The organism is Franconibacter helveticus LMG 23732 (genome assembly GCF_000463115.2).
GTDB lineage: Bacteria > Pseudomonadota > Gammaproteobacteria > Enterobacterales > Enterobacteriaceae > Franconibacter > Franconibacter helveticus.
In genome coordinates, this window is record NZ_AWFX01000011.1 from 171,153 (window position 1) to 228,823 (window position 57,671).

Annotated in this window: 50 protein-coding genes (1 of these 50 only partly in view); 29 read left to right on the top strand and 21 right to left on the bottom strand. The window is 55.7% G+C overall.

All coding sequences use genetic code 11. The features are described 5' to 3' along the window. From mraY to mutT, 13 genes are all read left to right on the top strand, one after another. Positions 1 to 669 carry the 3' portion of a phospho-N-acetylmuramoyl-pentapeptide-transferase gene (gene mraY / locus DW56_RS04885; protein ID WP_024552343.1) on the top strand. 414 nt of this gene lie to the left of the window's left edge, so only the last 669 of its 1,083 coding nucleotides appear in the window; the start codon falls outside the window, past its left edge; the stop codon is at positions 667 to 669. 2 nt (positions 670 to 671) lie between these two features. After that, entirely contained in the window at positions 672 to 1,988 is a 1,317-nt protein-coding gene (murD, locus tag DW56_RS04890; RefSeq protein WP_024552342.1) for a UDP-N-acetylmuramoyl-L-alanine--D-glutamate ligase, read from the top strand. Next, the gene (gene ftsW / locus DW56_RS04895; RefSeq protein WP_024552341.1) at positions 1,988 to 3,226 is read left to right on the top strand and encodes a cell division protein FtsW; all 1,239 of its coding nucleotides are present in this window, start codon (positions 1,988 to 1,990) and stop codon (positions 3,224 to 3,226) included. Before murD ends, ftsW begins: the two co-directional genes overlap by 1 nt. Positions 3,227 to 3,228: 2 nt before the next feature. After that, on the top strand, positions 3,229 to 4,296 hold the full coding sequence (murG, locus tag DW56_RS04900; RefSeq protein ID WP_035889524.1) for an undecaprenyldiphospho-muramoylpentapeptide beta-N-acetylglucosaminyltransferase: 1,068 nt from the start codon (positions 3,229 to 3,231) through the stop codon (positions 4,294 to 4,296). A gap of 71 nt (positions 4,297 to 4,367) precedes the next feature. After that, the gene (murC, locus tag DW56_RS04905; protein ID WP_024552339.1) at positions 4,368 to 5,843 is read left to right on the top strand and encodes a UDP-N-acetylmuramate--L-alanine ligase; all 1,476 of its coding nucleotides are present in this window, start codon (positions 4,368 to 4,370) and stop codon (positions 5,841 to 5,843) included. After that, on the top strand, positions 5,836 to 6,756 hold the full coding sequence (locus tag DW56_RS04910; RefSeq protein WP_024552338.1) for a D-alanine--D-alanine ligase: 921 nt from the start codon (positions 5,836 to 5,838) through the stop codon (positions 6,754 to 6,756). The genes murC and DW56_RS04910 overlap by 8 nt, the downstream gene beginning before the upstream one ends. A 1-nt stretch (position 6,757) precedes the next feature. After that, on the top strand, positions 6,758 to 7,588 hold the full coding sequence (gene ftsQ / locus DW56_RS04915; protein WP_024552337.1) for a cell division protein FtsQ: 831 nt from the start codon (positions 6,758 to 6,760) through the stop codon (positions 7,586 to 7,588). Beyond that, positions 7,585 to 8,841, top strand: a complete 1,257-nt coding sequence (ftsA, locus tag DW56_RS04920; protein WP_024552336.1) for a cell division protein FtsA — start codon at positions 7,585 to 7,587, stop codon at positions 8,839 to 8,841. Before ftsQ ends, ftsA begins: the two co-directional genes overlap by 4 nt. Positions 8,842 to 8,904: 63 nt before the next feature. Further along, positions 8,905 to 10,056 (top strand): cell division protein FtsZ, encoded by a 1,152-nt coding sequence (ftsZ, locus tag DW56_RS04925; RefSeq protein WP_024552335.1) that lies wholly within the window; start codon positions 8,905 to 8,907, stop codon positions 10,054 to 10,056. A 101-nt stretch (positions 10,057 to 10,157) separates the two neighbouring features. Beyond that, positions 10,158 to 11,075 carry a UDP-3-O-acyl-N-acetylglucosamine deacetylase gene (lpxC, locus tag DW56_RS04930; protein WP_024552334.1) on the top strand — a complete coding sequence of 306 codons (918 nt, stop codon included), beginning with the start codon at positions 10,158 to 10,160 and terminating at the stop codon, positions 11,073 to 11,075. 259 nt (positions 11,076 to 11,334) lie between these two features. After that, the gene (gene secM, locus DW56_RS04935; protein ID WP_035889542.1) at positions 11,335 to 11,844 is read left to right on the top strand and encodes a secA translation cis-regulator SecM; all 510 of its coding nucleotides are present in this window, start codon (positions 11,335 to 11,337) and stop codon (positions 11,842 to 11,844) included. Positions 11,845 to 11,899: 55 nt separating this feature from the next. Then, a complete protein-coding gene (gene secA, locus DW56_RS04940; protein ID WP_024561971.1) occupies positions 11,900 to 14,605 on the top strand; it encodes a preprotein translocase subunit SecA in 2,706 nt (901 codons plus the stop codon). 56 nt (positions 14,606 to 14,661) lie between these two features. After that, positions 14,662 to 15,054, top strand: a complete 393-nt coding sequence (gene mutT / locus DW56_RS04945; RefSeq protein WP_024554123.1) for an 8-oxo-dGTP diphosphatase MutT — start codon at positions 14,662 to 14,664, stop codon at positions 15,052 to 15,054. On the opposite strand, the gene yacG is transcribed toward mutT, so the two are convergent. Genes yacG through coaE form a run of 3 tightly spaced genes read right to left on the bottom strand, consistent with a single transcriptional unit; the run spans position 15,051 to position 16,627 of the window. Then, positions 15,051 to 15,245, bottom strand: coding sequence for a DNA gyrase inhibitor YacG (yacG, locus tag DW56_RS04950; RefSeq protein WP_024554122.1), 195 nt, complete (start codon positions 15,243 to 15,245; stop codon positions 15,051 to 15,053). The genes mutT and yacG overlap by 4 nt on opposite strands. An 18-nt stretch (positions 15,246 to 15,263) precedes the next feature. Continuing rightward, complete coding sequence (gene zapD / locus DW56_RS04955) at positions 15,264 to 16,007, bottom strand: cell division protein ZapD (RefSeq protein WP_024554121.1); 744 nt, start codon at positions 16,005 to 16,007, stop codon at positions 15,264 to 15,266. Continuing rightward, positions 16,007 to 16,627, bottom strand: a complete 621-nt coding sequence (gene coaE, locus DW56_RS04960; protein ID WP_024554120.1) for a dephospho-CoA kinase — start codon at positions 16,625 to 16,627, stop codon at positions 16,007 to 16,009. The genes zapD and coaE overlap by 1 nt, the downstream gene beginning before the upstream one ends. A 277-nt stretch (positions 16,628 to 16,904) precedes the next feature. Between coaE and DW56_RS04965 the strand changes: the two genes are divergently transcribed. Beyond that, positions 16,905 to 17,948, top strand: coding sequence for a GMP reductase (locus DW56_RS04965; protein ID WP_024554119.1), 1,044 nt, complete (start codon positions 16,905 to 16,907; stop codon positions 17,946 to 17,948). Between the two features lie 32 nt (positions 17,949 to 17,980). Here the strand turns inward: DW56_RS04965 and hofC are convergent, their stop codons facing one another. The 4 genes from hofC to nadC form a co-directional block, all read right to left on the bottom strand. Further along, positions 17,981 to 19,180 (bottom strand): protein transport protein HofC, encoded by a 1,200-nt coding sequence (gene hofC / locus DW56_RS04970; RefSeq protein ID WP_024554118.1) that lies wholly within the window; start codon positions 19,178 to 19,180, stop codon positions 17,981 to 17,983. Then, a complete protein-coding gene (gene gspE, locus DW56_RS04975) occupies positions 19,173 to 20,552 on the bottom strand; it encodes a type II secretion system protein GspE (RefSeq protein WP_024561972.1) in 1,380 nt (459 codons plus the stop codon). Before gspE ends, hofC begins: the two co-directional genes overlap by 8 nt. Before the next feature lie 11 nt (positions 20,553 to 20,563). After that, a complete protein-coding gene (gene ppdD / locus DW56_RS04980; RefSeq protein ID WP_024554116.1) occupies positions 20,564 to 21,001 on the bottom strand; it encodes a prepilin peptidase-dependent pilin in 438 nt (145 codons plus the stop codon). 188 nt (positions 21,002 to 21,189) lie between these two features. Next, a complete protein-coding gene (nadC, locus tag DW56_RS04985; protein ID WP_024554115.1) occupies positions 21,190 to 22,080 on the bottom strand; it encodes a carboxylating nicotinate-nucleotide diphosphorylase in 891 nt (296 codons plus the stop codon). Between the two features lie 87 nt (positions 22,081 to 22,167). On the opposite strand from nadC, the gene ampD reads away from it, so the two are divergent. Both ampD and ampE read left to right on the top strand, forming a co-directional pair. Beyond that, positions 22,168 to 22,731 (top strand): 1,6-anhydro-N-acetylmuramyl-L-alanine amidase AmpD, encoded by a 564-nt coding sequence (gene ampD / locus DW56_RS04990; protein WP_024554114.1) that lies wholly within the window; start codon positions 22,168 to 22,170, stop codon positions 22,729 to 22,731. Then, positions 22,728 to 23,582, top strand: a complete 855-nt coding sequence (gene ampE, locus DW56_RS04995; protein ID WP_024554113.1) for a beta-lactamase regulator AmpE — start codon at positions 22,728 to 22,730, stop codon at positions 23,580 to 23,582. The genes ampD and ampE overlap by 4 nt, the downstream gene beginning before the upstream one ends. A gap of 12 nt (positions 23,583 to 23,594) precedes the next feature. On the opposite strand, the gene DW56_RS05000 is transcribed toward ampE, so the two are convergent. The 3 genes from DW56_RS05000 to aroP form a co-directional block, all read right to left on the bottom strand. Next, the gene (locus DW56_RS05000; protein ID WP_024554112.1) at positions 23,595 to 24,551 is read right to left on the bottom strand and encodes a glycoside hydrolase family 43 protein; all 957 of its coding nucleotides are present in this window, start codon (positions 24,549 to 24,551) and stop codon (positions 23,595 to 23,597) included. Beyond that, positions 24,548 to 25,957, bottom strand: coding sequence for a glycoside-pentoside-hexuronide (GPH):cation symporter (locus DW56_RS05005; protein WP_024554111.1), 1,410 nt, complete (start codon positions 25,955 to 25,957; stop codon positions 24,548 to 24,550). Before DW56_RS05005 ends, DW56_RS05000 begins: the two co-directional genes overlap by 4 nt. Positions 25,958 to 26,355: 398 nt before the next feature. Beyond that, positions 26,356 to 27,729: an aromatic amino acid transporter AroP gene (gene aroP, locus DW56_RS05010; RefSeq protein ID WP_024554110.1), complete on the bottom strand. Its 1,374-nt coding sequence runs from the start codon at positions 27,727 to 27,729 to the stop codon at positions 26,356 to 26,358. A gap of 537 nt (positions 27,730 to 28,266) precedes the next feature. On the opposite strand from aroP, the gene pdhR reads away from it, so the two are divergent. The 5 genes from pdhR to traT all read left to right on the top strand — a co-directional run bounded on the left by pdhR (position 28,267) and on the right by traT (position 36,563). Then, positions 28,267 to 29,031 carry a pyruvate dehydrogenase complex transcriptional repressor PdhR gene (gene pdhR / locus DW56_RS05015; RefSeq protein ID WP_024554109.1) on the top strand — a complete coding sequence of 255 codons (765 nt, stop codon included), beginning with the start codon at positions 28,267 to 28,269 and terminating at the stop codon, positions 29,029 to 29,031. 241 nt (positions 29,032 to 29,272) lie between these two features. Further along, a complete protein-coding gene (aceE, locus tag DW56_RS05020) occupies positions 29,273 to 31,936 on the top strand; it encodes a pyruvate dehydrogenase (acetyl-transferring), homodimeric type (protein WP_024554108.1) in 2,664 nt (887 codons plus the stop codon). Between the two features lie 14 nt (positions 31,937 to 31,950). Continuing rightward, a complete protein-coding gene (aceF, locus tag DW56_RS05025; protein ID WP_024561973.1) occupies positions 31,951 to 33,852 on the top strand; it encodes a pyruvate dehydrogenase complex dihydrolipoyllysine-residue acetyltransferase in 1,902 nt (633 codons plus the stop codon). Positions 33,853 to 34,059: 207 nt separating this feature from the next. Beyond that, a complete protein-coding gene (gene lpdA / locus DW56_RS05030; protein WP_024555107.1) occupies positions 34,060 to 35,484 on the top strand; it encodes a dihydrolipoyl dehydrogenase in 1,425 nt (474 codons plus the stop codon). A 347-nt stretch (positions 35,485 to 35,831) separates the two neighbouring features. After that, positions 35,832 to 36,563: a complement resistance protein TraT gene (traT, locus tag DW56_RS05035; RefSeq protein ID WP_024555108.1), complete on the top strand. Its 732-nt coding sequence runs from the start codon at positions 35,832 to 35,834 to the stop codon at positions 36,561 to 36,563. A gap of 51 nt (positions 36,564 to 36,614) precedes the next feature. Here the strand turns inward: traT and DW56_RS05040 are convergent, their stop codons facing one another. Then, complete coding sequence (locus DW56_RS05040; protein WP_024561974.1) at positions 36,615 to 37,463, bottom strand: DUF2950 family protein; 849 nt, start codon at positions 37,461 to 37,463, stop codon at positions 36,615 to 36,617. Positions 37,464 to 37,474: 11 nt separating this feature from the next. Next, entirely contained in the window at positions 37,475 to 39,037 is a 1,563-nt protein-coding gene (locus DW56_RS05045) for a DUF3300 domain-containing protein (RefSeq protein ID WP_024561975.1), read from the bottom strand. Positions 39,038 to 39,956: 919 nt separating this feature from the next. Between DW56_RS05045 and acnB the strand changes: the two genes are divergently transcribed. Beyond that, positions 39,957 to 42,554, top strand: coding sequence for a bifunctional aconitate hydratase 2/2-methylisocitrate dehydratase (gene acnB / locus DW56_RS05050; protein WP_139152800.1), 2,598 nt, complete (start codon positions 39,957 to 39,959; stop codon positions 42,552 to 42,554). Between the two features lie 72 nt (positions 42,555 to 42,626). On the opposite strand, the gene DW56_RS05055 is transcribed toward acnB, so the two are convergent. Then, complete coding sequence (locus DW56_RS05055; RefSeq protein WP_024552164.1) at positions 42,627 to 43,010, bottom strand: hypothetical protein; 384 nt, start codon at positions 43,008 to 43,010, stop codon at positions 42,627 to 42,629. 193 nt (positions 43,011 to 43,203) lie between these two features. Here DW56_RS05055 and yacL point away from each other — a divergent pair, with 193 nt between their 5' ends. Next, the gene (yacL, locus tag DW56_RS05060) at positions 43,204 to 43,566 is read left to right on the top strand and encodes a protein YacL (RefSeq protein WP_024552165.1); all 363 of its coding nucleotides are present in this window, start codon (positions 43,204 to 43,206) and stop codon (positions 43,564 to 43,566) included. A gap of 36 nt (positions 43,567 to 43,602) precedes the next feature. On the opposite strand, the gene speD is transcribed toward yacL, so the two are convergent. From speD to DW56_RS05075, 3 genes are all read right to left on the bottom strand, one after another. After that, positions 43,603 to 44,397, bottom strand: a complete 795-nt coding sequence (gene speD, locus DW56_RS05065; protein WP_024552166.1) for an adenosylmethionine decarboxylase — start codon at positions 44,395 to 44,397, stop codon at positions 43,603 to 43,605. A 14-nt stretch (positions 44,398 to 44,411) separates the two neighbouring features. Next, positions 44,412 to 45,278, bottom strand: a complete 867-nt coding sequence (gene speE, locus DW56_RS05070; RefSeq protein WP_024552167.1) for a polyamine aminopropyltransferase — start codon at positions 45,276 to 45,278, stop codon at positions 44,412 to 44,414. Positions 45,279 to 45,386: 108 nt separating this feature from the next. Next, positions 45,387 to 45,734: a YacC family pilotin-like protein gene (locus DW56_RS05075; protein WP_024552168.1), complete on the bottom strand. Its 348-nt coding sequence runs from the start codon at positions 45,732 to 45,734 to the stop codon at positions 45,387 to 45,389. 487 nt (positions 45,735 to 46,221) lie between these two features. Here DW56_RS05075 and cueO point away from each other — a divergent pair, with 487 nt between their 5' ends. Beyond that, a complete protein-coding gene (gene cueO / locus DW56_RS05080; RefSeq protein WP_024552169.1) occupies positions 46,222 to 47,760 on the top strand; it encodes a multicopper oxidase CueO in 1,539 nt (512 codons plus the stop codon). Between the two features lie 162 nt (positions 47,761 to 47,922). Here the strand turns inward: cueO and DW56_RS05085 are convergent, their stop codons facing one another. Further along, positions 47,923 to 50,328, bottom strand: a complete 2,406-nt coding sequence (locus DW56_RS05085; RefSeq protein WP_024552170.1) for a glucose/quinate/shikimate family membrane-bound PQQ-dependent dehydrogenase — start codon at positions 50,326 to 50,328, stop codon at positions 47,923 to 47,925. A gap of 193 nt (positions 50,329 to 50,521) precedes the next feature. Here DW56_RS05085 and hpt point away from each other — a divergent pair, with 193 nt between their 5' ends. After that, the gene (gene hpt / locus DW56_RS05090; protein ID WP_049293936.1) at positions 50,522 to 51,058 is read left to right on the top strand and encodes a hypoxanthine phosphoribosyltransferase; all 537 of its coding nucleotides are present in this window, start codon (positions 50,522 to 50,524) and stop codon (positions 51,056 to 51,058) included. A gap of 36 nt (positions 51,059 to 51,094) precedes the next feature. Here hpt and can read toward each other — a convergent pair whose 3' ends face one another. Further along, positions 51,095 to 51,757, bottom strand: a complete 663-nt coding sequence (gene can / locus DW56_RS05095) for a carbonate dehydratase (RefSeq protein ID WP_024552172.1) — start codon at positions 51,755 to 51,757, stop codon at positions 51,095 to 51,097. A gap of 107 nt (positions 51,758 to 51,864) precedes the next feature. Between can and DW56_RS05100 the strand changes: the two genes are divergently transcribed. From DW56_RS05100 to DW56_RS05115, 4 genes are all read left to right on the top strand, one after another. Next, the gene (locus DW56_RS05100) at positions 51,865 to 52,791 is read left to right on the top strand and encodes an ABC transporter ATP-binding protein (RefSeq protein ID WP_024552173.1); all 927 of its coding nucleotides are present in this window, start codon (positions 51,865 to 51,867) and stop codon (positions 52,789 to 52,791) included. Continuing rightward, a complete protein-coding gene (locus DW56_RS05105) occupies positions 52,788 to 53,558 on the top strand; it encodes an ABC transporter permease (protein ID WP_024552174.1) in 771 nt (256 codons plus the stop codon). Before DW56_RS05100 ends, DW56_RS05105 begins: the two co-directional genes overlap by 4 nt. Before the next feature lie 105 nt (positions 53,559 to 53,663). Beyond that, a complete protein-coding gene (locus DW56_RS05110; protein ID WP_024552175.1) occupies positions 53,664 to 54,098 on the top strand; it encodes a PTS sugar transporter subunit IIA in 435 nt (144 codons plus the stop codon). Positions 54,099 to 54,154: 56 nt separating this feature from the next. Beyond that, positions 54,155 to 55,402 carry a polysaccharide deacetylase family protein gene (locus tag DW56_RS05115; RefSeq protein WP_024552176.1) on the top strand — a complete coding sequence of 416 codons (1,248 nt, stop codon included), beginning with the start codon at positions 54,155 to 54,157 and terminating at the stop codon, positions 55,400 to 55,402. A gap of 46 nt (positions 55,403 to 55,448) precedes the next feature. Here DW56_RS05115 and panD read toward each other — a convergent pair whose 3' ends face one another. The 3 genes from panD to panB all read right to left on the bottom strand — a co-directional run bounded on the left by panD (position 55,449) and on the right by panB (position 57,588). After that, positions 55,449 to 55,829, bottom strand: a complete 381-nt coding sequence (gene panD, locus DW56_RS05120; protein WP_024552177.1) for an aspartate 1-decarboxylase — start codon at positions 55,827 to 55,829, stop codon at positions 55,449 to 55,451. 96 nt (positions 55,830 to 55,925) lie between these two features. Then, positions 55,926 to 56,780, bottom strand: a complete 855-nt coding sequence (gene panC / locus DW56_RS05125; RefSeq protein ID WP_024552178.1) for a pantoate--beta-alanine ligase — start codon at positions 56,778 to 56,780, stop codon at positions 55,926 to 55,928. 13 nt (positions 56,781 to 56,793) lie between these two features. After that, positions 56,794 to 57,588 (bottom strand): 3-methyl-2-oxobutanoate hydroxymethyltransferase, encoded by a 795-nt coding sequence (gene panB, locus DW56_RS05130; protein WP_024552179.1) that lies wholly within the window; start codon positions 57,586 to 57,588, stop codon positions 56,794 to 56,796. Positions 57,589 to 57,671: the final 83 nt, after the last annotated feature.

Here is a 57,671-nt window from a genome sequence, read left to right on the forward strand (position 1 = left end):
GTGATTGCGCTTACGGTGGCTTTCGCGCTTTATATCACCGGGAAAGATACACCGGCGACGGAACTGGTTGTGCCGTTCTTTAAGGATGTTATGCCGCAGTTGGGCATTTTCTACATCTTGCTGGCCTACTTTGTCATCGTCGGTACTGGCAACGCCGTTAACCTGACGGATGGGCTTGATGGTCTGGCGATTATGCCGACCGTGCTGGTGGCAGGCGGCTTTGCGCTGGTGGCCTGGGCGACCGGCAACATGAACTTCGCTAACTATCTCCATATTCCTTATCTGCGTCACGCAGGCGAACTGGTGATTGTCTGTACCGCTATTGTGGGCGCGGGGCTCGGTTTTTTATGGTTTAACACCTATCCGGCTCAGGTTTTCATGGGCGATGTTGGCTCGCTTGCGCTTGGCGGCGCGCTTGGCGTTATCGCCGTGCTGCTGCGTCAGGAGTTTTTGCTGGTGATTATGGGCGGCGTGTTTGTGGTCGAGACCCTGTCGGTGATCCTACAGGTCGGCTCCTTTAAGCTACGCGGTCAGCGTATTTTCCGCATGGCGCCGATTCATCACCACTATGAACTGAAAGGCTGGCCCGAGCCGCGCGTCATTGTGCGCTTCTGGATTATTTCGCTGATGCTGGTGCTGATTGGCCTGGCAACGCTGAAGGTACGTTAATCATGGCAGAGTATCAGGATAAAAAAGTCGTCATCATCGGCCTTGGGCTAACCGGGCTTTCCTGCGTGGACTTTTTTCTGGCGCGCGGCGTTACTCCGCGCGTTGTGGATACTCGTCTCTCTCCGCCGGGTCTCGATAAGCTGCCGGAAGCGGTCGAGCGTCATCTGGGCGATTTAAACGAAAGTTGGCTGCTGGCTGCCGACCTTATTGTCGCAAGCCCGGGCATGGCGCTGGCGCACCCGGCGCTGAGCGCGGCGGCGGAGGCCGGCGTGGAAATCGTCGGTGATATCGAACTCTTTTGTCGCGAAGCGCAGGCGCCGATTATTGCCATTACGGGGTCAAACGGTAAAAGCACTGTTACCACGCTGGTAGGCGAGATGGCGAAAGCCGCAGGGATTAACGTGGGCGTAGGCGGCAATATTGGCCTGCCCGCGCTGATGCTGCTGGATGAAGCGCGCGAACTGTATGTGCTTGAGCTCTCCAGCTTCCAGCTTGAAACCACCTCCAGCCTGAAGGCTGCCGCCGCCACGATCCTGAACGTGACGGAAGATCACATGGATCGCTACCCGTTTGGCCTGCAACAATATCGTGCGGCGAAACTGCGTATCTATGAAAACGCGAAAGTGTGCGTGGTGAACGCCGACGACGCGCTGACCATGCCAGTGCGCGGCGCGGACGAGCGCTGCATCAGCTTCGGCATTGATGTGGGCGATTATCATCTTAACCGGCAGCAGGGCGAGACATGGCTGCGGGTCAAAGGTGAAAAGGTCCTGAACGTAAAAGAGATGAAGCTTGTCGGCCAGCATAACTATACCAACGCCCTGGCGGCTCTGGCGCTGGCGGATGCGGCAGGCCTGCCGCGCGCCAGCAGCCTGAAAGCGCTCACCACTTTTACCGGTTTGCCTCATCGCTTTCAGCTGGCTTTTGAGCACAACCATGTGCGCTGGATAAACGACTCCAAAGCCACCAATGTCGGCAGCACCGAGGCGGCTTTAAATGGGCTGCATGTAGACGGCACGCTGCATCTGCTGCTGGGCGGCGATGGCAAATCGGCAGACTTTACGCCCCTGCGCCGCTATTTGCAGGGCGAGCGTATTCGGCTGTGGTGCTTTGGCCGCGATGGCGCGGAACTCGCCGCGCTGCGCCCTGAAGTTGCTCAGCAGAGCGAAACCATGGAACAGGCGATGCGCCAGATTGCAGCAGTGGTTCAGCCTGGCGACATGGTGCTCCTTTCGCCCGCCTGCGCCAGTCTCGATCAGTTTAAAAACTTTGAGCAGCGCGGCGATATCTTTACCCGACTGGCGAAGGAGTTAGGCTGATGCGCTTATCTCTTCCACGCCTTCGCCTCCCGCGCATACCAGGATCCGCAATCCTGGTATGGTTGTTTATGGCGGTGAAGGGTTGGGTGATGGGCTCGCGGGAAAAAGACGCTAACAGTATTGTACTGTACGACCGTACTCTGCTGTGGTTGACTCTGGGGCTCGCCGCCATCGGCTTTATTATGGTGACGTCAGCATCGATGCCGGTAGGGCAACGACTGGCGAACGATCCTTTCCTGTTCGCCAAACGCGATGCACTCTACATTGTGCTGGCATTTTGTCTGGCGATGGTTACTTTGCGCCTGCCGATGGCCTTCTGGCAGCGGCACAGCGCCGCTATGCTTATCGCCTCTATCATCATGCTGCTTATCGTGCTGGTGGTCGGCAGCTCCGTAAACGGGGCGTCGCGCTGGATTTCGCTTGGCCCGTTGCGTATTCAGCCTGCGGAGTTTTCCAAACTTTCGCTGTTTTGCTTCCTCTCTAACTACCTTGTGCGCAAGGTGGACGAGGTGCGCAATAACCTGCGCGGCTTCTTAAAACCGATGGGCGTTATTCTGGTGATGGCGGTGCTGCTGCTGGCGCAGCCGGACCTCGGTACGGTGGTGGTATTGTTCGTCACCACGCTTGCAATGCTGTTTCTTGCTGGCGCCAAACTCTGGCAGTTTATCGCCATCATCGGCATGGGCATCTCGGCGGTGGTGTTGCTTATCCTCGCCGAACCTTATCGTATTCGTCGCGTAACGTCGTTCTGGAACCCGTGGGAAGATCCTTTCGGCAGCGGTTATCAGCTCACCCAGTCGTTGATGGCTTTTGGCCGTGGCGAGCTTTGGGGTCAAGGGCTTGGCAACTCGGTGCAGAAGCTGGAATATCTGCCGGAAGCGCATACCGACTTCATCTTCTCCATCATCGGCGAAGAACTGGGTTATATCGGTGTGGTACTCGCACTTTTAATGGTATTCTTCGTGGCTTTTCGTGCTATGTCGATCGGCCGACGGGCGCTGGAGATTGACCAGCGTTTCGCTGGGTTTCTCGCCTGTTCTATCGGTATCTGGTTTAGCTTTCAGGCGCTGGTTAACGTTGGGGCCGCCGCGGGCATGCTGCCGACAAAAGGCCTGACATTGCCGCTTATCAGTTACGGCGGCTCGAGTTTGCTGATTATGTCGACGGCGATCATGCTGCTGTTGCGAATTGATTATGAAACGCGCCTGGAGAAAGCGCAGGCGTTTACAAGAGGTTAAGGATGAGTAGTCAACCGAAGCGGTTAATGGTGATGGCGGGCGGAACGGGCGGACATGTCTTCCCCGGGCTTGCCGTGGCGCACCATTTAATGGCCCAGGGCTGGCAGGTGCGCTGGCTGGGGACCGCTGATCGCATGGAGGCGGACCTGGTCCCGAAGCACGGAATCGAGATCGATTTTATTCGCATCTCGGGCTTACGGGGTAAAGGGATAAAAGCGCTGGCGCTGGCGCCGCTGCGCATTTTCAACGCCTGGCGCCAGGCGCGAGCCATCATGAAACGGTTTAAGCCGGATGTAGTGCTGGGCATGGGCGGTTATGTCTCGGGGCCTGGAGGTCTGGCGGCCTGGTCGCTCGGCGTGCCGGTCGTTTTGCATGAACAAAACGGTATTGCCGGCCTGACCAATAAATGGCTGGCGAAAATTGCACGCAAAGTCATGCAGGCTTTTCCCGGCGCGTTTGCGAATGCCGAAGTGGTAGGCAACCCGGTACGCACCGACGTGCTGGCGCTGCCGCTGCCGCAGACGCGCCTGGCGGGACGTGAAGGCCCGGTACGCGTGCTGGTGGTGGGCGGTTCTCAGGGCGCGCGCATTTTAAACCAGACGATGCCGCACGTTGCGCAGCGTCTGGGCGATAAAGCGACCATCTGGCACCAGAGCGGCAAAGGCGCGCAGGCAGAGGTGCAACAGGCTTACGCCGCAGCGGGCCAGCCGCAGCACAAGGTCACGGAGTTTATCGACGATATGGCGGCGGCTTACGCCTGGGCTGATGTGGTGGTATGCCGTTCCGGCGCGCTGACCGTCAGTGAAATTGCCGCAGCCGGTCTGCCGGCGCTGTTTGTGCCTTTCCAGCATAAAGACAGGCAGCAGTACTGGAACGCGCTGCCGCTTGAAAAAGCGGGCGCGGCGAAAATTCTTGAACAACCACAGTTCACCGTTGACGCGGTGGCTGAAACGCTGGCGCAGTGGGACAGAACCACGCTGCTGTCGATGGCTGAGCGAGCCCGCGCCGCCGCCATTCCGGACGCTACCGAGCGGGTGGCGAACGAGGTTCGCGCTGCTGCGCTGACGTAACTATTGCGGATGCGTGTTGCTCCGCGTGAATTTGAGATGTTGATGGCGTTAATGCCGAAGGCTTTAAGAGAATGAATACACAACAACTGGCGAAACTGCGTTCTATCGTGCCCGAGATGCGTCGCGTCCGGCACATTCATTTTGTTGGCATCGGCGGCGCCGGCATGGGCGGCATTGCTGAAGTGCTTGCCAACGAAGGCTACCAGATCAGCGGTTCCGATCTGGCGCCGAACGCTGTCACGCAGCAGTTGACGTCGCTTGGCGCGACCATTTATTTCAACCACCGCCCTGAAAACGTGCGTGATGCAAGCGTCGTGGTGGTATCGAGCGCGATTACGGCGGATAACCCGGAAATCGTCGCTGCCCACGAAGCGCGTATTCCCGTGATACGCCGGGCGGAGATGCTGGCGGAGTTAATGCGTTTTCGTCACGGCATCGCTGTCGCGGGCACGCACGGTAAAACCACGACCACGGCGATGGTTTCAAGCATTTATGCTGAAGCGGGTCTGGATCCGACCTTCGTAAACGGCGGTCTGGTAAAAGCGGCAGGCACGCATGCGCGCCTTGGCAACAGCCGTTATCTGATTGCCGAAGCGGACGAGAGCGACGCTTCTTTCCTGCATTTGCAGCCGATGGTGGCGATTGTGACCAATATCGAAGCCGACCATATGGATACTTACCAGGGCGACTTCGAAAATTTAAAACAAACTTTTATCAACTTTTTGCACAATCTGCCGTTTTATGGACGTGCGGTCATGTGTGTGGATGATCCGGTCATCCGGGAACTTTTGCCGCGAGTTGGGCGCCAGACCACAACCTATGGTTTTAGCGATGACGCCGACGTGCGAATTGAAGATTATCAGCAGACCGGCGCGCAGGGGCATTTTACGCTGGTGCGCCAGGATAAACCGGCGCTGCGCGTGACGCTTAACGCGCCGGGTCGCCACAATGCGCTGAATGCGGCGGCGGCCGTTGCGGTTGCTACGGAAGAAGGAATTGAAGACGAGGCTATTCTGCGCGCGCTGGCGAGCTTCCAGGGCACCGGACGTCGCTTCGACTTCCTGGGTGAATATCCTCTGGAAACCGTGAACGGCAAGAACGGCACCGCCATGCTGGTGGACGATTACGGTCATCATCCCACGGAAGTGGAAGCGACGATTAAAGCGGCGCGCGCGGGCTGGCCTGAGAAAAACCTGGTGATGATTTTCCAGCCGCACCGCTTTACCCGCACGCGCGATCTTTATGACGATTTTGCAAACGTGCTGGCGCAGGTTGACGTATTGCTGATGCTGGATGTGTATCCGGCAGGGGAAGCGCCGATTCCCGGCGCGGACAGCCGTTCGCTGTGCCGCACCATTCGCGCTCGCGGTAAAGTTGACCCGATTCTGGTTCCCGACCCGACGAAGGTCACGGAAATGCTTGCGCCGGTGCTCTCGGGCAATGATTTGATTCTGGTGCAAGGGGCAGGCAATATCGGGAAAATCGCCCGTCAACTGGCGGAAGCGAAGCTGCAACCCCGCGAGCAAGAGGAGACGCAACATGGCTGAGAAAATCGCCGTTCTGCTGGGCGGCACCTCCGCCGAGCGCGAAGTCTCCTTGCAGTCCGGCGCGGCTGTTCTGGCAGGGCTGCGTGAAGCAGGCGTAGACGCGCATCCTGTCGATACGCGCGATGTCTCTGTGACCACATTAAAAGTGCAGGGCTTTGACAAAGTCTTTATCGCGCTGCATGGCCGCGGCGGCGAAGATGGCACGCTACAGGGAATGCTGGAGCATCTCGGTTTGCCTTATACCGGCAGCGGGGTCATGGCTTCGGCCATTACGATGGACAAAATGCGCACCAAGCTGCTGTGGCAGGGCGCAGGGCTGCCGGTCGCGCCATGGGTAGCCTTAACCCGCCGGCAATTAAGCCAGGGGCTGGATGAGCAGACCAAAGCGCGCATCGCTGCGCTGGGGCTGCCGGTCATTGTTAAGCCGAGCCGTGAAGGGTCAAGCGTCGGGATGTCTAAAGTTGATAATCCCGATGCCCTGTTGCCGGCATTGCAGCTCGCTTTTGAACATGATGATGAAGTGTTGGTAGAGAAGTGGTTAAGCGGCCCGGAATTCACCGTGGCTATCGTCGGCGAAACAATTCTGCCTTCGATCCGCATCCAACCCGCTGGCGTCTTCTATGATTATGAAGCTAAGTATCTCTCTGACGATACTCAGTATTTTTGCCCAAGCGGTCTGAATGCGGAGCGTGAAGCAGCGCTACAGGCCCTGGTGATGCAAGCCTGGAACAGCCTTGGCTGCGAAGGGTGGGGACGTGTTGATGTCATGTTAGACAGCGACGGCGCGTTTTATTTACTGGAAGTCAATACGGCGCCCGGGATGACGAGCCACAGCCTGGTGCCGATGGCGGCGCGTCAGGCGGGCATGAGTTTCTCTCAGCTGGCGGTGCGTATTCTGGAGCTGGCGAACTGATATGTCTCAGGCTGCTCTGAACACGCGCACACGCCAGGAAGAGACCGCGTCCTCCCGTCGGAACAATGGAACGCGTCTTGCAGGAATCATTTTTCTGCTGGCTGTATTGCTGACCGTGTTTTTTGGCGGCTGGATGGTGCTTGGCTGGATGGATGACGCGCAGCGGCTGCCGCTCTCAAAGCTGGTGGTGACAGGCGAGCGTCATTACACCCGTAATGATGATATTCGGCAGTCTATTCTGGCGCTTGGCGCGCCAGGCACCTTTATGACGCAGGATGTCAACATCATCCAGAGCCAGATCGAACGTTTGCCCTGGATCAAGCAGGCAAGCGTAAGAAAGCAATGGCCTGACGAATTGAAGATTCATCTGGTTGAATATGTGCCTTTAGCGCGGTGGAATGACCAGCACATGATAGATGCCGATGGAAACGCGTTCAGCGTGCCTTCGGATCGCACCAGCAAGCAAAACTTGCCGATGCTATCCGGCCCGGAGGGAAGCGAAAACGAGGTATTGCAAGGTTTTCGCGCCATGGGACAAGTGCTGGCGAAAAGTAATTTTACGTTGAAAGAGGCGGCGATGACCGCCCGGCGCTCCTGGCAGTTGACGCTGACCAATGGCATTAAGCTCAACCTTGGCCGGGACGAAACGATGAAGCGGCTGGATCGCTTTGTGGAACTTTACCCTGTTTTACAACAGCAGGCGCAGGCAGACGGGAAACGGATAAGTTACGTTGATCTGCGTTATGACTCCGGCGCGGCGGTTGGCTGGGAGCCAGCCCCCATCGAGGAACCTAATCAGCAACAGAATCAGGCACAGGCAGAACAACAATGATCAAGGCGACGGACAGAAAACTGGTAGTTGGACTGGAGATCGGTACCGCAAAGGTTGCCGCTTTAGTAGGGGAAGTTCTGCCCGACGGTATGGTCAATATCATTGGCGTAGGGAGCTGCCCTTCCCGTGGTATGGATAAAGGCGGGGTAAACGATCTGGAGTCGGTTGTGAAGTGCGTACAGCGCGCAATCGATCAGGCCGAACTGATGGCCGATTGCCAGATTTCATCGGTATACCTGGCGCTGTCCGGCAAGCATATCAGTTGCCAGAACGAAATCGGCATGGTGCCGATTTCTGAAGAAGAAGTTACACAGGAAGATGTTGAAAACGTCGTCCATACCGCAAAATCGGTTCGTGTTCGTGATGAGCACCGCGTATTGCATGTGATTCCGCAGGAATACGCTATTGATTACCAGGAGGGGATCAAAAACCCTGTTGGTTTATCAGGCGTGCGTATGCAGGCAAAAGTGCACTTGATCACATGTCACAACGATATGGCGAAAAACATTGTTAAAGCTGTGGAACGTTGTGGTCTTAAAGTTGACCAACTCATTTTTGCAGGTCTTGCCGCCAGTTATTCCGTCTTAACGGAAGACGAACGTGAGCTGGGCGTCTGTGTCGTAGACATCGGCGGCGGTACAATGGATATGGCCGTTTATACCGGCGGCGCATTACGCCATACAAAAGTGATCCCGTACGCGGGGAACGTGGTAACCAGCGATATCGCTTATGCCTTCGGTACCCCGCCGAGCGATGCCGAAGCGATCAAGGTTCGCCATGGTTGCGCGTTGGGGTCGCTGGTAGGTAAAGACGAGAGCGTTGAAGTGCCAAGCGTAGGCGGGCGCCCGCCCCGCAGCCTGCAACGCCAGACGCTGGCAGAAGTGATTGAACCGCGTTATACCGAGCTGCTGAATCTCGTTAACGAAGAGATTTTGCAGTTACAGGAGCAACTCCGCCAGCAGGGTGTGAAACATCATTTGGCGGCGGGGATTGTATTAACGGGCGGCGCGGCGCAAATTGAAGGACTGGCTGCCTGCGCGCAGCGCGTATTCCATACGCAAGTGCGCATCGGGCAACCGTTGAATATTACAGGTCTTACCGACTACGCCCAGGAGCCTTATTACTCCACGGCAGTGGGATTGCTGCACTACGGCAAAGAATCCCACCTGAGCGGTGAGACGGAAGTGGAAAAGCGCGCCTCGGTGGGTTCGTGGATCAAACGAATCAACAGCTGGCTGCGAAAAGAGTTTTAATTTTTTTCAGAGACCGGACAAAATTAGCGGTCTCAGGCGACAGGCACAAAACGGAGAGAAATTATGTTTGAACCTATGGAACTGACCAACGACGCGGTGATTAAAGTCATCGGCGTCGGTGGTGGCGGTGGTAATGCCGTTGAACACATGGTGCGCGAGCGCATCGAAGGTGTTGAATTCTTCGCTGTGAACACCGATGCCCAGGCGTTGCGTAAAACGGCTGTGGGCCAGACCATCCAGATCGGCGGCGGTATCACCAAAGGTCTCGGCGCAGGCGCAAACCCTGAAGTAGGCCGTAACGCTGCCGAAGAAGATCGCGAAGCGCTGCGCGCTGCGCTGGATGGCGCTGATATGGTGTTCATCGCGGCAGGTATGGGCGGCGGCACAGGCACAGGCGCAGCGCCGGTCGTTGCGGAAGTGGCGAAAGATCTCGGCATTCTGACGGTTGCCGTGGTCACTAAGCCCTTCAATTTTGAAGGCAAAAAGCGTATGGCTTTTGCCGAACAGGGTATCGCTGAGCTCTCCAAGCACGTCGACTCGCTTATTACCATCCCGAACGATAAGCTGCTGAAAGTGCTGGGTCGCGGCATCTCTCTGCTGGACGCCTTTGGCGCGGCGAATGATGTGCTGAAAGGCGCAGTACAGGGTATCGCCGAGCTGATTACCCGTCCTGGCCTGATGAACGTCGACTTTGCAGACGTGCGCACTGTGATGTCTGAAATGGGCTACGCGATGATGGGTTCCGGCGTGGCGCGCGGCGAAGATCGTGCGGAAGAAGCGGCCGAAATGGCTATCTCCAGCCCGCTGCTGGAAGATATCGATCTCTCTGGCGCTCGCGGCGTTCTGGTCAACATCACGGCTGGCTTTGACCTGCGTCTGGATGAGTTCGAAACCGTGGGTAACACTATCCGCGCCTTCGCATCTGACAACGCCACTGTGGTAATCGGTACTTCTCTCGATCCGGATATGAACGACGAACTGCGCGTTACTGTCGTTGCGACCGGCATCGGTATGGATAAGCGCCCGGAAATCACCCTGGTAACGAACAAACAAGCGCAGCAGCCCGTTATGGATCGCTATCCGCAGCACGGTATGGCGCCGCTGACGCAAGAGCAGAAACCGGCTAACAAAGTTGTTAATGACACAACTTCTCAAGCTGCTAAAGAACCTGATTATCTGGATATTCCGGCGTTTTTACGTAAGCAAGCCGACTAAGAATAAGCTGGAAGTTGGGATTATCCGCTCTTTGTGCTAAAATGCGCTGCCGGTTGTGATGTACACTATCGGTAAGGTGAATAATTTGGCGAGATTATACGATGATCAAACAAAGGACACTTAAACGTATCGTTCAGGCGACTGGCGTCGGTTTGCATACCGGCAAGAAAGTCACACTGACGTTGCGCCCTGCGCCGGCTAATACCGGGGTCATCTATCGTCGCACCGACTTGAATCCCCCGGTAGATTTCCCGGCCGATGCCAAATCTGTGCGTGATACCATGCTCTGTACGTGCCTGGTGAATGAGCATGACGTGCGGATTTCTACGGTAGAGCATCTGAACGCCGCGCTGGCGGGCCTTGGTATCGACAACATTATTGTTGAAGTCGATGCCCCGGAAATCCCGATTATGGACGGTAGCGCCGCGCCATTTGTTTATCTGCTGCTGGATGCCGGCATTGATGAACTTAACGTTGCCAAGAAATTTGTTCGTATCAAAGAAACCGTACGTGTTGAAGATGGCGACAAGTGGGCCGAGTTTAAGCCGTTTAACGGTTTTTCTCTCGATTTCACCATCGACTTCAACCATCCGGCAATTGACGCGAGCAATCAGCGTTACCGCATGAATTTCTCTGCGGAAGCGTTTATGCGCCAGATTAGCCGCGCGCGTACTTTCGGCTTTATGCGTGATATCGAATATCTGCAGTCTCGTGGGTTGTGCCTGGGCGGCAGCTTTGATTGCGCTATCGTCGTCGACGATTACCGCGTGCTGAATGAAGATGGGCTGCGTTTTGAAGATGAATTTGTACGTCACAAAATGCTGGACGCTATTGGCGACCTCTTTATGTGCGGCCACAATATCATTGGCGCGTTTACGGCTTACAAATCGGGCCATGCTCTGAATAACAAACTGCTACAGGCGGTCCTGGCGAAACAGGAAGCCTGGGAATATGTCACCTTCGAAGACGAAGCTGAACTGCCGCTGGCATTCAAAGCGCCTTCTATGGTTTTTGCATAAGCCTCGCGGTTTAAAGATAACGACTGGTGGATTCAGGTACTCTCTCCGGCCTGAATTGCCAGTCGTTTCTGTTTTTATCGGCCTCCTGTCTCGCCTTTCCTCGCTTTTTTTACACCTGTGCATTTAATTGCCTCTTTCCTGTGCGTTTTTAGGCCGCTTCGCTTGCTATAGTGCTGCTGACTGATGGGATTAATGTTACTATTTATGCGCTCGTTCCAATGAACTTCGGCAAGGTTGCGCCTTGCCTCCGGTGAATAAAGTGTCTGGAATTTTTACGTGTTGGCGAAAATTAGGCAGGCGTTATTTTTGGCCGCATCTCCTGTTGGGGATGGTCGCGGCAAGCCTTGGCCTGCCCGCCTTAGCCAGTAGCACTGAACCCGGCGCGCCAGCTGAAACGGCAACGAGTAATTTAAACCGTATTAATCCGATACGTTTAGACAGTCTGGCGCTGTTGCAGGAAACCAATCGACGTCCTTCCTTCAGTGTTGATTACTGGCATCAGCACGCTATTCGTACGGTTATTCGCCATCTCTCTTTTGCCATGGCGCCGCAAGCTGCTTCTGCTGCAAAAGAAGAAGCCTTGCCGCTACAGGTACAGCATCTTGCGCTGCTTGATACGCTTAGCGTTTTACTGACGCAAGACAGTTTGCCGTCTGGTAAAACCCAGCCTCATGCCTTTCTGCCTCAGGAGCCGGTACATGCCTTTCGCGTTACCGACTGGCTTAGTCGTGTGCAAGCCATTCGCGCAGGTCCGCAACGTTCTTGCTGAACATTTTCTTTGAATTTAACTATTACCGCTTAAGCAAGACGTTTGAGATTTTATTATGCTAATCAAATTATTAACTAAAGTTTTTGGTAGTCGTAACGATCGTACTTTGCGCCGTATGCGCAAAGCCGTCACCCTCATTAATGGCATGGAACCTGAGCTGGAAAAGCTCTCTGACGATGAGCTGAAAGGCAAAACCGCAGAGTTTCGCGCCCGTCTTGAGAAAGGCGAAACGCTGGAAAACTTGCTGCCGGAAGCATTTGCCGTTGTCCGTGAAGCCAGTAAGCGTGTATTTGGCATGCGTCACTTTGATGTACAGCTGCTGGGCGGCATGGTACTCAATGACCGTTGCATCGCGGAAATGCGTACCGGTGAAGGTAAAACGCTGACCGCAACGCTGCCGGCTTATCTGAACGCCCTGACCGGTAAAGGCGTTCACGTCGTTACCGTCAACGACTACCTTGCACAACGTGACGCCGAGAACAACCGTCCTCTGTTCGAGTTTCTGGGTATGTCTGTGGGCATTAATATGTCCGGCCTGCCTGCGCCAGCCAAGCGCGAAGCCTATAATGCCGACATCACCTATGGCACCAATAACGAGTACGGGTTCGACTACCTGCGCGACAATATGGCTTTCAGCCCGGAAGAGCGCGTACAGCGTAAGCTGCACTATGCGCTGGTGGATGAAGTGGACTCCATCCTTATTGATGAAGCGCGTACGCCGTTAATCATTTCTGGCCCGGCGGAAGACAGCTCTGAGCTTTACAAGAAAGTAAACAAAATCATCCCGCACCTGGTGCGTCAGGAGAAAGAAGATTCCGACACCTTTCAGGGCGAAGGGCATTTCTCTGTTGACGAGAAAGCGCGTCAGGTTAACCTGACCGAACGCGGTCTGGTGCTGGTAGAAGAACTGCTGGTTAACGAAGGCATCATGGAAGAGGGCGAATCGCTCTATTCTCCAGGCAACATTATGCTGATGCACCATGTTACCGCTGCGCTGCGCGCCCATGTGCTTTTTACCCGCGACGTGGACTACATCGTTAAAGACGGCGAAGTTATTATCGTCGATGAACACACCGGGCGTACCATGCAGGGTCGACGCTGGTCCGATGGCCTTCACCAGGCGGTAGAAGCTAAAGAAGGCGTGCAGATCCAGAACGAAAACCAGACGCTGGCCTCCATCACCTTCCAGAACTACTTCCGTCTTTATGAAAAGCTGGCGGGTATGACCGGTACGGCAGATACCGAAGCCTTCGAATTCAGCTCTATCTATAAGCTCGATACCGTTGTAGTGCCAACTAACCGTCCAATGATTCGTAAAGATCTGCCGGATCTGGTCTACATGACCGAAGCGGAAAAAATTGCGGCGATTATTGAAGACATCAAAGAGCGTACCGCCAAAGGTCAGCCAGTACTGGTGGGTACTATTTCCATCGAGAAATCAGAACTGGTTTCGCAGGAGCTTACCAAAGCGGGCATTCAGCACAACGTACTGAACGCCAAATTCCACGCCCGCGAGGCGGATATCGTGGCGCAGGCGGGTTATCCGGGTACGGTGACTATCGCCACCAACATGGCGGGCCGCGGTACGGATATCATGCTGGGCGGCAGCTGGCAGGCGGAAATCGCCGAGCTGGAAGATCCGACGCCAGAGCAAATCGCGCAGATCAAAGCAGACTGGCAGAAACGTCACGATGATGTGCTGGCTGCGGGCGGCCTGCATATCATTGGTACCGAGCGTCATGAATCTCGCCGTATCGATAACCAGCTGCGTGGCCGTTCTGGTCGTCAGGGCGATGCGGGTTCTTCTCGCTTCTACCTTTCTATGGAAGATGCGTTGATGCGCATTTTCGCCTCCGATCGCGTTTCTAATATGATGCGTAAGCTGGGCATGAAGCCGGGCGAGGCGATTGAACATCCATGGGTAACCAAAGCTATCGCCAACGCACAGCGTAAGGTTGAAAGCCGCAACTTCGACATTCGTAAGCAGCTGCTTGAATATGATGACGTGGCGAACGACCAACGCCGCGCTATTTATACCCAGCGTAACGAACTGCTGGATGTCGCGGATATTAGCGAAACCGTTAACAGTATTCGTGAAGATGTTTTCAAAACGACCATCGACGCGCATATTCCGCCGCAGTCCCTGGAAGAGATGTGGGATATTCCTGGCTTGCAGGAGCGTCTGAAGAACGATTTCGATCTCGAATTGCCGATTGCCGAGTGGCTGGATAAAGAGCCGGATCTGCATGAAGAGACGCTGCGCCAGCGCATTCTGGATACCGCCATTGAAGTTTACAAGCGTAAGGAAGAAGTGGTTGGCGCAGAAATGATGCGCAACTTCGAAAAAGGCGTAATGCTGCAAACGCTTGATTCTTTGTGGAAAGAGCATCTGGCAGCGATGGATTATCTGCGTCAGGGCATCCATCTGCGCGGTTATGCGCAAAAAGATCCGAAGCAAGAATATAAACGCGAATCGTTCGCTATGTTCGCCGCTATGCTGGAGTCGCTGAAATATGAAGTGATCAGCACGCTCAGTAAAGTTCAGGTGCGCATGCCGGAAGAAGTTGAAGAGATGGAGCAGCAGCGTCGCCTGGAAGCGGAGCGTCTGGCGCAGATGCAGCAGCTTAGCCACCAGGATGATGATTCTGCGGCTGCGGCAGCCATTGCTGAACAAACCGGCGATCGCAAAGTGGGTCGTAACGACCCGTGTCCTTGCGGCTCCGGGAAAAAATACAAGCAGTGCCACGGCCGTCTGAGCTAAGGCATCCATAAACAGAAAGGCGCAGCGTGCTGCGCCTTTTTTTACGGGCAGAGTAAATGAAAAGACTGACTATTGCGGCTGGCATTATTCGTAATCGCCAGGGCGAAATCTTTATTACCCGTCGCGCCGCCGACGCGCACATGGCGAATAAGTGGGAGTTTCCAGGCGGCAAGGTGGAAGCGGGGGAAAGCCCGGAGCAGGCGCTGGTGCGCGAACTTGCCGAAGAAACGGGTATTAACGTAACGTCCGCTACGCTATTTGAATCGCTGGAATATCAGTTCCCCGACAGGCATATCACTTTATGGTTCTTTCTGGTGGAAAGCTGGGAAGGCGAACCCTGGGGTAAAGAAGGGCAACCGGGACGATGGGTTGCGCAAGGCGAGCTTATCGCCGACGAATTCCCGGCTGCAAATGAACCCGTAATCAATAAACTGAAACAGCAGCCTTAAGGCTGCTGTTCGCTCCAGTCATCACTTTCTGAGCGATCGCCGCTGCTTGGGATCCGCTTCTCTTCATCCGCCCACTCACCCAGATCGATAAGCTGGCAACGTTTGGAACAGAAAGGTCGGTAAGGGCTTTTCTCGCTCCACGCGACCGGCTTTCCGCAGGTGGGGCAGTTAACAATAGCAATATCAGACATAGATAGCTCCGGGGTTGCTTAGCAACAAGCCAGTTCAAAATCGAAACGCTCGGGTACGCGGCCATGTTCACTGTCGAGCGGCATAAAGCGAATCGCAAAGCGGCTTTTATGACCAGAAACTTGCGGGTAGAGCGCATCGGTTAGTTGCAACTGCAACCGCAGAAGATCGGCATCTTCGCCGTTATCCTGATAAAAGCCGTTGAGGCTGGTTTGCTTGCGAAACGGCGCGGAATGGCGAATCAGATCGAGAATCATGTCCAGCGCCTGGGTCAAAGGCTGCAAGCTTGCAAGCCAGCTATCGACCAGGCGATCGCGCTGTTCCTGGGGTATATGGAGCCACAGGTGAAGCGTAGGCAAATCGAAGCTACAGCAGCCGCCTGGAATACTCAAGCGCTGGCGCACCAGCGCAATAAGCTTATCTTCACGCAGCGCCTGGCCAAGACGAGGAGCGGCCATCAAAGCGGCGCTTCGCTGCTTAAGTTCCTGACGCAACTGGGCGATGCGATCGTTATCAACGCCGGGTACTTCCGCCCAGCTTTGCAGTTTGCGTTGCTGGCGTTCAAACTCTTTATGGAGCTCCGCGCGAATATCGCCGCGCTCAAAGACATCCAGCAGATCGCCAACATTGCGGAAAAAGTGCAGCGCTGTCGCGTGATCGCTGACCGGCAAATTCACTTTCATTTGCTGGATCAAAAACTCAATGCGCAGCCACGTGCGCATTTTCTCGTTCAGGGGATGTTCAAAAAGAACCTGGGTGTGCATTACCTGTTTTCCTGTTGTGCTGCCTGCGCCGCCAGATATTGATAGCGCTGATGCAAACGTTCCACGTCTGCATCTATAGCTTCTGGCGCGCCGTTATTATTAATCACATCATCCGCAATGGCTAAGCGCGCTTCGCGCGTGGTCTGCGCGGCGAGAATCTGCTCTGCGTGCTCGCGTGATACTTTGTCCCGCAACATGGTGCGCTGGATCTGCGTTTGCGGCGTTACGTCCACCACCAGCACACGATCGGCTCGCTTGTGTAGCTGGTTTTCAACCAGCAGCGGCACGACCCACAGCACATAGGACGAAGTAGCTTGCGCTATTTCATCGCGAGTTTGTTGCTGAATCAAAGGATGAAGCAGCGCATTGAGCCAGGCTTTCTCTTCTGGCTTAGCAAAGATCCTTTCTCTGAGCGCGCGACGATTAAGTGAGCCATCAGGATGGAGAATAGATTGACCAAAATGCGTGGCGATAGCGTCAAGGGCGGGCTGACCGGGTTCGACAACCTGGCGGGCGATAACATCGGCATCAATAACAGTGACGCCTAAACGAGAGAAGGCATCGGCGACAGTACTTTTTCCACTCCCAATTCCCCCCGTTAACGCGACCGTATAACCCATAACGCCATCATCCAGAATGTTGTAAAAACAAAAGCATAGAAAACGGCAATGTTGACACCTCTGAAACCGGGCCTGCCGTCGGGAAAGAAAAAGCGAACCTGATGCGCTCGCTTTTCTGTCCACAAGGTAAATTTATAGGATTGTAGCGTAAAAAAGAGCGCTTTCGCAGTCTTGCGGGGCCAATATTAGTGCGTATGATAGCGTCACTGGAGTTGGCAGTTGTTCCGCCGCTTACGCTTACGTTCACGGGTTCATCGCCATTACCAGGAATCCGCTCATGCGTATTGAAGAAGATCTGAAGTTAGGTTTTAAAGACGTTCTTATCCGCCCTAAACGTTCCACTCTCAAAAGCCGCTCCGAAGTTGAGCTTGCCCGTCAATTTACCTTTAAACAGTCTGGCGTTCAGTGGTCCGGCGTGCCTGTGATTGCCGCTAATATGGATACCGTGGGCACGTTCGGCATGGCGAAAGCGCTGGCGGAATTCGACATCCTGACTGCCGTACATAAACACTACAGCGTGCAGGAGTGGCAGGAATTCCTGAACGCGACGCCGGAAAGCGTATTGCAGCATGTGATTGTCTCTACCGGCACCTCCGATGCGGATTTCAATAAAACCAAAGAGATTCTGGCGCTGTCGCCCGCGCTGAAGTTTATTTGTATTGATGTCGCAAATGGTTATTCCGAGCATTTCGTGCAGTTCGTCAGCAAAGCGCGTGAAACCTGGCCTGATAAAGCCATTATTGCGGGCAATGTTGTCACTGGCGAAATGTGCGAGGAGCTGATCCTGGCTGGGGCGGATATCGTTAAAGTGGGTATCGGCCCGGGTTCAGTCTGTACCACACGCGTTAAAACCGGCGTGGGTTATCCTCAGCTTTCCGCAGTGATTGAGTGTGCCGATGCGGCGCACGGCCTCGGCGGTCGTATTATCAGCGATGGCGGCTGTACCGTGCCGGGCGATGTGGCGAAAGCGTTCGGCGGCGGCGCGGATTTCGTTATGCTGGGCGGCATGCTGGCCGGTCATGAAGAAAGCGGCGGCACTGTCGTGGAAGAGGATGGCGAGAAATTTATGCTGTTTTATGGCATGAGCTCTGAATCTGCAATGAATCGCCACGTCGGCGGCGTTGCGCAATACCGTGCGGCAGAAGGCAAAACCGTGAAGCTTCCGCTGCGCGGCCCGGTCGAGAATACGGCTCGCGATATCCTGGGTGGTCTGCGTTCCGCCTGTACTTATGTGGGCGCTTCCCGTCTGAAAGAGCTGACTAAACGCACCACGTTTATCCGCGTCCAGGAGCAGGAAAACCGCGTTTTCAATACGCTCTGATGCGCTTAAAACCGGCGCGCCCCAGCGCCGGTTCACCGCATGCCGCTCATGGCATCGCCCAGATTAAACAACGGCAAATACATCGCAATGACCAGCGTGCCGATAATCAACCCAATCACAATCATCATTACAGGTTCAAGTGAAGCCGCCAGCGTTTCCGCACGCTGTTGCGTTTGCTGCGTATGCCATTGAGCAAGACGCGCCAGCATAGTATCCAGCGCGCCGGTCTCTTCGCCTGTTCTGACCATTTGCAGGCATAATGTGCTGAACACGCTTTCATTTTCCAGCGCCTGCCAAAAGGGAGAGCCCTGCGCTATTTTTTCCCGGATCTGCGCAACGGCAGTTTGCCAGAGGGGCGAAGAGAGCGTTTCCTCCACCAGGGCTAACCCTTGCAGCAAAGGAATGCCCGACTGCTGCGTCATTGTCAGCACGGTATATATCTGGCTGAGTTTCTGGCCGCGCAGCAACAAGCCGAAAAGAGGGATCCTGAGTGCGATTTTTTCTTCGGCCAGCCGACATGCCGGACGTTTACGGTAAAACGCGACAGCGGCAGCGCTCAGCAAGCCAACGCTTAACCATACCGGCGCATAACGCGTAATCCCTTCAGAAAAGGCCATTACCGCCCGCGTTATCCAGGGCAGCGGCGCTGAGAAAGAGGCATAAATCGCCGCGAACTGCGGCAGCACAAACCCTGCCATGCCCAGCGTCATCGCCAGCGCCATAATGAGGATGATAATGGGGTAGCGCAACGCTTTACCGACCATCTGGCGCAGGCGCTGCTGTTCTTCCTGCTGATTTGCCAGTTTTTCGCAGCAGATGTCGAGTTTGCCGGTCATTTCACCCGTCTGAATTAAAGAAACGGCAAGCGGCGAAAAAACCTCAGGCCAGTCTCGCATCGCCCGGGCAAGCGTTATACCGCGATGCACCTCAGCGGCGACTTGCTCCAGCAATGCGCGCCACTGGGCCGAACTTTGCTGACGAGCAAGCAGGGCCAGCCCGTCAGTAAGAGAAACGCCCGCTTGTAATAGCGTCGCCAGTTGTCGTATCACCGGCAGGCTGTGAGATATTCCCCATAGCCGTTTATTAACAGCCGCTTTGCGTAATAAAAGCGGATATAACCCCGCCTCGCTAAGACAAAGCAGCGCTCCGGAACGATCTTTTGCCCAAAGCTGGCCGCTCCGGCGCACTCCCTGATGGTTTAGCCCTTGCCAGCGCCAGAGTTGATTAGCCATTCGGGAAACCCAGCACCCGATAAATTTCTTCCAGGGTGGTTAAGCCCTCTTCAACTGCCTGGCAGCCGCTTTCGAACAGCGAAACCATGCCTTGCTGGCGGGCCAGCGTTTCGATTTCTTGCGCAGAATGCCCTTCCTGTATCGCCAGGCGAAGCGCTGGTTCCACCGCAAGCAGTTCGAATAACGCAAGCCGCCCATAAAAACCGCCATAGCAACGTTCGCACCCGGCGGCCTGCCACTGTGGGAGAGGACGAGGAAAAAGCGTAGCTGGCAAACGTATCGGCTCTGCCTGAGCGGTTCGACAACAGGGACACAGCTTCCTTACCAGCCGCTGCGCGATAACCAGGCGTAGCGCAGAGGCCAGCATCCAGCGCGGCACGCCCATTTGCTCCAGCCTGACCAGCGTATCTGTGGTTGAGTTAGTGTGCAGCGTCGAGAGGACCAGATGCCCCGTTTGCGCCGCTTTGATAGCAATTTCCGCCGTTTCGCCATCGCGAATTTCGCCAACCATGATGACATCCGGGTCCTGGCGGAGCAGCGCCCGAAGCACACTTTGAAAACTTAACCCCGCCTTCGGGTTAATTTGCGTCTGGTTGAGGCCGGGCAGGGGGATCTCTATCGGGTCTTCCACGCTGCAAAGATTAACCTGCGGCTTGTTCAGCGCGCCAAGGGCGCTGTAAAGCGTTACCGTTTTTCCGCTCCCCGTTGGGCCTGTCACCAGTATTAATCCCTGCGGGCTGTTCAGCGCCTGTGAAAAGTGCGCCTGCTGCTGCGCCGACATGCCCAGCGCCTCCACCTCCAGCGCCTGCTCCGTTTGCTGGAGCACGCGAAGCACGACCTTTTCTCCATGGCGGGAGGGAAGGGTCGAAAGGCGAAAAGAGACGCTTTTACCCTCAAGCTCAATGGTGAACTGACCATCCTGTGGCAGCCGGCGTTCAGCGATATCTAATTTCCCCAGTACCTTCAGGCGGGCGGTTAAGGTGAGCCCTGCTTGCACAGAGAGCGGCGCAAGGGTTTGCAGCACGCCATCAACGCGAAGCCTGACGCGACAGGCGGTTTCGCCAGGTTCGATATGAATATCCGAGGCGCGGCGCAGCAACGCCTGTTGCAGAATATGGTTTACCCGCTCTGTCGCATTGCCGTTCTCTTCCGCCAGCGCAGGCGCATTGAAAGCGGGCGTAAGCTTGTGCTTTTCAAACCTCTGCGCAGACCAGCATTCGATGTCGATATGCTTTTGCGTGGCAAAACGCAGCGCTTCCATAAATGCCTGCGCCGGAGCGTCGACAACGGCGATATGTATCGCCGTTTCATCCACAGCCAACACCAGCGCGTTGTGACGCTGGCACAGTTGGTTTAAATCATCCTTATTCATATCGGCTCGCCTTATTGTCCGTCAAAGCGGAAAACATCTTCGCAGGCTTGCTGCAATGCGCCGCCGCCGGTAACAGAACAGTTTCGTTGCCATGATTCCATGCCGTTGTTCCCGCTCCATTTCGGCGTCAGGGTCAGCGTTAAACCATTCAAGCTTTCCTGCCCTGTTACAGTAATGACGCCCGCCGCCACGCCCATTTCAGAAATGTAGCGCGTGGTTTTAACCGCCGGAATGCCATTGCCGCCCGCGTCGCAACTGCTAACGCCGCCCCGGTCGATGGCGCAAAGTTCAATCGCCGTGCGGTACGGGGTGACGGTTTGCAGCACATCCGTCAGCGCCGCTTTGCGCAAATAGTTCTGGTAAGCGGGCACGCCGATGGCGCTCAGAATGGCGATAATGCCGATGACCACCATCAGCTCAATAAGCGTAAAACCGCGTTGTTTATCCATAGTTCCTCCTTGTTAACAGTCGCGATACTGTGACAAGCGAAGCCGGAATAAACGAGCAGCAAAAATGGGTTCAGGAAAGTGGATTCCAGCCTGTTTTCGTGGGTTGCAGCGAGACGAAATGAGGTTACGAGGCAGGTCGCAAAATGAAGAGGAAGGATGGGTGAAACCCCCATCCTTGCTGTGAGGCGTTAGCGAAAACGCATGGAGAGATCGAGCGCGCGAATGTGCTTCGTCAGCGCGCCGACAGAGATATAGTCCACGCCGGTGTCGGCAAATTCGCGCAGCGTCTGGGCTGTGACATTACCGGAAACTTCCAGCCGCGCCTGGCCTGCGGTACGGCTTACCGCTTCTCGCATCTGGGCGACGGTGAAGTTATCCAGCATGATGATGTCGGCGCCTGCTTTCAGGGCGTCGTCCAGCTCCTCCAGCGACTCGACTTCTACTTCTACCGGGACGTCCGGGTGCAGCCAGAACGCTTTTTCCACCGCTTCGCGCACCGAGCCGGAAGCAATAATATGGTTCTCTTTTATCAGGAACGCGTCGGAAAGCCCAAGGCGATGGTTATTGCCGCCGCCGCACAGCACAGCATATTTCAACGCAGTGCGCAGCCCGGGAATGGTTTTGCGGGTATCAAGCAGCTGGGTCTTGGTGCCTTCAAGCAGGGTGACATACTTACGCACCTCACTTGCCACGCCGGAAAGCGTTTGTACGAAATTCAGCGCGGTACGCTCGCCGGTCAGCAGCACGCGCGCCGGCCCCTGAAGCTCAAACAACGGTTGATCCGCTTTAACCGGCGCGCCATCTTCCACGTGCCACGTTACTTCAACATTGCCGCCCAGTTGGATAAAAACCTCTTCTACCCAACGTTTGCCGCAAAAAACGCCCGCTTCGCGCGTGATCACAACAGCATGGGAGCGACCGTCTGGCGGCAATAATTGCGCAGTAATATCGTTATCGGCGTTTATATCACCGCCCAGGTCTTCGCGCAGCGCCAGGGCTACCGTTTGCGGGATATCAAGATTGATTCGTTCCAGGAGCGCGTCACGTCGGTGGTCGGGGTTGTAACGGCGAGGCGGCATGGTAAAACTCCAGATTGGTGGCTAATCATCAGAGTGAAACATGCTACTCTGAAGCGACTTTCAGTACCATATTAAGGAGAATCTTACATGCAGCTGAGAGATGGCTGGCTGGAAGGCGTAAGGCGGCAGCCTTCGCCGCATCATGATTGCCGGCCAGAGGATGAATCCCCCTCGTTGCTGGTGGTGCATAATATCAGCCTGCCGCCTGGCGAATTTGGCGGACCATGGATAGACGCGCTGTTTGCCGGCACGCTCGACCCTGAAGCGCACCCTTACTTCGCCGGCATCGCCCATCTGCGCGTCTCCGCGCACTGCCTGATTCGTCGCGACGGCGAAATCGTGCAATATGTTCCTTTCGATAAACGCGCATGGCACGCAGGCATTTCACATTATCAAGGCCGCGAGCGTTGTAACGATTTTTCGATTGGCATCGAACTTGAAGGCACCGATACGCTGCCTTATACCGACGAGCAATATCAGCAACTGGTCGCCATTACCCGCGCGCTTATCCCGCTTTATCCGCAGATTGCCGCTAATATTACAGGCCATAGCGATATTGCCCCGGAGCGTAAAACCGACCCCGGCCCGGCGTTTGACTGGGCGCGTTTTCGCGAGGCGTTAGCCTGCCAGGCTGAAAAGGAGATGAGATGACGTTATTTACGCTGCTGTTGGTTCTGTTTGCCGAACGCCTGTTTAAGCTTGGCGAGCACTGGCAGCTTGACCATCGCCTTGAGGCCTTGTTTCGCCGCCTGCGCCATTTTTCGCTGGTTCGCACGCTTGGCATGACGGTGCTGGCGATGCTGATCGTCTTTCTCTGCGTTCGCGCGTTGCAGGGGATCTTTTTTAACGTACCGCTGCTGGTGTTCTGGATCCTGCTGGGGCTGCTTTGCATCGGCGCAGGGCAGGTGCGCCTGCATTATCACGCCTATCTGAAAGCCGCCAGCCGGGATGATGTCCACGCCCGTGACAATATGGCTTACGAATTAACGCTTATCCATGGCGTACCGCCGGATTGCGACGAGCGCGAGTACCTGCGTGAGTTACAAAACGGGCTGTTGTGGATTAACTACCGGTTTTATCTGGCTCCGCTGTTCTGGTTTGTCGTGGGCGGGCCATGGGGGCCGGTTACCCTGATGGGCTACGCCTTTCTGCGGGCCTGGCAGACCTGGCTTGCGCGTCATCATTCGCCGCGACAGCGCCTTCACTCCGGCATTGACGCCATTCTTCACGTGGTCGATTGGGTACCGGTACGTCTGGTCGGCGTGGTGTATGCGCTGCTGGGGCATGGCGAAAAAGCGCTGCCCGCGTGGTTTGCCTCGCTTGGCGATCGTCACTCGTCGCAGTATCAGGTGCTGACGCAACTGGCGCAGTATTCGCTCGCCCGCGAACCGCACCTCGATAAAATCGCGACGCCTAAAGCCGCCGTCTCGATGGCCAAAAAGACGTCGCTGGTGGTGGTAGTGATCGTGGCGCTACTGACGATTTACGGCACGCTGGTTTAGCGTGCCGCTCGCTCAGGCATGATCGGCAGGAGGGACGCCGAACTGCGGCATCCCTTCTTCATCCCAGCGAATAAGCTTCAGCCGGGTATGGCGGTTCGGGTCATAGAGCGGGTCGCCTTCAATCTCCGTGTAATTACGGGCATGATAGACGAGCACATCCTCTCCCTCTTCCGTTGTGGTGAAGCTGTTATGCCCCGGTCCGTACTGGCGGTTTTCATAGCTGGTGGTAAAAACCGGCTGCGGTGATTTGTGCCAGTTTTGCGGATCGGTTATTTGCGCCGCCATGTCTATCCAGAGCAGCCCCATGCAGTAATTCTCATCCGTCGCGCTTGCGGAGTAGCTAACGAACAGGCGCTCGCCATGCCTGAGCACCGCCGGCCCTTCGTTTACCAGAAAGCCGCGGCACTCCCAATCGAACTCCGGTTTGCTTAACATCACCGGCTCGCCTTTGAGCGTCCATGGGTTTTCCATTTCGCACAGATAAATGTTCGAGTTGCCCGGGATATCGGGCGCTTTTTGCGCCCATAAATACCAGCGCTTGCCCTGATGCTCAAACGTGGTTGCATCCAGCGCAAAGGTATCGAACTGCGTTTTTATCTGGCCTTTTTCGACCCAACTGCCGGTGAGCGGATCGGCGTCGGCGCATTCCAGCGCGAACATCCGGTGCTGAAACATATTGAGCTTATCGAGCGCTTTGGTGGGCGCGGCGGCGTAATAGATGTACCACTTGCCCTCAATGAAATGCAGTTCCGGCGCCCAGATGAGCTCGCTCATCGGCCCGCTTGCGGGTTTACGCCATACCACGACGGGCGTTGCGTGGCGTAATCCTTCAAGCGTGGCGGCGCGACGGATTTCAAGGCGGTCATACTCTGGCACCGACGCGATAAAATAGTAGGCGCCGTTGTGACGCAGAATAAACGGATCGGCGCGTTGCTCAATAAAAGGATTCGGCCAGGAAGAAGGTGTCATAACGCTTTCCTTACTGCGTCGGCAGTCTTGATGTCCTGATAATCGTTCAGCTCATGATAGTTAACACGGCGCTTTTCGAGGTCGGCCTGAATCGTTTTCATCAGGTCGCGATCCACTTTCAGCAGGCGTACTACGCCCGCGGTAATGAGATAGCCTACGCCGGGAATGACGGTGAAGAGCAGCACAATACCATTAAGAGCCGTCGCGCTTTGCTGTTTAGCGCCTGCGTCATAGCCATACCAGGAGAGCAGGAAGCCCACCATTGCGCCTGCAATCGCAAGCCCTACCTTCAGGAAAAAGATATTGCCGGAAAAGCTGATGCCGGTAATACGCTTGCCGGTTTTCCACTCGCCATAATCGTCCACGTCCGCCATCAACGACCAGTGCAGCGGGGAAGGGATTTGATGCAGCACGTTCAGCAGGAAGTAGAGGGTTACAATAAGCGCTGTGGCGTGCGGGTTCAGGAAGTAAAAGCCCACCGAGAAAATGGCCAGCGCGATGTTAATCCAGAAAAACACTTTCAGCTTGCACCAGCGGTCGGTCAGCACCTTCGCCAGCATGCTGCCTATCATCATGCCCACCACGCCAAGGCTAATGAACAGCGTAGCGAAGCTGGTGCTCTGGCCCATTACCCAGGTGACGTAATACATGGTGGCGGCCATGCGGATAAAACCCGGGCAAACATTGCAGAGCGTCAGCAGCAGAATGCGCACCCATTGATCATTCTTCCAGACATCTTTCATGTCTGCTTTCAGGTCGTCGTTGCTCGGCACCGCCGGGCGAATACGCTCGCGCACTGTGGCGAAGCTGAACAGGAACATGCACATGCCGATCAGCGCCAGCACGGTCATCGCCATCTGGTAACCCTTCGCTTTATTTTCGCCGCCGAACCAGTCGGCCATCGGCAGCAACGTCAGGGAAAGCAGCAGCGTGGCGATACCGACCATAACAAAACGATACGACTGGCAGGCGACACGCTCCTGCGGGTCGTTGGTGATGACGCTGCCAAGCGAACAGTAAGGAATGTTAATGGCTGTATAGGTCAGTGAGAGCAGAAAGTAAGTGACAAAGGCATAGACAACCTTGCTGCTGTAGCTCCATTCCGGCGTAGTAAACATCAGCACGCTAAAGAGCGCGTAGGGCACGGCTATCCATAACAGCCATGGACGAAAGCGGCCAAAGCGGCTGCGGGTTCGGTCCGCTATGGCGCCCATAATCGGGTCGGTGACGGCGTCCACTACGCGAATGGAGAGCAGCAATACCCCCACAAGCGCCGGGGAGAGACCAAAAATATCCGTATAAAAATAGTTAACAAACAGCATGATGGCGCCAAAAATGATATTGCATCCGGCGTCGCCCATTCCATAGCCGATTTTTTCTTTTACCGACAGCTTGCTGTTACTCATCGATACGACTCCATTGAATTATTATGGACAGGAGTATTGGTCCGATGACAGCAAATTACACAGCAGCAATGGGTTACAGAGATGGATAATCGGGCTATCGACGCTAAATTGTGAGGCAGCTAACAAAGCGCTGCGGTAATAACCGCTTGCCGGGTCTGGCGAATCGCACAATTTAAAGCTCAAATCAGGGAAGGACGGCGGCGCGCCGAATTGCAGCTTCCCCTTGTTATCCCAGTGAAAGAGTTTCGCTCGCGCTGAGCAGCCCCGCAATAATGCCTGTCTGAGGCGCTGGCGGAGTAACTGATAAAAATGGCAGGGCAGCGAAATTGGCCGTTGCGGGAAATTAAAATGCCCCGGGCGGCGAACCAACCGGGGCATTTCACGGTAAAGCGAATAACTCAGTGCGCTTTTACGGTTTTCGCGCTGCGCTGGGTTTTGATCCAGTAGCCGATGCCCAGAATGGCTATCCAGACCGGGATCAGCCAGACGGAAATCGCCATGCCCGGCGTTATGGCCATTATCACCAGAATCGCCGCCATAAAGAGCAGGCAGATCCAGTTGCCCAGCGGGTAGAAAAGGGCAGGGAAGCGCGTTTTTACGCCCTGCTGATCTTTTTTACGGCGGAACTTAATATGCGCAAGGCTAATCATCGCCCAGTTAATCACCAGCGCCGAGACCACCAGCGCCATCAGCAGGCCGAAGGCTTCGCCCGGCATGAGGTAGTTGATCACCACGCACAGCGCAGTAGCCACCGCAGAAACCAGGATGGTATTAACCGGCACGCCGCGTTTGTCGACTTTCAGCAACGCTTTCGGCGCGTTACCTTGCTGAGCCAGGCCGAACAGCATGCGGCTGTTGCAATAAACGCAGCTGTTATAGACCGACAGCGCCGCCGTGAGGATAACAATGTTGAGCGCGTTGGCGACCAGCGAATCCCCCAGTTCGTGGAAGATAAGCACGAAGGGGCTGGTGTCGGCAGTCACGCGCGTCCAGGGCATCAGCGAAAGCAGCACGGCCAGCGAACCCACATAGAAAATCAGAATGCGGTAAATCACCTGGTTGGTGGCTTTAGGAATAGTCACCTCCGGGTTATCTGCTTCTGCTGCGGTAATGCCTACCAGCTCAAGCCCGCCGAACGAAAACATGATGATAGCCATCATCATTACCAGCCCCATGGTGCCGTGCGGCAAGAAACCGCCTTGCTCCCAGAGGTTGCGCACCGTCGCCTGCGGACCCGCGCTGCCGCTGAACAGCAGCCAACCGCCGAAGAGGATCATGCCGATTACGGCGACCACTTTGATAATGGCGAACCAGAACTCCATCTCGCCATACACTTTCACGTTAGTCAGGTTAATGGCGTTAATAAGCACAAAAAACGCTGCCGCAGAAACCCAGGTAGGAATTTCCGGCCACCAGAACTGAATGTATTTCCCGACCGCCGTCAGTTCCGCCATTGCCACCAGAACATAGAGCACCCAGTAATTCCAGCCGGAAGCGAAACCGGCGAAACCGCCCCAGTATTTGTACGCAAAGTGGCTGAAAGAACCGGCTACCGGCTCCTCAACAACCATTTCGCCAAGCTGGCGCATGATTAAAAAAGCGATAAAACCGGCAATCGCGTAGCCAAGAATAATGCCAGGCCCCGCCGACTGAATAACGGATGCGCTACCCAGAAAGAGCCCCGTCCCGATTGCACCACCCAGCGCAATAAGCTGAATATGGCGGTTTTTAAGGCCGCGCTTCAGCGTTTCGCCGTGCTGTTGACCTTCCATAAATGAACCTCGTGTGTGGTTGTTTTTTATCTCAGCCTGACGGCTGTAATTTATTAATTCCGCTTTTTGTATTTATTGCTTTACGGAGCTAAAGCTGGAATTTTTATTTGAATGCTTCCGTAGCGCCCAGAATAGTGATAAGCGCGAGCGAATGCATCTGCTTTCATGCAGGCCAATGACGAAGTGAATAAAAAGAAACCATTTGTAAATTCCTGAAACCGCCAGCCCGCCTCCCTGTCAGCCTGTTTTAATCGCTAAAAATGACTAAATATTCATCTGAGTTTCTGTTGAATCGGTTCAGGATGAAAAGTTGTGCGTTTCATTTACGTTAAAACTACCCATTGCGAGGTAAATAGTTAATTTGTTCAAAGTTACATTTCTGAAACTTCATTTCTGTAAGGTTGTTAAAATGTGCCTGCTTTCCTGATTTCAATCAAAACCAATATGGACAGAAGGTGAATACTTTGTTACTTTAGCGTCACGAACATACAATTGGTCATACCAATTGACTCCGGGCGAATGGCAGAGACAGGGAACATGGCCTACAGCAAAATCCGCCAACCTAAACTTTCTGATGTGATTGAGCAGCAACTGGAGTTTCTAATCCTCGAAGGGACGCTGCGTCCCGGCGAAAAACTTCCTCCTGAACGCGAACTGGCGAAACAGTTCGACGTTTCCCGACCCTCCCTGCGAGAGGCTATCCAGCGTCTTGAGGCGAAGGGCCTGCTGCTTCGTCGCCAGGGTGGCGGCACGTTTGTCCAGAACAGCCTGTGGCAGAGCTTCAGCGACCCGCTGGTAGAGTTGCTCTCCGATCATCCCGAATCCCAGTTTGACCTGCTTGAGACCCGCCATGCGCTGGAAGGCATCGCTGCTTATTACGCCGCGCTGCGCAGCACGGATGAGGATCGGGTACGTATTCGCGAGCTGCATCACGCCATTGAGCTGGCGCAGCAATCGGGGGATCTGGACGCGGAATCGGACGCGGTAGTGCAGTACCAAATTGCGGTGACAGAGGCCGCACACAACGTAGTGTTGCTACACTTGTTGCGCTGCATGGAGCCGATGCTCGCTCAGAATGTTCGCCAGAATTTTGAATTACTGTATGCCCGGCGGGAAATGCTTCCCCTGGTCAGCAGCCATCGCACCAGTATCTATGAGGCGATTATGGCAAGGGAGCCGGAGCAGGCGCGTGAAGCGTCGCACCGACACCTGGCCTTTATTGAGGAGATCTTGCTGGACCGCAGCCGTGAGCAAAGTCGTCGTGAACGCTCACTGCGCCGCCTACAGCAACGTAAGGACTAAGCGCCAGTATTTTAGAGCGCGGCAACTAAACGCAGAACCTGTCTTATTGTGCTTTTAGTTGTTCAAATAATTTGGGTTATATCGCGGCGGCAAGCGCGCGAATCCCCGGGAGCATAGCGAACTATGTGACCGGGTAAGGAAGCGCAGCCAGCAAAGAGATAACCTGAAATATGAAGAACAAAGAGTGCAATGGGACAGGTTCCAGACAAATCAACGTATTAGAGAGATAAGGAATACCCCCATGTCAGAACGTTTCCAAAATGACGTGGATCCGATCGAAACTCGCGACTGGCTACAGGCGATCGAATCGGTCATCCGTGAAGAAGGTGTTGAGCGCGCTCAGTATCTGATCGACCAGTTACTCTCCGAAGCCCGTAAAGGCGGCGTGAAAGTAGCGGCTGGTACAGGGGCTAGCAACTACGTCAACACTATTGCCGTTGAAGATGAACCGGAATACCCGGGCAATCTGGACCTTGAGCGTCGTATTCGTTCTGCAATTCGTTGGAACGCCATTATGACCGTTCTGCGCGCGTCCAAAAAAGATCTGGAACTCGGCGGTCACATGGCTTCCTTCCAGTCTTCAGCGACCATCTATGAAGTGTGTTTTAACCACTTCTTCCGCGCTCGCAACGAAAAAGACGGCGGCGATCTGGTTTACTTCCAGGGGCATATCTCTCCGGGCGTGTATGCGCGTGCCTTCGTTGAAGGTCGTCTGACTGAAGAGCAGATGAACAACTTCCGTCAGGAAGTTCACGGCAACGGTCTCTCTTCTTACCCGCACCCGAAACTGATGCCGGAATTCTGGCAATTCCCGACCGTCTCCATGGGCCTTGGCCCGATCGGCGCGATTTATCAGGCTAAATTCCTGAAGTATCTGGAACACCGCGGCCTGAAAGACACGTCTGCGCAGACCGTTTACGCTTTCCTGGGCGATGGCGAGATGGATGAGCCGGAATCTAAAGGCGCCATCACCATCGCAACCCGCGAGAAGCTGGACAACCTGGTCTTCGTTATCAACTGTAACTTACAGCGTCTGGATGGTCCGGTAACCGGCAACGGCAAGATCATCAACGAACTGGAAGGCATCTTCAGCGGCGCTGGCTGGAACGTCATCAAAGTTATGTGGGGCTCCCGTTGGGACGAGCTGCTGCGTAAAGACACCAGCGGCAAGCTGATTCAGTTGATGAACGAAACCGTTGACGGCGACTACCAGACCTTCAAATCCAAAAACGGCGCTTATGTTCGCGAGCACTTCTTCGGTAAATATCCGGAAACCGCCGCGCTGGTTGCCGACTGGTCTGACGATGAGATTTGGGCGCTGAACCGCGGCGGCCACGATCCGAAGAAAATCTACGCTGCATTTAAGAAAGCGCAGGAAACCAAAGGCAAAGCGACCGTTATCCTTGCTCACACCGTGAAAGGTTACGGCATGGGCGACACCGCCGAAGGTAAAAACATCGCGCACCAGGTTAAGAAAATGAACATGGACGGCGTGCGTTACGTTCGCGACCGTTTCAACGTTCCGGTAGCCGATGCCGACCTGGAAAAACTGCCGTACATCACCTTCCCGGAAGGGTCTGAAGAGCATAAATACCTGCATGAACGCCGTCAGGCGCTGCACGGTTACCTGCCGTCCCGTCAGCCGAACTTCACCGAGAAGCTTGAGCTGCCGACGCTGGAAGACTTCCGTTCCCTGCTGGAAGAGCAGAACAAAGAGATCTCCACCACCATCGCTTTCGTTCGCGCCCTGAACGTCATGCTGAAGAACAACTCGATCAAAGATCGTCTGGTTCCGATCATCGCCGACGAAGCGCGTACCTTTGGTATGGAAGGTCTGTTCCGTCAGATTGGTATCTACAGCCCGAACGGCCAGCAGTACACCCCGCAGGACCGTGAGCAGGTGGCTTACTACAAAGAAGACGAGAAAGGCCAGATTCTCCAGGAAGGGATCAACGAGCTGGGCGCAGGTTCTTCCTGGCTGGCTGCGGCGACCTCTTACAGCACCAACAACCTGCCGATGATCCCGTTCTATATCTACTACTCCATGTTCGGGTTCCAGCGTATCGGCGACCTGTGCTGGGCGGCGGGCGACCAGCAGGCGCGCGGCTTCCTGATCGGCGGCACCTCCGGTCGTACTACTCTGAACGGCGAAGGTTTGCAGCACGAAGATGGTCACAGCCACATTCAGTCTCTGACTATCCCGAACTGTATCTCTTACGACCCGGCTTACGCTTACGAAGTCGCTGTGATCATGCACAACGGTCTGGAGCGTATGTACGGTGAAGCGCAAGAGAACGTTTACTACTACATCACCACACTGAACGAAAACTACCACATGCCGGCCATGCCGCAGGGCGCCGAGGAAGGTATCCGTAAAGGTATCTACAAACTCGAAACCGTTGAAGGCGCGAAAGGTAAAGTTCAGCTGCTGGGCTCCGGTTCTATCCTGCGTCATGTACGTGAAGCAGCGCAGATCCTGGCGAAAGACTACGGCATCGGTTCCGATGTTTACAGCGTGACCTCCTTCACTGAGCTTGCTCGCGACGGTCAGGATTGCGAGCGCTGGAACATGCTGCACCCGATGGAAACCCCGCGCGTTCCGTACATCGCTCAGGTGATGAACGATGCGCCGGCCGTGGCTTCCACTGATTATATGAAACTGTTCGCTGAGCAGGTTCGTACTTATGTACCGGCTGACGATTACCGCGTACTGGGTACTGACGGCTTCGGTCGCTCTGACAGCCGTGAAAATCTGCGTCACCACTTCGAAGTTGATGCTTCTTACGTGGTTGTGGCAGCGCTGGGCGAACTGGCTAAACGTGGTGAAATCGATAAGAAAGTTGTGGCTGACGCCATCACCAAATTCAATATCGATGCAGATAAAGTCAACCCGCGTCTGGCATAAGAGGTAAAGAAAGAATGGCTATCGAAATCAATGTACCGGACATCGGGGCGGACGAAGTTGAAGTCACCGAGATCCTGGTCAAAGTGGGCGACAAAGTTGAAGCTGAACAGTCGCTGATCACCGTAGAAGGCGACAAAGCCTCTATGGAAGTGCCGTCTCCGCAGGCGGGCGTGGTTAAAGAGATCAAAGTCTCTGTCGGCGACAAAGTCGAGACCGGCAAACTGATCATGATTTTCGATTCCGCCGAGGGTGTAGCAGCCGCTGCACCTGCGCAGGAAGAGAAAAAAGCAGCGGCTCCGGCGCAGGCTTCCGCTCCGGCAGCTGCCGCAGCGAAAGAGGTTAACGTTCCGGATATCGGCGGCGACGAAGTTGAAGTCACCGAGATCCTGGTCAAAGTGGGCGACCAGGTTACCGCTGAGCAATCTCTGATCACCGTAGAAGGCGACAAAGCCTCTATGGAAGTGCCGGCGCCGTTCGCGGGCACTGTTAAAGAGATCAAAATCAACACCGGCGACAAAGTCTCCACCGGCTCTCTGATCATGGTCTTCGAAGTGGCGGGCGAAGCGCCGGCTGCGCAAGCGAAACCGCAGGTGACTGAGCAGGCAGCAACCGCTCCGGCAGCCGCTGCTGGCGCGAAAGAGGTCAACGTACCGGACATCGGCGGCGACGAAGTTGAAGTGACCGAAGTTCTGGTGAAAGTGGGCGATAAAGTTTCCGCTGAACAGTCTCTCATCACCGTAGAAGGCGACAAAGCTTCTATGGAAGTGCCGGCGCCGTTTGCAGGCACCTTGAAAGAGCTGAAAGTGAATGTGGGCGACAAAGTCTCCACGGGCTCGCTGATCATGATCTTCGAAGTGGAAGGCGCGGCGCCTGCTGCGGCTCCGGCGGCTAAACAGGAAGCGGCTGCCCCGGCTCCGGCGGCGAAAGCTGACAAACCGGCTGCTACGCCTGCGAAAGCGGAAGGCAAGTCTGAGTTTGCTGAAAACGACGCTTACGTTCACGCTACTCCGCTGATCCGCCGCCTGGCGCGCGAATTCGGCGTAAACCTGGCGAAAGTGAAAGGTACCGGTCGTAAAGGCCGCATCCTGCGCGAAGACGTTCAGGCTTATGTCAAAGACGCGGTGAAACGCGCTGAATCTGCACCTGCTGCGGGCGCGACCGGCGGCTCTCTGCCTGGCCTGCTGCCGTGGCCGAAAGTGGACTTCAGCAAGTTTGGTGAAGTGGAAGAAGTGGAACTGGGCCGCATCCAGAAAATCTCTGGCGCGAACCTGAGCCGTAACTGGGTGATGATCCCGCACGTTACGCACTTCGACAAAACCGACATCACTGACCTGGAAGCGTTCCGCAAACAGCAGAACGCCGAAGCTGAGAAGCGTAAGCTGGATGTGAAGATCACCCCGGTTGTCTTCATCATGAAAGCCGTTGCCGCTGCCCTTGAGCAGATGCCGCGCTTCAACAGCTCGCTGTCTGAAGATGGCCAGCGTCTGACCCTGAAGAAATACATCAACATCGGCGTTGCGGTAGATACCCCGAACGGCCTGGTGGTTCCGGTGTTCAAGGACGTGAACAAGAAAGGCATCATCGAGCTGTCTCGCGAGCTGATGACCATCTCCAAAAAAGCGCGTGATGGTAAGTTGACCGCTGGCGAAATGCAGGGCGGCTGCTTCACCATCTCCAGCATCGGCGGCCTGGGCACCACCCACTTCGCGCCGATCGTCAACGCGCCGGAAGTGGCTATCCTGGGCGTCTCCAAATCGTCCATGGAACCGGTCTGGAATGGTAAAGAGTTCGCGCCGCGCCTGATGCTGCCGATCTCTCTCTCCTTCGACCACCGCGTGATTGACGGTGCTGATGGTGCGCGCTTTATCACCATCATCAACAACACGCTGTCTGACATTCGCCGTCTGGTGATGTAAGCGAAAAAGCCGGCCTGACGGCCGGCTTTTTTCTGATAATCTTCGTAAGCTCGTGAGATTATTGGCTGCTAAACAGGAATCGTTTGCCGTTTGTTGTTTCAAAATTGTTAACAATTTTGTAAAATGCGAGCGGATAGAACGTCCCGGTGGATGATGGGCGTAATAACAAAAGCGTCAGACCCGCCGGATATAAATTAAGAGGTCATGATGAGTACTGAAATCAAAACTCAGGTCGTGGTACTTGGGGCAGGCCCGGCAGGCTACTCTGCGGCCTTCCGTTGCGCGGATTTAGGTCTGGAAACCGTCATCGTAGAACGTTACAGCACCCTCGGCGGTGTATGTCTGAACGTCGGTTGTATCCCTTCTAAAGCGCTGCTGCACGTAGCGAAAGTCATCGAAGAAGCGAAAGCGCTGGCCGAGCACGGCATCGTTTTCGGCGAGCCGAAAACCGATATCGACAAAATCCGTACCTGGAAAGAAAAAGTTATCAATCAGCTGACCGGCGGTCTGGCTGGTATGGCCAAAGGCCGTAAAGTGAAAGTGGTGAATGGCCTGGGTAAATTCACCGGCGCCAACACCCTGGAAGTGGAAGGCGAGAACGGCAAAACCGTTATTAACTTCGACAACGCTATCATCGCGGCGGGTTCCCGTCCGATTCAGCTGCCGTTCATTCCGCACGAAGATCCGCGCGTATGGGATTCCACCGACGCCCTGGAGCTGAAAGAAGTGCCGAAACGCATGCTGGTTATGGGCGGCGGCATCATCGGTCTGGAGATGGGTACCGTTTATCACGCGCTGGGTTCAGAAATCGACGTGGTTGAAATGTTCGACCAGGTTATCCCGGCTGCCGATAAAGACGTAGTGAAAGTCTTTACCAAGCGCATCAGCAAGAAGTTCAACCTGATGCTGGAAACTAAAGTCACTGCCGTTGAAGCAAAAGAAGACGGTATTTACGTCTCCATGGAAGGCAAAAAAGCGCCTGCTGAAGCACAGCGTTACGACGCGGTGCTGGTGGCTATCGGCCGTGTGCCGAACGGCAAAAACCTGGATGCAGGCAAAGCGGGCGTGGAAGTGGACGACCGCGGCTTTATCCGCGTTGACAAGCAGATGCGCACTAACGTGCCGCACATTTACGCTATCGGCGATATCGTCGGTCAGCCGATGCTGGCGCACAAAGGCGTTCACGAAGGTCACGTTGCCGCTGAAGTTATCGCCGGCATGAAGCACTACTTCGACCCGAAAGTTATCCCGTCCATCGCTTACACCGAGCCGGAAGTCGCGTGGGTTGGTCTGACTGAGAAAGAAGCGAAAGAGAAAGGCATCAGCTATGAAACCGCCACCTTCCCGTGGGCAGCGTCTGGCCGTGCTATCGCTTCCGACTGCGCAGACGGTATGACCAAACTGATTTTCGACAAAGAGACCCACCGTGTTATCGGCGGCGCGATTGTCGGTACCAACGGCGGCGAGCTGCTGGGCGAAATCGGACTGGCTATCGAAATGGGCTGTGACGCTGAAGATATCGCGCTCACCATCCATGCTCACCCGACCCTGCACGAGTCCGTGGGCCTGGCGGCAGAAGTGTTCGAAGGCAGCATCACCGACCTGCCGAACCCGAAAGCGAAGAAAAAATAATCGTTTTGCTTTGCTGAAAAACGCCTCTACGGAGGCGTTTTTTTATTGGCTCATCCGCTCCCGTCTAAGCTAACTACCTAATCTGGTAGGCATTTTTCCCTCAATCTTCTTTTCCTGCTGCCGATATAGCTCTCAATGCATTGACTCACATGCGCTTATACAGAGATGAGCGGCGCATGAACAGGGACGCGCAAGACAGGGATCTCGTTGAGCTTTTTACCTTCTGTCGAATCTTGCCGCACTGGCGCGGCGTCTGCACACCCTCACTGCATGTTGCCGGAGCGGCTTGTCTCTGGCGTCCTCTTTCTCGTCTGCTCAGGCGATTTCATCAATAAAAAGGAAAGTTTATGTCTTTTAAAAAGTTGGCTGTTGTTGGCATGGTATTGGCTGCGTTTACCCTTACCGGGTGCGGCGCCATGACGACTGCCGTGAAAAAGCGCAATCTGGAAGTGAAAACTCAGATGAGCGAGACGGTCTGGCTGGAGCCTTCCTCTGAAAAAACCGTTTATATCCAGGTGAAAAACACCTCTGATAAAGATATGAGCAACCTGCAAACGCTGATTGCCAACGATCTTTCCGCCAAAGGTTATAAAGTGACCAGCTCGCCGGATACGGCTTACTACTGGGTACAGGCTAACGTGCTGAAAGCCGATAAGATGGACCTGCGCGAATCGCAGAACTATCTGAAAAGCGGTTACGAAGGGGCGGCCCTTGGCGCGGCGCTGGGCGCAGGCATTACCGCCTATAACAGCAACTCCTCCGGCGCAGCGTTGGGCGTAGGCCTGGCGGCTGGCCTGATTGGCCTTGCTGCTGATGCGATGGTGGAAGATGTGAACTACACCATGGTCACCGACCTGCAAATTTCCGAGCGCAGCAAAGCCGCGGTCACTACCGACAATATTGCCGCGCTGCGTCAGGGGACTTCCGGCATCAAACTGCAAACCAGCAGCGAGCAGGGCAACCGCGCTAAATACCAGACCCGCGTAGTTTCCACCGCCAATAAAGTTAACCTGAAATTTGAGGAAGCCAAACCTCAGCTGGAAGCGCAGCTGGCGAAATCCGTCGCCAATATTCTGTAACGTCTGCGCAGGCGGGCCGCCCGGTCTGGCGGCCCGTCGCAAAACGTCACGTTAATGCCCTGTCTCTTTTATCTGTTGCCAGGGCGCTACGGGTGAAAAACTGGTAATCGCCTGCGCTTTACGCGCCGTCTCCTCGCCTAACCATGCCTGCCAGACCCTCTCCTGATCGTCCACCATAAAGCTTGTCACCCCGGTTCGACCATAGGCCACGGGCCAGGCTATCAGCGCATATCCGCCGGTCAGTTTGCCTTCATGTAGCCACGGCGAGCGGCCTTCGTCGGCATGGGCCGTAATGATACGAAAACGATAGCCATGATAGCCCGCGCCCGGAATGCCGGGGCTGAATGCCGGGCCGAGCGGGCTTGGCGCTTCGCCCGCCCCCGCTGACCAGTAAAGGCCATCTTTTTGACCTTCGCTGCTGATAAGTTTTTGCGCGTAAAAGTGGTTAAGCGCATAAAACTCCCGCTGCGCCTGAACATAGGCGTGCAGAGCCTGAATTGCGGAAAGCTCGTTGCGGCCGAGCGTACGGGTGAGAATTTCATCCGCTGCGCCTTGCATATCGAAACGCCAGCCGTCTGCGGTTTTAACAAGCGGAATGGGCAACTGCCAGTTTTGCTTGCCAACGTTCAGCCAGGCGACATTTTGCTGTTGTTCAATATGATGGCTGGTTTTCCAGTCGCGCAGGAACCGCGCTACTGCTTCAGGATCGGCCCCTTCCGGCGGCAAATATTGCCGCCAGCTTTCCGTAAGTATTGCGTTGAGCGCTGCTTCATTTTGTTGCGATACGGCGTCGACCAGCGCGCTGGCGGCCTGCTCGGGTGTCGCAAACTGCTGCTGCGCCAGCGCGAGCGCAGGGATAAACAGCAGACCTGGCAAGCTACGTAGTAACCTCGTTTTCATTGTTTCGCACCTTAATGATGACGAAGCTCATGATGCCCGGAAGCGCGCTCCCGAAGGGCTTCATGATGCTCACTGTTAAGGAGATGCCGGCTTTGCTCGCCGCGCAGGCGTTGCGCCTGCCAGTCGGGCGAACGGCTATCATTGCCGCTCAGCGCGTTAACATAGGAAGGACTCTGGCTCCTTTGGCGCAAAACCGCGCCAGGCTGGCTTTGGCGCTGTTTTATCGCCTCGCGTCTTTGCTGCTGCTGCGCGTCCGGGTGATGCAGCGGTTTTACCGCTTCGCGATGCGCTGCGGCGGGGCGAATGCCCGAATGTGGGCGTTCATCATAACCGCGATAACTGTCGCGCTGCGCGATTTGATGCAGCTTTTGCGATGCGGCCTGACGCTGGGCGTCGCGCCCGGCGCCGGGCGCATTAACCTGCGCGCCGGACGGCTGCCGGAGCGTCTGCAATGCCGCCTGGCGCTGCGCATCCCTGGAAGCGGGCGCGGCGGTTGCGCTTAAGCCGACAGGGCTCTGAGTCTGATGAAACCGTTGCGCCACATGCGGGTCAGCATAAGGAACGCCGCTGCGGTAAGCCGGATTGTGCTGCCAGACCCGGTTATTTTCGCTCAGTCGCTCTCCGGTGATGCGATTGTAATTATTGACGTTGATATTGATGTTATCGCCGTGATGCGAGTGATGGTCATCGTCATCATGATGGTGATGATGGTCATCGTCGTCATCCCAGTCGATGCTGCTGAACAAGGCGTAAGTTGTCGCCACGCCAAGACTGTAACCCAGACCGCGAGCGAAGCTCTGGGTAAACTGCTGGCCTGGCGGGGGCGGCAGGTAAACTGGTGGATAAGCCGTATTGGCCCATGAACCGTATACCGTCGCCGGGTTATAAGAGGGGATATAAACCACCTGCGGGTCGGCGGGTTCGATTTTAATAATCGTTGTAGTGGCTGGCGCCGGGGAGTCTGACGGCGCTGCGCGCGCTGGCGTAGCGGGTGTAGCTGGCGGCGAGGGTTTGGCTACGGTAGTCACCGTTTGCTGTGGCGTCGTTTTCAGCGCGCCGGTTTGCTGCGCCAGCGCCCGTAGCTTTTGCACCGAGTCCATCACCGCCTGAGGTTGCGCCAGGAAAGCGTCGCCCAGACTTTGCACCCACTGCGAATTTTCTCCCATTAACGCCATGAGCTGCGGGAATGCCACCAGCGATTTTACGCTGGCGTCCCAGGGTTGATTCGCTACGGCTGCGATGGCGGCGTCGCCCTGCAACGTGGGGTTGTCATGCGACCATTGCACAGCCTGTACAACGCTTGCCGGGTAAGTTGCCGCCATCAGTACCTGAGAAAGCAGCGGATCCGGGAAAAGCGCTACCGGCGCGACCCACTGATCTATCTGGGCCGTGGAAAACGCTGGCGCAGGAGAGGGCGCAAGGGGAGCGGCGGGCATTGCCTGCACTTGTTGAACAGTCGCGGCAGGCGGCGTAGCGGCAGATAAAGCGCGCATAAGCAAAAGCGCGCCTCCGGCGCCTGACGCAGCGGCAGCGCAGAGCAACGCCAGCAGGCGGGGTTTAACTTGCAGAGGCATATTTAACTCTCCATCGGCATAAGACAGATACCGGCAGGCGTAACGTTGGGAGGGAGGCTGGTCGTTACAGACCCGTCATCGAAGCGAAGCCACAATAATGAGTGTAGAAACGCGAAGATTGACGAAACGAGCGGTAGCTCACTGTTGGTTCTTTTTCAGATAAAAAATCGCCGGCCAGGGAGAGGCCAGTAAAAGGCCGCCGCGAAGGCGGCCAGTAGCTTAATTGCCTAAGTTCAGGATGAACTGAATGTGGATGTCTGAAATAGTCCAGCCGCCCTGCATCATTGTCATCGCTGCGCTTAATACAATGAGAAGCGTATACAGCAAACGCATTTCCATTGCGCGTATTCCCTTGCGGGGTACGTTGATTCCTTCTTCACCGGGAAAGGCAGAACCAGGCAAGTATGTCGTACTTGCCACGTAAGGTTAGGGAACTGCTTCCAGGCCCGGTGACTGGCTGCTACGCCAGCGAAGCAGGCCAGGGCGCAATATAGCCAGAGTGAGGCGCCCCGGAAAGGCATCCTTTACGCTTACACGCGATTACATGTAAATTCTGAAAGCGGTACGCAAAACGTACACCTGGGCTTGCCGACGCGCAGGACAGCTGGCATGATTCTGCTGTGTCGTACTTGCCGCAATACCTGTGCAAAGGTGCCTGCTACCACCTGAACACAACAAACAGACCGCCACCCGGCGGTTTTTTTGTGTCTGAAATCTCACTTCCGAAACGCGTTATGCGTTGCTTAACGATTCAGCAAATATTTAATGTTGCTTTTTTGTAAACAGATTAACAGAGAGTCTAAATCCTGCTATTCTGCCCGACGCGGAACCGGGCATTTACCCTACAAACTGCTGTCTCACAGGAGCGTGAAGAGAATAGCCTGGCTCCCTTATGACAATGAGAGCGAGGAGAACCGTCGTGCTAGAAGAATACCGTAAGCACGTAGCTGAGCGTGCCGCCGAGGGGATTGTAGCCAAACCCTTAGATGCAACCCAAATGGCCGCGCTCGTCGAGCTGCTGAAAACCCCGCCAGCGGGTGAAGAAGAGTTTCTGTTAGATCTGCTTACCAACCGTGTACCCCCAGGCGTTGACGAAGCCGCCTATGTAAAAGCCGGATTCCTTGCTGCTGTCGCCAAAGGCGAAGCCTCCTCTCCGCTGGTTACCCCGGAAAAAGCGATCGAGCTGCTGGGCACAATGCAGGGTGGTTATAACATCCACCCGTTGATCGACGCGCTGGATAACGAAACGCTGGCGCCGATTGCCGCCAAAGCGCTGTCTCATACGCTCCTGATGTTCGATAACTTCTACGATGTGGAAGAGAAAGCCAAAGCGGGCAACGCTCACGCGCAACAGATTATGCACTCCTGGGCTAACGCCGAGTGGTTCCTGTCTCGCCCTGCGCTGGCCGAAAAAATTACCGTTACCGTATTTAAAGTGACGGGCGAAACCAACACCGACGACCTTTCTCCGGCGCCGGACGCCTGGTCGCGCCCGGATATCCCGCTGCATGCGCTGGCGATGCTGAAAAACGCCCGCGACGGCATTGAGCCGGATCAGCCAGGCGTCGTCGGCCCCATCAAGCAAATTGAAGCGCTGGCGCAAAAAGGCTTCCCGCTGGCTTACGTCGGCGACGTCGTGGGCACCGGTTCTTCCCGTAAATCCGCCACCAACTCCGTGCTGTGGTTTATGGGCGACGATATCCCGCACGTGCCGAACAAGCGCGGCGGCGGTGTGGTGCTGGGCGGCAAAATCGCGCCTATCTTCTTTAACACCATGGAAGATGCGGGCGCGCTGCCTATCGAAGTTGATGTGTCGAACCTCAATATGGGCGACGCTATTGATATCTACCCGTACAAAGGTGAAGTGCGTAACCACTACACCGATGAACTGCTGGCAACCTTCGAGCTGAAAACCGACGTGCTGATTGACGAAGTGCGCGCGGGCGGCCGTATTCCGCTGATCATCGGCCGCGGCCTGACCACCAAAGCGCGTGAAGCGCTGGGTCTGCCGCACAGCGACGTTTTCCGTCAGGCGAAAGATGTTGTTGAGAGCGACCGTGGTTTCTCGCTGGCGCAAAAAATGGTTGGCCGCGCCTGCGGCGTAGCGGGCATTCGTCCGGGCCAGTACTGCGAACCGAAGATGACCTCTGTCGGCTCGCAGGATACCACCGGCCCGATGACCCGTGACGAGCTGAAAGACCTGGCGTGCCTGGGCTTCTCCTCTGACCTGGTGATGCAATCATTCTGTCATACCGCTGCTTATCCGAAGCCGGTTGACGTCACCACGCACCACACCCTGCCGGACTTCATCATGAACCGCGGCGGCGTGTCGCTGCGCCCGGGCGATGGCGTGATTCACTCCTGGCTGAACCGCATGCTGCTGCCGGATACCGTGGGCACCGGCGGCGACTCCCACACCCGTTTCCCGATCGGTATTTCTTTCCCGGCAGGTTCGGGTCTGGTGGCGTTTGCCGCTGCGACCGGCGTTATGCCGCTGGATATGCCGGAATCGGTGCTGGTGCGCTTTAAGGGCCAGATGCAGCCGGGCATTACCCTGCGCGACCTGGTTCACGCCATCCCGTATTACGCTATCCAGCAGGGGCTGCTGACCGTAGAGAAGAAAGGCAAGAAGAACATCTTCTCCGGCCGCATTCTGGAAATTGAAGGTCTGCCTGATCTGAAAGTAGAGCAGGCGTTTGAACTGACCGACGCCTCTGCCGAGCGCTCTGCGGCAGGCTGCACCATCAAGCTCAATAAAGAGCCGATTATCGAGTACCTGACCTCCAACATCGTGCTGCTGAAGTGGATGATTGCCGAAGGCTACGGCGACCGCCGTACGCTGGAGCGCCGTATCCAGGGCATGGAGAAGTGGCTTGCGGATCCGCAACTGATGGAAGCGGACGCTGACGCAGAATATGCGGCAGTGATCGACATCGATCTGAACGAAATCAAAGAGCCGATTCTGTGCGCGCCGAACGATCCGGACGACGCGCGTCTGCTCTCTGACGTGCAGGGCGATAAGATTGACGAAGTGTTTATCGGTTCCTGCATGACCAACATCGGCCACTTCCGTGCCGCCGGCAAGCTGCTGGACAGCCATAAAGGCCAGCTGCTGACCCGCCTGTGGGTGGCGCCGCCGACCCGTATGGACGCCGCGCAGCTCACCGAAGAGGGTTACTACAGCGTATTCGGTAAGAGCGGCGCGCGCATTGAGATCCCAGGCTGTTCGCTGTGCATGGGTAACCAGGCGCGCGTGGCGGACGGTTCGACGGTGGTTTCAACCTCGACCCGTAACTTCCCGAACCGCTTAGGCACCGGGGCGAACGTCTATCTGGCGTCTGCGGAACTGGCGGCGGTTGCGGCGCTCATCGGCAAGCTGCCAACGCCGGAAGAGTACCAGACCTTTGTTGCTCAGGTTGATAAGACAGCGGTAGATACCTACCGTTATCTGAACTTCGACCAGCTTTCTCAGTACACCGAGAAAGCGGACGGCGTTATCTTCCAGACGGCAGTTTAATACCCGCCCGGTTCGCCGGAGCCACTAAAAAAGGGAAGCCTCTGCGCTTCCCTTTTTTTATGCGCCATCGCTTCAGGAATTCGCTTTGCCGTCGTAGCGCGGCAGGCTGACCACCGGGTAGGTGAAGCTTTCCTCGGTCTGGCAGCGCTCCGGCTTCTGCTGGTCGGCGTAAATCAGGTAATAGCGCTCATTTGCCGGAAAATAGATAAGATCATCGCCATTGCGAAAAGAGATAACTTCATAACGTTTGCCTGCTTTGGTCTGCGTTTTACGCACGCCGGAGGCGATTTGAAAATGGTTGCCCCACTTCATGGTGGTGAGGTGATATTTAAAAAAGGAGATCAGCACATTTTGTCGCGTCAGGCAGTCCAGCCTTACCGCATCGCCCGCCCAGGCGGCGGAAAGGGGCAGTGCGACGGCGCAGAACAGCAGGGACCGGGCAAGCGTCATTTTCAGTTTTGGCATAGTTCTTTACAAATTAAGGCGTTAACAAGAACCACAGCATAGCACAGCCAGACCGCCAGACGGGCGCGCAGGCTTTTTTCATCAGGCATCGCCCGGTGCGCTTTTTTTTCGCTTTCATGCTGCGATAATAACTACACAGGTACAGTGCAGCGGTCACGCATTGCCTTTTGCAGAGGAAAACACCATGGATTACGAATTTCTGCGCGATATTACCGGCCTGGTAAAAGTGCGCATGTCGATGGGGCATGAGGCGCTCGGTCACTGGTTCAACGAAGAGGTGAAAGAGAACCTGGCGTTGCTCGACGAAGTGGAACAGGCGGCGAGCGAGGTTAAAGGTAGCGAGCGGCAGTGGCAGAAAACCGGCCATGAATACACGTTGTGGCTTGATGGCGAAGAGGTGATGGTGCGCGCCAACCAGCTGGAGTTTTCCGGCGACGAAATGGAAGAGGGGATGAGCTACTACGACGAAGAAAGTCTTTCGCTCTGCGGCCTTGAAGACTTCCTGCAAGTGGCGGCGGCCTATCGCGCCTTTCTTAACCAACGCTAAGCGCGGCGAAGTGGAGCTTCCCTGCTCCACAGGCGTTTATACGGCGGGAATATTGCGGCCGTAGTAAATTTCGCGCATCTCTTTCCAGAGCTGGTCCGTAATAGTTTTGCGCTCTTCTTCGGTTAAATCTTCCGGTTTGGTATGGAACATGTAGTGCTTAAGATCGAACTCTTTAAGCAGCATTTTGGTGTGGAAGATATTTTCCTGGTAAACGTTCACATCCACCATGTCGTAGAGTGATTTCATGTCTTCCGACATAAAATTCTGGATGGAATTAATCTCGTGATCGATAAAGTGCTTCATGCCGTTCACGTCGCGGGTAAAGCCGCGTACGCGGTAGTCGACGGTGACGATATCGGACTCGAGCTGGTGGATTAAATAATTCAGCGCCTTCAGGGGCGAAATCACGCCGCAGGTAGAAACTTCAATATCAGCGCGGAAGGTGCAAAGCCCGCCCTCCGGATGGCTTTCCGGGTAGGTATGCACGCAAATATGGCTTTTATCCAGATGCGCCACGACGGTTTCGGGCAGCGGTCCGGGATGTTCAGACTTATCAATAAGTTTTGGGTCGACCGGCTCTTCGCTCACCAGAATGGTGACGCTGGCGCCCTGCGGCTCATAATCCTGACGCGCAATGTTCAGAATATTGGCGCCGATAATCGAGCAGGTTTCTGTCAGAATTTCCGTCAGACGGTTGGCGTTGTAGAGTTCATCGATATAAGCGATATAACCATCGCGCTCTTCCGCCGTTTTGGCGTAGCAAATATCGTAAATACAAAAACTCAGGCTTTTGGTCAGGTTGTTAAAGCCATGCAGTTTAAGCTTTTTCAATTTTGATCACCTCCTTAGGATGCCTGTTCAGACAGGGCATCTTGCAAATACTGCGGCAGAGCGAAAGCTGCCGTATGAATAGCGGGATTATAGTAGCGGCACTTAATGCCGGCGGCGTGAAAGCGCGCCTGTAAGGTTTCTGTAGGCAGGTTGCGCAGCGCTTCGTTGTCGGTGGCCCAGGCAAACGTCATGATGCCGCCGTAGTAGGTTGGAATGGCCGCCTGATAAAAGCTCACGTCGCTGAAGTAGTGGCTAAGCTTGCGATGGCTGTCGATGGCTTCATCCTGTTGCAGGAAGCAGACGCCGTTCTGCGCAACGAAAATCCCGCCTGGATTCAGGCAGCGCTTGCACCCTTCGTAAAACGCCGAGGTGAACAGGCTCTCGCCCGGACCGATCGGGTCGGTACAGTCAGAGATAATGACATCAAACGTTTGCGTGGTCTGGTTAACAAAATTGACGCCGTCGTCAATCACCAGCTTAAAGCGCGGATCGTCATAACTACCTGCATTGTGTTGAGGCAAGTACTGGCGGCAGAAAGAGACCACGCCCTCGTCAATCTCTACCATCGTGATGGTTTCGACGCCTTTATGGCGGGAGACTTCACGCAGCATGGCGCCGTCGCCGCCGCCGATGATAAGCACATGCTTTGCATGGCCGTGAGCCAGCAGCGGCACATGGGTCATCATTTCGTGATAGATAAACTCATCGCGTTCGGTGGTTTGCACCACGCCGTCCAGCGCCATCACCCGGCCAAAAGCCGCATTTTCGAAAATGATCAAATCCTGGTGATCGGTTTTCTCATGGTAAAGCACATTATCAACGGCAAAGTACTGACCAAACTGGTCGTGCAGCGTTTCATGCCACAGTTTGTTATCGGCCATTGGCTGATACCTCCTTCGTTAACACCCCTGGAAAACGGGCGCAACATAATAGCTAACAATAACCGTGGATGCACGGTCATTATTTCGACGAAGGAGGTGCGGGAAAGGTTACTTTACGTAAGCGAGCAGGCTTAAGGAGTCGCGCGCCAGCGCCTTACATTTTTTGGCGGTGGGAATGGCGATGCCGCTGAGATCGCGATAGCTGTCTTCGCCGAGCGCCTTCATGTTGAAGGTTTCGTAATTGCTTAAATCCCATTGGTTTTGCTGGGCGAAAAAGACCAGCGCGCGGCGAATTTGTCCGTTCGGCAAGTTCTGGTAACCGCAGTCATTTTTCAGAAACACGAAAACAGCGGTGAGATCGGCCATGTCTTCCGCTTCTGATTCACTTAACGCAAAGCTACTGGCGGAAAAGCCCATCAGACAGCCCAGCAACATCACCCTGACCCACTTGTTCATTACGTCTACCACTCGCCAACAGATATCAAACGATAGCACATTTCGTTCAGGCGCGACGAGGAGATTTAACCCCTTTTTTAGCGGATAAACGCCCGTATGACGCGGTCTGGCGAGCATTTCACTTTCAGCATAATGTTAATCAAGGCGCAGTAAAAACGTGAGCGGCGAAAAGCGCGTTTTACCCGGAATCAACGAGAGTAAATAAAGAGGCGGAGCAGCGCTGCGCTTTATATCTCGTCTTCTTTTATCTTCTTTTACCCGCCTGTTTTAAGTTGTTGTTTTTAACGCATGGAAAAAAGAGCCGGAAAAGAGGGGGGCTGCTCACTTGCCGCCTGGCCAGCTCTTAAAACGTCGCGTACACCGGCAGCGGCGATGTTCTCCGCCGCCCAGCCGGCATTATCCCCGCACGTTTGCTTTCCTTTACTTGACCTTCCCGTTAGGGGAAGGGTTAAGCTCGTGGCATGCCTGTCGTCGATAAGGAAAGAAGATGCAACGCCGTGATTTTTTAAAATACAGCGCCGCGCTGGGCGCCTTCAGCATGCTGCCTGCCTGGGGCCGTGTGGTGCCGTCGGCGAAACGCCCGACATTACCCATTCCGGAACTGTTAACGCCTGATGCGCAAAGCAAAATTCGCCTTACCGCGCAGGCGGGTGTAAGCCAGTTCAACGGCCAGAACGTAGCGACGTGGGGCTACAACGGCAATTTGCTTGGCCCGGCGCTGAAGCTCACCTCCGGCAAACCGGTGACGGTGGATATCCGCAACGCGCTGCCTGAAGAGACCACGGTGCACTGGCACGGGCTGGAAGTGCCGGGCGAGGTGGATGGCGGTCCGCAAGGCGTGATCGCGCCGGGGGCCACGCGCACGGTGAGCTTTACGCCGCAGCAGCGCGCCGCCACCTGCTGGTTCCACCCGCATCAGCACGGCAAAACCGGGCATCAGGTGGCGATGGGGCTGGCGGGCCTGGTGCTGATTGAGGATGTTGAAAGCCTGCAACTGATGTTGCCCAAGCTTTGGGGCATCGATGACGTGCCGCTCATTATTCAGGACAAAAAATTCACCCAGGACGGCAAAGTTGATTATCAGCTGGACGTCATGAGCGCGGCAGTGGGCTGGTTTGGCGATACGCTGCTCTGCAACGGCGTGGCGTATCCGCAACATAACGCGCCGAAAGGCTGGCTGCGTCTGCGGCTGTTGAATGGTTGCAATGCCCGTTCGCTGAAGATTGCCGCCAGCGATAACCGCCCCCTTTACGTCGTGGCGAGCGATGGCGGCTTGCTGGCGGAGCCGGTGAAAGTCAGCGAGCTGCCGATGCTGACGGGCGAGCGCTTCGAAGTGCTGGTAGATACCAGCGACAACAAACCGTTCGATATCGTGACCCTGCCGGTCAACCAGATGGGCATGGCGATAGCGCCGTTCGATAAGCCGCAACGGGTAGTTCGCATTCAGCCGCTGGTTATTCCCGCATCCGGCGAATTGCCAGATAAGCTGGTTGAGGTGCCCGCGCTGCCTTCGCTCGACGGTTTGCCGACGCGCTGGCTGCAACTGATGATGGATCCGATGCTCGACATGATGGGCATGCAGGCGCTGAAAGAAAAATATGGCGAGCAGGCGCTGGCGGGGCATCAACATCATATGCAGATGATGGGAAAGATGAACCACGGCCATGGTCACGGCATGGATTTTCACAACGCCAATAAGATTAACGGCAAAGCCTTTGATATGCGCGCGCCAGCGTTCAGCGTGGCGAAAGGCCAGTATGAACGCTGGACCATCTCAGGCGAGGGCGACATGATGCTGCACCCGTTCCATATTCACGGCACGCAGTTCCGTATCCTGACCGAAAACGGCAAGCCGCCTGCGGCGCACCGCGCAGGCTGGAAAGATACCGTCTGGGTGGAGGGGGCGCGCAGTGAAGTGCTGGTGCGTTTTAATCACCCTGCGCCAGCGGAACACGCTTATATGGCGCACTGCCATCTGCTGGAACATGAAGATACAGGGATGATGTTAGGGTTTACGGTGGCCTGATTATTCTCGTTCAGCACTGAAGGCAAGCCGGCGTCGCTTTATATTCCTGAAGGTTACGCGCCTTGCGAAGCGCGCCTGGTACGCTTTTAAACATCTCACTTCGCTGCCTTGTGCCCATAAAAAAGCCCCTCAGAGAGGGGCTTTTATTTTGCTTATGGCAGATTACTTCGCGTCATCCGGCAGCGCGTAGGCCACGATATAGTCGCCCATCTTCGTACCAAACGAGCCGTGGCCGCCTGCGGAAACCACAACGTACTGCTTGCCGTTAGCCTCATAGGTCATCGGCGTTGCCTGACCGCCTGCCGGCAGACGTCCTTCCCACAGCTTGTCGCCGTTGGTGACGTTATAAGCGCGCAGGTAGTTGTCCGCTGTCGCGGCGATAAACAGCACGTTGCCCGCGGTGGAGATCGGACCGCCCAGCATCGGCATGCCCAGCGTGAACGGTACCGGTACTGGCATCGGGAAGCCGAAGCTGTCGCGCGGCGTACCGATGCGTTTCTGCCAGACGATTTCATGGGTTTTCAGATCCAGCGCGGAAATGTAACCCCATGCCGGCTGCTTACACGGCAGACCGAAAGGCGACAGGAACGGGTTCAGCGTTACGCCATAAGGCACGCCATACTGCGGCTGAATACCCGACTCAGAGCCGGTGCCCTGCGCATCTTTCGGCTGTTCCATCGGGTTGCCCGGACCGCGCGGGATAAGTTTAGAGACGAACGGCAGCGCGATAGGGTTAGCAATCGCCACCTGGCGGTTCTGGTCAACAGAGAGACCGCCCCATTCGAACATCCCCAGGTTGCCCGGGAAGACCAGCGTGCCCTGCTCGGAAGGCGGCGTGAAAATGCCTTCATAGCGCATGCTGTGGAACATCACGCGGCACACCAGCTGGTCGAACATGGTGGCGCCCCACATGTTCGCGCCGCTCAGGTCTTTCTTCGGACGGAAAGAGAGTTCAGAGAACGGCTGAGTCGGCGTCACGTAGTCGCCTTTCGCCGCGCCCTGCGGAACCGGTTTTTCCGGCGCCGGGATCACCAGCTCGCCGTTACGACGGTCAAGCACAAAGATATTGCCGGTTTTGGCTGGCGCGTAGATAACCGGTACGGTCTGGCCGTTCACGGTGATATCCGCAAGCGTCGGCTGGGCAGGCAGGTCCATGTCCCACAGGTCGTGGTGCACGGTCTGATAAGACCAGGCGAGCTTACCGGTGGTGGCGTTCAGCGCCAGAATGGAGCTGGCATAACGCTCCTGCTCCGGCGTGCGGTTGCCGCCCCAGATATCCGGCGTGGAAACGCCCATCGGCAGATAAACCAGATCCAGCTTCGCATCGTAGGCGGCAGGCGCCCAGGAGTTCGGCGAGTTCGGCGTAAAGTGATGCTCATCCGCCGGGATGGCATTCGGATCTTTCGCGCCCGGATCAAAGGCCCACAGCAGCGCGCCGGTATTGATATCAAAACCGCGAATAACGCCGGAAGGCTCACGGGTAGAGAAGTTATCCGTTACCGCGCCGGCAATCACAATCACCTTGTCCGTAACGACTGGCGGTGAAGTCGGCTCGTACATGCCCGGCGTTGTAACCGGCATGTTAGTTTGCAGGTTCAGAATGCCTTTGTTGGCAAAGGTCTGGCACAGCTTGCCGTTGTCGGCGTTTACCGCAAACAGGCGGCCATCGTTTACCGGCAGGATAATGCGGCGCGGACAGTCAGCCATGACTTCCGGCGGCGTGTTAGCCGGGTTCGCTTCATGATAAGAAACGCCGCGGCAGGTTACGTGCTGGAAAGTCGGGTTGGTATTAAGCTGCGGATCGAGGTGCCACTTCTCTTTACCGGTAGCGGCATCAAGAGCGAAAAGACGCTGGTGCGCGGTACAGAGGTAAAGCGTGTCGCGAACTTTGATCGGCGTAACTTCGTTGGTGATTTCGCCCGGATCGTTGGGCAGCTTCAGGTCGCCGGTGCGGAAAGTCCAGGCTTCTTTAAGCTGGTGCACGTTGTCGGCGTTGATCTGCTTGAGCGGGGAGTAACGCTGGCCTTCCTGGTTACGGCCATAAGCCGGCCAGTCGCCTTCCGGAATAGCCGCCGCGCCGCTGCTTGCCGCCGCTGCGGCAGGCGTGGAGTCCGCAGACAGCGTGCCGTGGATCTCCTGCGGGTCGTTAAAGGCCGCCCAGACCAGCATGCCGCCGGTAATAAGGAGCGAAACCACAAGGGCGGTGACGCCAGGGCGCGCAGGCGTAGCAAGACGGCGCCAGACAAACGGCAAAATCAGCCAGATGCCAAAGAACACCAGCACGTCGCAACGCGGCGTCAGGGCCCAGAAGTCAAAGCCGACTTCCCAGACGCCCCAGATCATGGTGCAAAGCAGGATTGCGGCGTAAAGCCAGAGCGCCGCAGCGTTGCGACGCCATAACAGCCATGCCGTCGCCAGCATCGCCACCCCGGCGATAGGGTAGTACCAGGAGCCGCCAATCGCGACCAGCCATACCCCGCCAATCAATAAATACAGCCCGCACAATGCTGCGAACAGGGCCGTTAAGGTCACGAGTAAACGTGACTGTTTAACTTTTGTTTCCGCCATAATGACACTCGTAAATTTTTAGTAGCAACTAATTATAGTTATTAACATGTGTGATCTGAATCACAAAAAAGGCTTTTTTTTACATTCCTGCTGTAAATGCTTTTGCTGGTATACTGCCAGCCTTATCAATAAGCGCTGGCGAACGAAACGCTGCCGTTTGATGATTTCATTTTTAAATCAGATGGTTATAGATATGAAACACACTGTAGAAGTAATGATCCCCGAAGCGGAAATTAAAGCGCGCGTGGCAGAGCTGGGGCGTGAAATAACCGAGCGTTATAAAGACAGCGGCAGCGATATGGTGCTGGTCGGTTTACTGCGCGGCTCGTTCATGTTTATGGCAGATCTTTGCCGTGAAGTGCAGGTTTCTCACGAAGTCGATTTTATGACTGCTTCGAGCTACGGCAGCGGCATGTCAACAACGCGCGACGTAAAAATCCTCAAAGATCTGGATGAAGACATTCGCGGTAAAGATGTGCTGATCGTCGAAGATATTATCGACTCCGGCAATACGCTTTCGAAAGTGCGCGAAATTTTAAGCCTGCGTGAGCCGAAGTCGCTTGCCATCTGCACGCTGCTGGATAAACCCACGCGCCGTGAAGTGGACGTCAACGTAGAGTATGTTGGCTTTTCGATTCCCGACGAGTTTGTGGTGGGGTATGGCATCGACTACGCCCAGCGCTATCGCCATCTGCCTTACATCGGCAAAGTGGTGCCGCTTGACGAATAACAGGCGGGCATAAAAAAGGGGCCGAAGCCCCTTTTTTTATTTATGAATATTGTGCGTTTGCTGAATATTGCAAATGCCGTTGCGATAGCGCTGTTCCAGCGTTTCGCGGTTAGTCGCGGTGACTTGCAGGTCGCGCAGCAGGCCGTCGTGAATACCGTAAGCCCAGCCGTGAATCGTCACTTTCTGGCCGCGTTTCCAGGCGGACTGCATAATGGTGGAGTGGCCCAGGTTATAAACCTGCTCCATCACGTTCAGTTCGCACAGGGCGTCGAGGCGTTTCTCCTGCGGGATTTCGCCAAGCAGTGAGCTATGTTTAAACCAGATGTCGCGGATGTGCAGCAGCCAGTTATTGATAAGCCCCAGCTCCGGGTTTTCCACCGCTGCCTGTACGCCGCCGCAGCCGTAGTGGCCGCAGATGATGATGTGTTCCACTTCAAGCACATCAACCGCATACTGGACAACAGAAAGGCAGTTAAGGTCGGTATGGATAACCAGGTTGGCGACGTTGCGGTGAACAAAAATCTCACCCGGCTCAAGCCCCGTAAGGCGCTCGGCAGGCACGCGGCTGTCAGAACAGCCAATCCACAGGAAGCGCGGTTTCTGCGCCTTCGCCAGTCGTTCGAAAAAGCCCGGATCCTCTTCCACCAGCATTTTGGACCACTGGACGTTATTGCTAATTAGTGCGTCGATATCTTTCATAAAGGTTAACGGCCTGTAACCGAAGAATTGCGTTGGGTTAATATAGGGCAACTCAAAATTTTTTTAAACCACACAACTTTTGTGAGAAATAAGGTAACCGAATATCCATGACAATAGCACTGGAACTGGAGCAATTAAAGAAAACCTACGCCGGCGGCGTGCAGGCGCTGCGAGGCATTGATTTAAAAGTGGAAGCGGGAGATTTTTACGCGCTGCTTGGCCCGAATGGCGCGGGCAAATCCACCACTATCGGCATTATCAGTTCGCTGGTGAATAAAACCTCCGGGCGCGTGCGGGTGTTTGGCTACGACCTTGAACGTGACGTGGTTAACGCCAAACGCCAGCTCGGCCTTGTGCCGCAGGAGTTTAACTTTAACCCCTTCGAGACGGTGCAGCAGATTGTGGTCAACCAGGCGGGGTATTATGGCGTCGATCGCCGCGAGGCTGTTGCACGCAGCGAAAAGTATCTGAAACAGCTCGATCTGTGGGAAAAACGCAACGAACGTGCGCGCATGCTTTCCGGCGGCATGAAGCGGCGTTTGATGATCGCGCGTGCGCTGATGCACGAGCCGAAACTGCTTATTCTTGATGAGCCAACGGCGGGCGTTGATATCGAGCTTCGTCGCTCTATGTGGGGGTTCCTGAAAGATCTCAACGACAAAGGCACCACCATTATTCTCACCACGCACTATCTGGAAGAAGCGGAGATGCTGTGCCGCAATATCGGCATCATCCAGCGCGGCGAACTGGTGGAAAACACCTCGATGAAGTCGCTGTTAGCCAAGCTGAAATCAGAAACGTTTATTCTCGATCTGGCCTCCAAAAGCCCGCTGCCGATGCTTGATGGCTATCAGTACCGGCTGGTGGACACCTCCACGCTGGAAGTGGAAGTGCTGCGCGAGCAGGGCATTAATAGCGTCTTTAACCAACTGACGGCGCAGGGTATTCAGGTATTAAGCATGCGTAACAAAGCCAACCGTCTCGAAGAGCTGTTTGTCACGCTGGTAAATGAAAAACAAGGAGACCAGGCATGATGCAGCTTTACTGGGTGGCGCTGAAAAGCATTTGGGCGAAAGAGATCCACCGTTTTACCCGTATCTGGGTGCAAACGTTAGTGCCGCCGGTCATCACCATGACGCTTTATTTTATTATTTTCGGCAACCTGATTGGCTCGCGCATCGGCGAAATGCATGGCTTTACCTATATGCAGTTCATCGTACCGGGGTTGATTATGATGGCGGTGATCACCAACGCTTACGCCAACGTCGCCTCGTCATTCTTCAGCGCGAAATTCCAGCGCAATATTGAAGAACTGCTGGTGGCGCCGGTGCCGACGCATGTGATCATCGCAGGCTATGTGGGCGGCGGCGTGGCGCGCGGCCTCTGCGTCGGCGTTCTGGTGACGGCGGTGTCGCTGTTCTTTGTGCCGTTTCAGGTGCACTCCTGGCTGTTCGTGGGGCTAACGCTGCTGCTGACCGCCGTGCTTTTCTCGCTCGCTGGCTTGCTGAACGCGGTGTTCGCCAAAACCTTTGACGACATCAGCCTGATCCCGACCTTCGTGCTGACGCCGCTTACCTACCTTGGCGGGGTTTTTTATTCGCTGACGCTGCTGCCGCCGTTCTGGCAGGCGCTGTCGCATCTGAACCCTATCGTCTACATGATTAGCGGCTTCCGCTTCGGTTTTCTCGGTATCAGCGATGTGCCTCTGCTCTTTACCGTTGCGGTGCTGGTGGCCTTCATCGTTGTCTTCTATCTGCTGTGCTGGTATTTGATTAGCCGCGGACGCGGTCTGCGCACCTGATAAAAGCCCTCCCGTTGCGGAGGGCTTTTTTCTTTCTGTTGATGGATATCAGGCCCGTTATTTCTCCCTGCGGTAAACTGCCCGCCTGAAATAAGGAGAAACGCTATGTTAGGGTGGGTCATCGTCTGTCGCGGCTACGCGGCGCAGGAGATGCAGGATGCGCTGGAAGAAAACGTCGGCAGCCTGGCGCAGTGCCGGGCGGTAAATGTGCAGGAAGGACTCAGCGCCAACATGTTAAGCCGCATGCTCTGCGACGCGCTGCACGAGACCGATAGCGGCGAAGGCGTCATCTTCTTTACTGAGGAGACGGGCGGCACGCCTTATCGCATCGCCGCGCTCTTAAGCCATAAGCATGAAAACTGCGAAGTGATCTCAGGCGTAACGCCAGAGCTGCTGCGCGCCGCCGTGGCATGGCGTGACACGCTGTCAAGCGAGGCGTTTCGCCTTGCTGTCGTGGCGCAGGGCGGCGAAAGCGTCAGCAGCCTCTGGCACCAGCAGCAAAAAAATCCGCCGTTTGTGCTCAAACACTCGCATGGTTAGCCGGTGGGTTTGATAAACTCACCGGCTCTCGCAACACTTAATCTTAGCCTCTCGTCATGTTAATTCGTCTTCTGTTCAGCCTGTTGCTGTTGCTGCCAGGCGCCGTTTATGCGGGCCCGTTTGTCGGTAAGCCCACGCCACCGCAATATATGCAAACCACGCAGGATGCCGATATCTGGGCGCAGGTGGGGAATAAGGTTATCTCCGTAGGCACGATAGAAGAGGGGCAGATCATCGCTGTCTCGCCCATAGCGGCTGACTATTATGAGTTTCGCTTCGGCTTTGGCACCGGGTTTATCGACAAAGCGCATCTGGAGCCGGTGCAGGGCAAGCAGCGGGTGCAGGACCGGCTGGGCGATCTGAATAAGCCGCTCAGCAACCAGAACCTTCTTACCTGGCAGGATGTCACGGTTTATAACGCGCCAGACAGCCGCAGCACGCCATTTGGCACACTGGCGGAAAACCTGCGCTATCCGGTTATCGGCAAGCTCAAAGACCGTCTGAACCAGACCTGGTATCAGGTGCGCATCGGCAACCGGCTGGGCTATGTCAGCGCGCTTGAAGCGCAGGAGGATAACGGCATTCCGGTTCTGACCTATCACCATATTCTGCGCGACGAAGAAAACACCCGTTTTCGCCATACTTCCACCACCACGTCGGTGCGCGCTTTCAGCAACCAGATGACGTGGCTGCGTGATACAGGCTACGCCACGCTGTCGATGTATCAACTGGAAGGCTATGTGCGAAACCGCCTTAACCTGCCTGCCCGCGCCGTGGTCATTACTTTTGATGACGGGTTGAAATCGGTCAGCCGCTACGCATACCCGGTGCTGAAACAGTACGGCTTCAGGGCCACGGCTTTTATTATCTCGTCACGTATTAAGCGTCACCCGCAGCGCTGGGATCCGAAATCGTTGCAGTTTATGAGCGTCTCAGAACTTCGGCAGATTGCCGATGTGTTTGATGTTCAATCCCATACCCATTTTCTGCACCGCACCGATGCCTTGCATCACCCCGTTTTGCTAAGCCGCAGCTACCACAACGTGCTGTTTGATTTCGAACGCTCGCGCCGCGCGCTGGCGCAGTTCAACCCGCATGTGCTTTATCTGTCATATCCTTTCGGCGGCTATGACGAGAAGGCGGTAAAGGCAGCTAACGACGCCGGTTTTCATATGGCCGTAACGACGGTGAAAGGGAAAGTGAAGCCGGGCGATAACCCGTTTCTGCTTAAACGGCTCTATATTCTGAGAACGGACTCGCTGGAGACGATGGCGAAAATCGTTACAAACCAGGCGCAGGGATAAGACAGTAAAAACAACAAGGCCCTCGTGAAGAGGGCCTGGAAGAGGCTCAGGCAACCTGAACCGGCACGGCTTTCGCCTTGCGCTTCATTTCGTTGTCGCCTTCGAAATAGGCGACTTTCGGCTGCCAGGCGCGCGCTTCGGCGTCTGACATAGTGACGTAGCTTGCGATGATCAGGATATCGCCCACATCCGCGCAGTGCGCCGCAGCGCCGTTCACGGAGATGATCTTCGAACCGCGTTCGCCGGCGATGGCATAGGTGGAGAAACGTTTGCCATTGGTTACGTTATAGATATCAATGGCTTCATATTCCAGAATACCCGCCGCTTCAAGGAAATCCTGGTCAATGGCGCAGGAGCCTTCGTAATGCAAGTCCGCCTGAGTCACTTTGACGCGATGCAGCTTGCCTTGCAGCATTGTGCGAATCATAAATTGAACCTTGTTTACCAGAACCATATCAGCGCGGCGTTCAGCGCCGCACCAGGAATTTATCCCGGGCAGTATTGCCCGTTTTATACCCTCTGTCTACTGGGTTAATTCGACCGTCTGATTGTCGATTAACCGCGCCTGGCCAAGCCACGCCGCCATCAAAATAACCGCGCGCTGGCTGTTCCCGGTTAGCGGCAGCAGCGTGTCGGCGTCGCGAATTTGCAGGTCGTCCGGGCGAAAGCCTTTCTCGCTCAGCTCCTGCGCCGCAACGGCCAGCATCTCTTCCAGATCACGCTCGCCCGCGCGCAGTTTTTCCGCCATGGCGTTCATCACCTTGCTAAGACCGGGCGCGATTTTGCGCTGGTCGCTGGTGAGGTAGCCGTTGCGCGAGCTCAGCGCCAGGCCATCCTTAGCGCGCACCGTCGGCACGCCGACAATGTCGATGTCATAGCCCATGTCCGCCACCATTTTGCGGATCAGCGCCAGCTGCTGATAGTCCTTCTCGCCAAAGCAGGCGATATCCGGCTGCACCAGGTTAAACAGTTTGCTGACGACGGTGGAAACACCGCGAAAATGACCCGGCCGGCTGGCGCCTTCCAGCATGGAGGAGATGCCCGGCACCTCAACGAAGGTCTGGTCGCCCATGCCTTTGGGGTAAACTTCTTCCGGCGTCGGCGCGAAGACCAGCGTTGCGCCGCGGCGGTTCAGCTTCTCGCAATCTTCCTGCAAGGTGCGCGGATAGCGCGCCAGATCGTCTGCGCGGTCAAACTGCATGGGGTTGACGAAAATACTGACCACTACCACATCGGCGCGGGCTTTCGCTTCGTCCACCAGCTTCATATGGCCGTCATGCAGGTTGCCCATGGTCGGCACCAGCGCCACGCGCTTGCCTTCCATACGAAAACGGCGAATATGCTGGCGCAGCAGCGGTAAGGTTTCAATAATCAGCACAACCGTACTCCTGTCAGTGGAAACTGTGTTCTTCGCCCGGGTAAACGCCGGACGTCACTTCAGCAATATACTGGCGCACTGCGGCGCGCATATCGCCCGCCTGCGCGAGAAAGTTTTTCGCAAACTTAGGGATGTGTCCGCCGGTGATGCCGAAAGCGTCGTGCATCACCAGAATTTGTCCGTCGGTCACGTTGCCTGCGCCAATGCCGATAACCGGAATGGACAGCGCTTCGGTCACGCGTTTTGCAAGTTCAACCGGCACGCACTCCAGCACCAGCAATTGCGCTCCTGCGGCTTCCAGCGCCAGCGCATCGTCCAGCAGCGTCTGAGCGGCGGCCTCGTCGCGGCCCTGGACTTTGTAGCCGCCGAAAATGTTCACGGACTGCGGCGTTAGCCCCAGGTGGCCGCAAACCGGTACGGCGCGCTCGGTAAGCATGCGCACCGTTTCGGCAAGCCAGCGACCGCCTTCAATCTTCACCATATTGGCGCCTGCGCGCATCACGGCGGCAGCGTTTTCAAACGCCTGCTCCGGCGTGGCGTAAGCCATAAATGGCAGGTCGGCCAGCAGCAAACAGTGCGGCGCGCCGCGGCGTACCGCGCGGGTGTGATAGGCAATCTCGTCAACGGTGACCGGCAGCGTAGAGTCATGGCCCTGGACGGTCATGCCCAGCGAATCGCCCACCAGCATCACGCCGATGCCTTCTTCGGCAAACAGCTTCGCAAAGCTGTAGTCGTAGGCGGTGATGGTGGCGAAGCGGGTTTTTTCCTGTTTCCAGCGGCGCAGCTGGGAGATGGTTGTCGGTTTCATAACAATCCCGAAATCATGAAAATGAAGCGTAGTGTAATCCATTGCCAGAAGGGTAGATAGCCACACTTTTGTTACGGTTTTTA

Bases quoted from the DNA above. Each gene is read 5' to 3' on its own strand.
- panB (WP_024552179.1), bottom strand. From the start codon at position 57,588: ATGAAACCGACAACCATCTCCCAGCTGCGCCGCTGGAAACAGGAAAAA.
- DW56_RS05085 (WP_024552170.1), bottom strand. From the start codon at position 50,328: ATGGCGGAAACAAAAGTTAAACAGTCACGTTTACTCGTGACCTTAACG.
- murD (WP_024552342.1), top strand. From the start codon at position 672: ATGGCAGAGTATCAGGATAAAAAAGTCGTCATCATCGGCCTTGGGCTA.
- murG (WP_035889524.1), top strand. From the start codon at position 3,229: ATGAGTAGTCAACCGAAGCGGTTAATGGTGATGGCGGGCGGAACGGGC.
- DW56_RS05115 (WP_024552176.1), top strand. From the start codon at position 54,155: ATGTTAATTCGTCTTCTGTTCAGCCTGTTGCTGTTGCTGCCAGGCGCC.
- mutT (WP_024554123.1), top strand. From the start codon at position 14,662: ATGAAAAGACTGACTATTGCGGCTGGCATTATTCGTAATCGCCAGGGC.
- lpxC (WP_024552334.1), top strand. From the start codon at position 10,158: ATGATCAAACAAAGGACACTTAAACGTATCGTTCAGGCGACTGGCGTC.
- ppdD (WP_024554116.1), bottom strand. From the start codon at position 21,001: ATGGATAAACAACGCGGTTTTACGCTTATTGAGCTGATGGTGGTCATC.
- ampD (WP_024554114.1), top strand. From the start codon at position 22,168: ATGCAGCTGAGAGATGGCTGGCTGGAAGGCGTAAGGCGGCAGCCTTCG.
- lpdA (WP_024555107.1), top strand. From the start codon at position 34,060: ATGAGTACTGAAATCAAAACTCAGGTCGTGGTACTTGGGGCAGGCCCG.
- panD (WP_024552177.1), bottom strand. From the start codon at position 55,829: ATGATTCGCACAATGCTGCAAGGCAAGCTGCATCGCGTCAAAGTGACT.
- cueO (WP_024552169.1), top strand. From the start codon at position 46,222: ATGCAACGCCGTGATTTTTTAAAATACAGCGCCGCGCTGGGCGCCTTC.
- murC (WP_024552339.1), top strand. From the start codon at position 4,368: ATGAATACACAACAACTGGCGAAACTGCGTTCTATCGTGCCCGAGATG.
- ampE (WP_024554113.1), top strand. From the start codon at position 22,728: ATGACGTTATTTACGCTGCTGTTGGTTCTGTTTGCCGAACGCCTGTTT.
- nadC (WP_024554115.1), bottom strand. From the start codon at position 22,080: ATGCCGCCTCGCCGTTACAACCCCGACCACCGACGTGACGCGCTCCTG.
- DW56_RS05040 (WP_024561974.1), bottom strand. From the start codon at position 37,463: ATGAAAACGAGGTTACTACGTAGCTTGCCAGGTCTGCTGTTTATCCCT.
- DW56_RS05045 (WP_024561975.1), bottom strand. From the start codon at position 39,037: ATGCCTCTGCAAGTTAAACCCCGCCTGCTGGCGTTGCTCTGCGCTGCC.
- DW56_RS04965 (WP_024554119.1), top strand. From the start codon at position 16,905: ATGCGTATTGAAGAAGATCTGAAGTTAGGTTTTAAAGACGTTCTTATC.
- secA (WP_024561971.1), top strand. From the start codon at position 11,900: ATGCTAATCAAATTATTAACTAAAGTTTTTGGTAGTCGTAACGATCGT.
- DW56_RS05000 (WP_024554112.1), bottom strand. From the start codon at position 24,551: ATGACACCTTCTTCCTGGCCGAATCCTTTTATTGAGCAACGCGCCGAT.
- ftsA (WP_024552336.1), top strand. From the start codon at position 7,585: ATGATCAAGGCGACGGACAGAAAACTGGTAGTTGGACTGGAGATCGGT.
- traT (WP_024555108.1), top strand. From the start codon at position 35,832: ATGTCTTTTAAAAAGTTGGCTGTTGTTGGCATGGTATTGGCTGCGTTT.
- zapD (WP_024554121.1), bottom strand. From the start codon at position 16,007: ATGCACACCCAGGTTCTTTTTGAACATCCCCTGAACGAGAAAATGCGC.
- pdhR (WP_024554109.1), top strand. From the start codon at position 28,267: ATGGCCTACAGCAAAATCCGCCAACCTAAACTTTCTGATGTGATTGAG.
- ftsZ (WP_024552335.1), top strand. From the start codon at position 8,905: ATGTTTGAACCTATGGAACTGACCAACGACGCGGTGATTAAAGTCATC.
- ftsW (WP_024552341.1), top strand. From the start codon at position 1,988: ATGCGCTTATCTCTTCCACGCCTTCGCCTCCCGCGCATACCAGGATCC.
- DW56_RS05005 (WP_024554111.1), bottom strand. From the start codon at position 25,957: ATGAGTAACAGCAAGCTGTCGGTAAAAGAAAAAATCGGCTATGGAATG.
- DW56_RS05110 (WP_024552175.1), top strand. From the start codon at position 53,664: ATGTTAGGGTGGGTCATCGTCTGTCGCGGCTACGCGGCGCAGGAGATG.
- can (WP_024552172.1), bottom strand. From the start codon at position 51,757: ATGAAAGATATCGACGCACTAATTAGCAATAACGTCCAGTGGTCCAAA.
- yacL (WP_024552165.1), top strand. From the start codon at position 43,204: ATGGATTACGAATTTCTGCGCGATATTACCGGCCTGGTAAAAGTGCGC.
- aceF (WP_024561973.1), top strand. From the start codon at position 31,951: ATGGCTATCGAAATCAATGTACCGGACATCGGGGCGGACGAAGTTGAA.
- hofC (WP_024554118.1), bottom strand. From the start codon at position 19,180: ATGGCTAATCAACTCTGGCGCTGGCAAGGGCTAAACCATCAGGGAGTG.
- ftsQ (WP_024552337.1), top strand. From the start codon at position 6,758: ATGTCTCAGGCTGCTCTGAACACGCGCACACGCCAGGAAGAGACCGCG.
- DW56_RS05100 (WP_024552173.1), top strand. From the start codon at position 51,865: ATGACAATAGCACTGGAACTGGAGCAATTAAAGAAAACCTACGCCGGC.
- coaE (WP_024554120.1), bottom strand. From the start codon at position 16,627: ATGGGTTATACGGTCGCGTTAACGGGGGGAATTGGGAGTGGAAAAAGT.
- DW56_RS05105 (WP_024552174.1), top strand. From the start codon at position 52,788: ATGATGCAGCTTTACTGGGTGGCGCTGAAAAGCATTTGGGCGAAAGAG.
- hpt (WP_049293936.1), top strand. From the start codon at position 50,522: ATGAAACACACTGTAGAAGTAATGATCCCCGAAGCGGAAATTAAAGCG.
- aroP (WP_024554110.1), bottom strand. From the start codon at position 27,729: ATGGAAGGTCAACAGCACGGCGAAACGCTGAAGCGCGGCCTTAAAAAC.
- DW56_RS05075 (WP_024552168.1), bottom strand. From the start codon at position 45,734: ATGAACAAGTGGGTCAGGGTGATGTTGCTGGGCTGTCTGATGGGCTTT.
- yacG (WP_024554122.1), bottom strand. From the start codon at position 15,245: ATGTCTGATATTGCTATTGTTAACTGCCCCACCTGCGGAAAGCCGGTC.
- aceE (WP_024554108.1), top strand. From the start codon at position 29,273: ATGTCAGAACGTTTCCAAAATGACGTGGATCCGATCGAAACTCGCGAC.
- speE (WP_024552167.1), bottom strand. From the start codon at position 45,278: ATGGCCGATAACAAACTGTGGCATGAAACGCTGCACGACCAGTTTGGT.
- DW56_RS04910 (WP_024552338.1), top strand. From the start codon at position 5,836: ATGGCTGAGAAAATCGCCGTTCTGCTGGGCGGCACCTCCGCCGAGCGC.
- gspE (WP_024561972.1), bottom strand. From the start codon at position 20,552: ATGAATAAGGATGATTTAAACCAACTGTGCCAGCGTCACAACGCGCTG.